Origin of the sequence: Mycolicibacterium phocaicum (genome assembly GCF_010731115.1) — a bacterium.
In the GTDB taxonomy this organism is placed as follows: Bacteria; Actinomycetota; Actinomycetes; order Mycobacteriales; family Mycobacteriaceae; genus Mycobacterium; species Mycobacterium phocaicum.
Window position 1 is genome coordinate 1140548 of sequence record NZ_AP022616.1, and the last position, 55913, is coordinate 1196460.

58 protein-coding genes, 4 tRNA genes and 2 pseudogenes (2 of these 64 running past the window's edge) are annotated in these 55913 nt (G+C 67.3%); 23 read left to right on the forward strand and 41 right to left on the reverse strand.

Features of this window, described 5'->3' with window-relative positions; genetic code table 11:
* Window positions 1-527, reverse strand: the 5' portion of a protein-coding gene (locus tag G6N46_RS05500; RefSeq protein WP_138249059.1) for an SDR family oxidoreductase. Its footprint begins 175 nt before the window's first position; only the first 527 of its 702 coding nucleotides appear in the window; its start codon is at window positions 525-527; its stop codon lies off the left edge, out of view.
* Between the two features lie 92 nt (window positions 528-619).
* Here G6N46_RS05500 and G6N46_RS05505 point away from each other — a divergent pair, with 92 nt between their 5' ends.
* Together G6N46_RS05505 and G6N46_RS05510 are read left to right on the forward strand one after the other, a co-directional pair.
* The gene (locus tag G6N46_RS05505; protein ID WP_061000646.1) at window positions 620-1090 is read left to right on the forward strand and encodes a winged helix-turn-helix transcriptional regulator; all 471 of its coding nucleotides are present in this window, start codon (window positions 620-622) and stop codon (window positions 1088-1090) included.
* A 53-nt stretch (window positions 1091-1143) separates the two neighbouring features.
* A pseudogene (locus G6N46_RS05510) lies at window positions 1144-1967 on the forward strand (thioesterase family protein).
* Here the strand turns inward: G6N46_RS05510 and G6N46_RS05515 are convergent.
* The 9 genes from G6N46_RS05515 to yajC form a co-directional block, all read right to left on the reverse strand.
* Window positions 1964-2842, reverse strand: coding sequence for an EspK C-terminal domain-containing protein (locus G6N46_RS05515; RefSeq protein WP_138249058.1), 879 nt, complete (start codon window positions 2840-2842; stop codon window positions 1964-1966). The pseudogene G6N46_RS05510 and the gene G6N46_RS05515 overlap by 4 nt on opposite strands.
* A gap of 1624 nt (window positions 2843-4466) precedes the next feature.
* Window positions 4467-5588: an ESX-1 system-associated protein gene (locus tag G6N46_RS05520; protein ID WP_407665080.1), complete on the reverse strand. Its 1122-nt coding sequence runs from the start codon at window positions 5586-5588 to the stop codon at window positions 4467-4469.
* A 48-nt stretch (window positions 5589-5636) separates the two neighbouring features.
* Window positions 5637-6395 carry a hypothetical protein gene (locus G6N46_RS05525; protein ID WP_163692611.1) on the reverse strand — a complete coding sequence of 253 codons (759 nt, stop codon included), beginning with the start codon at window positions 6393-6395 and terminating at the stop codon, window positions 5637-5639.
* A gap of 121 nt (window positions 6396-6516) precedes the next feature.
* Window positions 6517-8802: a RelA/SpoT family protein gene (locus G6N46_RS05530; RefSeq protein WP_234880644.1), complete on the reverse strand. Its 2286-nt coding sequence runs from the start codon at window positions 8800-8802 to the stop codon at window positions 6517-6519.
* A gap of 98 nt (window positions 8803-8900) precedes the next feature.
* Window positions 8901-9425: an adenine phosphoribosyltransferase gene (locus G6N46_RS05535; RefSeq protein WP_061003134.1), complete on the reverse strand. Its 525-nt coding sequence runs from the start codon at window positions 9423-9425 to the stop codon at window positions 8901-8903.
* Entirely contained in the window at window positions 9422-11068 is a 1647-nt protein-coding gene (locus tag G6N46_RS05540; protein ID WP_133426743.1) for an ABC transporter substrate-binding protein, read from the reverse strand. The genes G6N46_RS05535 and G6N46_RS05540 overlap by 4 nt, the downstream gene beginning before the upstream one ends.
* Before the next feature lie 6 nt (window positions 11069-11074).
* Entirely contained in the window at window positions 11075-12325 is a 1251-nt protein-coding gene (secF, locus tag G6N46_RS05545) for a protein translocase subunit SecF (RefSeq protein WP_133426744.1), read from the reverse strand.
* 7 nt (window positions 12326-12332) lie between these two features.
* Complete coding sequence (gene secD, locus G6N46_RS05550) at window positions 12333-14210, reverse strand: protein translocase subunit SecD (RefSeq protein ID WP_133426745.1); 1878 nt, start codon at window positions 14208-14210, stop codon at window positions 12333-12335.
* A gap of 65 nt (window positions 14211-14275) precedes the next feature.
* A complete protein-coding gene (yajC, locus tag G6N46_RS05555) occupies window positions 14276-14626 on the reverse strand; it encodes a preprotein translocase subunit YajC (protein ID WP_060999861.1) in 351 nt (116 codons plus the stop codon).
* A 274-nt stretch (window positions 14627-14900) separates the two neighbouring features.
* On the opposite strand from yajC, the gene G6N46_RS05560 reads away from it, so the two are divergent.
* Complete coding sequence (locus G6N46_RS05560) at window positions 14901-15971, forward strand: GGDEF domain-containing protein (protein ID WP_133426746.1); 1071 nt, start codon at window positions 14901-14903, stop codon at window positions 15969-15971.
* Here G6N46_RS05560 and G6N46_RS05565 read toward each other — a convergent pair.
* From G6N46_RS05565 to G6N46_RS05615, 11 genes are all read right to left on the reverse strand, one after another.
* Complete coding sequence (locus tag G6N46_RS05565; RefSeq protein WP_133426819.1) at window positions 15932-16666, reverse strand: lytic transglycosylase domain-containing protein; 735 nt, start codon at window positions 16664-16666, stop codon at window positions 15932-15934. The two genes, G6N46_RS05560 and G6N46_RS05565, sit on opposite strands and share 40 nt — an antisense overlap.
* A 32-nt stretch (window positions 16667-16698) precedes the next feature.
* A complete protein-coding gene (locus tag G6N46_RS05570; RefSeq protein ID WP_060999864.1) occupies window positions 16699-17085 on the reverse strand; it encodes a DUF1304 domain-containing protein in 387 nt (128 codons plus the stop codon).
* Window positions 17086-17090: 5 nt separating this feature from the next.
* Window positions 17091-18149 (reverse strand): Holliday junction branch migration DNA helicase RuvB, encoded by a 1059-nt coding sequence (gene ruvB / locus G6N46_RS05575; protein ID WP_060999866.1) that lies wholly within the window; start codon window positions 18147-18149, stop codon window positions 17091-17093.
* The gene (gene ruvA, locus G6N46_RS05580) at window positions 18146-18733 is read right to left on the reverse strand and encodes a Holliday junction branch migration protein RuvA (protein WP_133426747.1); all 588 of its coding nucleotides are present in this window, start codon (window positions 18731-18733) and stop codon (window positions 18146-18148) included. The genes ruvB and ruvA overlap by 4 nt, the downstream gene beginning before the upstream one ends.
* Window positions 18730-19287: a crossover junction endodeoxyribonuclease RuvC gene (ruvC, locus tag G6N46_RS05585; RefSeq protein WP_133426748.1), complete on the reverse strand. Its 558-nt coding sequence runs from the start codon at window positions 19285-19287 to the stop codon at window positions 18730-18732. The genes ruvA and ruvC overlap by 4 nt, the downstream gene beginning before the upstream one ends.
* Before the next feature lie 76 nt (window positions 19288-19363).
* Window positions 19364-19684: a hypothetical protein gene (locus tag G6N46_RS05590; protein ID WP_133426749.1), complete on the reverse strand. Its 321-nt coding sequence runs from the start codon at window positions 19682-19684 to the stop codon at window positions 19364-19366.
* 60 nt (window positions 19685-19744) lie between these two features.
* On the reverse strand, window positions 19745-20191 hold the full coding sequence (locus tag G6N46_RS05595) for a hypothetical protein (RefSeq protein ID WP_133426750.1): 447 nt from the start codon (window positions 20189-20191) through the stop codon (window positions 19745-19747).
* A gap of 21 nt (window positions 20192-20212) precedes the next feature.
* Window positions 20213-20632, reverse strand: coding sequence for a MarR family winged helix-turn-helix transcriptional regulator (locus G6N46_RS05600; protein WP_133426751.1), 420 nt, complete (start codon window positions 20630-20632; stop codon window positions 20213-20215).
* A 25-nt stretch (window positions 20633-20657) separates the two neighbouring features.
* Window positions 20658-21413, reverse strand: a complete 756-nt coding sequence (locus G6N46_RS05605; RefSeq protein ID WP_020101773.1) for a YebC/PmpR family DNA-binding transcriptional regulator — start codon at window positions 21411-21413, stop codon at window positions 20658-20660.
* Between the two features lie 103 nt (window positions 21414-21516).
* Window positions 21517-22980: a hypothetical protein gene (locus G6N46_RS05610; protein WP_138249053.1), complete on the reverse strand. Its 1464-nt coding sequence runs from the start codon at window positions 22978-22980 to the stop codon at window positions 21517-21519.
* Between the two features lie 431 nt (window positions 22981-23411).
* Window positions 23412-25337, reverse strand: a complete 1926-nt coding sequence (locus G6N46_RS05615) for an ArnT family glycosyltransferase (RefSeq protein ID WP_133426753.1) — start codon at window positions 25335-25337, stop codon at window positions 23412-23414.
* Window positions 25338-25475: 138 nt separating this feature from the next.
* On the opposite strand from G6N46_RS05615, the gene G6N46_RS05620 reads away from it, so the two are divergent.
* The gene (locus G6N46_RS05620) at window positions 25476-26681 is read left to right on the forward strand and encodes an esterase/lipase family protein (protein WP_133426754.1); all 1206 of its coding nucleotides are present in this window, start codon (window positions 25476-25478) and stop codon (window positions 26679-26681) included.
* A 207-nt stretch (window positions 26682-26888) separates the two neighbouring features.
* On the forward strand, window positions 26889-27623 hold the full coding sequence (locus tag G6N46_RS05625; RefSeq protein ID WP_133426755.1) for a hypothetical protein: 735 nt from the start codon (window positions 26889-26891) through the stop codon (window positions 27621-27623).
* A gap of 18 nt (window positions 27624-27641) precedes the next feature.
* On the opposite strand, the gene pdxT is transcribed toward G6N46_RS05625, so the two are convergent.
* The 10 genes from pdxT to G6N46_RS05675 all read right to left on the reverse strand — a co-directional run bounded on the left by pdxT (window position 27642) and on the right by G6N46_RS05675 (window position 37143).
* A complete protein-coding gene (pdxT, locus tag G6N46_RS05630; RefSeq protein WP_133426756.1) occupies window positions 27642-28229 on the reverse strand; it encodes a pyridoxal 5'-phosphate synthase glutaminase subunit PdxT in 588 nt (195 codons plus the stop codon).
* The gene (gene tesB, locus G6N46_RS05635; RefSeq protein ID WP_020101777.1) at window positions 28226-29071 is read right to left on the reverse strand and encodes an acyl-CoA thioesterase II; all 846 of its coding nucleotides are present in this window, start codon (window positions 29069-29071) and stop codon (window positions 28226-28228) included. Before tesB ends, pdxT begins: the two co-directional genes overlap by 4 nt.
* Window positions 29072-29080: 9 nt before the next feature.
* Entirely contained in the window at window positions 29081-29986 is a 906-nt protein-coding gene (gene pdxS, locus G6N46_RS05640) for a pyridoxal 5'-phosphate synthase lyase subunit PdxS (RefSeq protein ID WP_020101778.1), read from the reverse strand.
* Between the two features lie 69 nt (window positions 29987-30055).
* Window positions 30056-31090, reverse strand: a complete 1035-nt coding sequence (locus tag G6N46_RS05645; RefSeq protein WP_138249052.1) for an NUDIX hydrolase — start codon at window positions 31088-31090, stop codon at window positions 30056-30058.
* Window positions 31091-32221 (reverse strand): glycosyltransferase family 4 protein, encoded by a 1131-nt coding sequence (locus tag G6N46_RS05650; RefSeq protein ID WP_133426757.1) that lies wholly within the window; start codon window positions 32219-32221, stop codon window positions 31091-31093. It lies immediately after the preceding gene.
* On the reverse strand, window positions 32221-33174 hold the full coding sequence (locus G6N46_RS05655; RefSeq protein WP_138249051.1) for a phosphatidylinositol mannoside acyltransferase: 954 nt from the start codon (window positions 33172-33174) through the stop codon (window positions 32221-32223). Before G6N46_RS05655 ends, G6N46_RS05650 begins: the two co-directional genes overlap by 1 nt.
* Window positions 33171-33830, reverse strand: coding sequence for a phosphatidylinositol phosphate synthase (gene pgsA, locus G6N46_RS05660; protein WP_138249050.1), 660 nt, complete (start codon window positions 33828-33830; stop codon window positions 33171-33173). The genes G6N46_RS05655 and pgsA overlap by 4 nt, the downstream gene beginning before the upstream one ends.
* A complete protein-coding gene (locus G6N46_RS05665) occupies window positions 33827-34396 on the reverse strand; it encodes an ATP adenylyltransferase (protein WP_061002452.1) in 570 nt (189 codons plus the stop codon). The genes pgsA and G6N46_RS05665 overlap by 4 nt, the downstream gene beginning before the upstream one ends.
* Window positions 34393-36453, reverse strand: a complete 2061-nt coding sequence (gene thrS, locus G6N46_RS05670; RefSeq protein ID WP_138249049.1) for a threonine--tRNA ligase — start codon at window positions 36451-36453, stop codon at window positions 34393-34395. Before thrS ends, G6N46_RS05665 begins: the two co-directional genes overlap by 4 nt.
* Before the next feature lie 78 nt (window positions 36454-36531).
* A complete protein-coding gene (locus tag G6N46_RS05675) occupies window positions 36532-37143 on the reverse strand; it encodes a PaaI family thioesterase (protein WP_138249048.1) in 612 nt (203 codons plus the stop codon).
* Between the two features lie 33 nt (window positions 37144-37176).
* On the opposite strand from G6N46_RS05675, the gene G6N46_RS05680 reads away from it, so the two are divergent.
* A complete protein-coding gene (locus tag G6N46_RS05680; RefSeq protein WP_138249047.1) occupies window positions 37177-37674 on the forward strand; it encodes a DUF1990 domain-containing protein in 498 nt (165 codons plus the stop codon).
* Window positions 37675-37780: 106 nt separating this feature from the next.
* Here G6N46_RS05680 and G6N46_RS05685 read toward each other — a convergent pair whose 3' ends face one another.
* Window positions 37781-39019, reverse strand: a complete 1239-nt coding sequence (locus G6N46_RS05685) for an HNH endonuclease (RefSeq protein ID WP_138249046.1) — start codon at window positions 39017-39019, stop codon at window positions 37781-37783.
* A gap of 151 nt (window positions 39020-39170) precedes the next feature.
* Between G6N46_RS05685 and stpK7 the strand changes: the two genes are divergently transcribed.
* Window positions 39171-40940, forward strand: coding sequence for a serine/threonine protein kinase StpK7 (stpK7, locus tag G6N46_RS05690; RefSeq protein ID WP_138249045.1), 1770 nt, complete (start codon window positions 39171-39173; stop codon window positions 40938-40940).
* Here stpK7 and G6N46_RS05695 read toward each other — a convergent pair.
* Window positions 40937-41695: a transporter substrate-binding domain-containing protein gene (locus G6N46_RS05695; RefSeq protein WP_138249044.1), complete on the reverse strand. Its 759-nt coding sequence runs from the start codon at window positions 41693-41695 to the stop codon at window positions 40937-40939. The two genes, stpK7 and G6N46_RS05695, sit on opposite strands and share 4 nt — an antisense overlap.
* A gap of 45 nt (window positions 41696-41740) precedes the next feature.
* Between G6N46_RS05695 and G6N46_RS28595 the strand changes: the two genes are divergently transcribed.
* A complete protein-coding gene (locus tag G6N46_RS28595) occupies window positions 41741-42184 on the forward strand; it encodes a hypothetical protein (protein WP_234880628.1) in 444 nt (147 codons plus the stop codon).
* A 66-nt stretch (window positions 42185-42250) separates the two neighbouring features.
* Here G6N46_RS28595 and G6N46_RS28600 read toward each other — a convergent pair.
* Both G6N46_RS28600 and G6N46_RS05705 read right to left on the reverse strand, forming a co-directional pair.
* A pseudogene (locus G6N46_RS28600) lies at window positions 42251-42430 on the reverse strand (DUF2231 domain-containing protein); the annotation flags it as partial.
* Between the two features lie 12 nt (window positions 42431-42442).
* Window positions 42443-42616 (reverse strand): hypothetical protein, encoded by a 174-nt coding sequence (locus G6N46_RS05705; RefSeq protein WP_163692613.1) that lies wholly within the window; start codon window positions 42614-42616, stop codon window positions 42443-42445.
* A 142-nt stretch (window positions 42617-42758) separates the two neighbouring features.
* On the opposite strand from G6N46_RS05705, the gene G6N46_RS05710 reads away from it, so the two are divergent.
* Together G6N46_RS05710 and G6N46_RS05715 are read left to right on the forward strand one after the other, a co-directional pair.
* On the forward strand, window positions 42759-44156 hold the full coding sequence (locus tag G6N46_RS05710) for a type II NADH:quinone oxidoreductase NdhA (RefSeq protein ID WP_138249042.1): 1398 nt from the start codon (window positions 42759-42761) through the stop codon (window positions 44154-44156).
* Window positions 44157-44161: 5 nt separating this feature from the next.
* Window positions 44162-44734 (forward strand): hypothetical protein, encoded by a 573-nt coding sequence (locus tag G6N46_RS05715; RefSeq protein ID WP_138249041.1) that lies wholly within the window; start codon window positions 44162-44164, stop codon window positions 44732-44734.
* Window positions 44735-44737: 3 nt separating this feature from the next.
* Here the strand turns inward: G6N46_RS05715 and G6N46_RS05720 are convergent, their stop codons facing one another.
* A complete protein-coding gene (locus G6N46_RS05720; RefSeq protein ID WP_163692615.1) occupies window positions 44738-46189 on the reverse strand; it encodes a PPE family protein in 1452 nt (483 codons plus the stop codon).
* A 156-nt stretch (window positions 46190-46345) separates the two neighbouring features.
* On the opposite strand from G6N46_RS05720, the gene G6N46_RS05725 reads away from it, so the two are divergent.
* Window positions 46346-47083: a GNAT family N-acetyltransferase gene (locus tag G6N46_RS05725; RefSeq protein ID WP_138249040.1), complete on the forward strand. Its 738-nt coding sequence runs from the start codon at window positions 46346-46348 to the stop codon at window positions 47081-47083.
* Between the two features lie 13 nt (window positions 47084-47096).
* Here the strand turns inward: G6N46_RS05725 and G6N46_RS05730 are convergent.
* A tRNA-Val gene (locus tag G6N46_RS05730) sits at window positions 47097-47171 on the reverse strand.
* A 290-nt stretch (window positions 47172-47461) separates the two neighbouring features.
* Between G6N46_RS05730 and G6N46_RS05735 the strand changes: the two genes are divergently transcribed.
* The 4 genes from G6N46_RS05735 to G6N46_RS05750 all read left to right on the forward strand — a co-directional run bounded on the left by G6N46_RS05735 (window position 47462) and on the right by G6N46_RS05750 (window position 48123).
* Window positions 47462-47534: transfer RNA gene (locus tag G6N46_RS05735), tRNA-Gly, on the forward strand.
* Window positions 47535-47562: 28 nt separating this feature from the next.
* Window positions 47563-47636: transfer RNA gene (locus tag G6N46_RS05740), tRNA-Cys, on the forward strand.
* A 15-nt stretch (window positions 47637-47651) separates the two neighbouring features.
* Window positions 47652-47726: transfer RNA gene (locus G6N46_RS05745), tRNA-Val, on the forward strand.
* Window positions 47727-47931: 205 nt separating this feature from the next.
* Window positions 47932-48123 (forward strand): excalibur calcium-binding domain-containing protein, encoded by a 192-nt coding sequence (locus tag G6N46_RS05750; RefSeq protein WP_020101794.1) that lies wholly within the window; start codon window positions 47932-47934, stop codon window positions 48121-48123.
* Window positions 48124-48143: 20 nt separating this feature from the next.
* On the opposite strand, the gene G6N46_RS05755 is transcribed toward G6N46_RS05750, so the two are convergent.
* The 3 genes from G6N46_RS05755 to G6N46_RS05765 are packed head-to-tail and all read right to left on the reverse strand — an operon-like array spanning window position 48144 to window position 49487.
* Window positions 48144-48356: a three-helix bundle dimerization domain-containing protein gene (locus tag G6N46_RS05755; RefSeq protein WP_138249039.1), complete on the reverse strand. Its 213-nt coding sequence runs from the start codon at window positions 48354-48356 to the stop codon at window positions 48144-48146.
* Between the two features lie 58 nt (window positions 48357-48414).
* Window positions 48415-48894 (reverse strand): DUF6653 family protein, encoded by a 480-nt coding sequence (locus G6N46_RS05760; protein ID WP_138249038.1) that lies wholly within the window; start codon window positions 48892-48894, stop codon window positions 48415-48417.
* Window positions 48891-49487, reverse strand: coding sequence for a TetR/AcrR family transcriptional regulator (locus G6N46_RS05765; protein ID WP_163692617.1), 597 nt, complete (start codon window positions 49485-49487; stop codon window positions 48891-48893). Before G6N46_RS05765 ends, G6N46_RS05760 begins: the two co-directional genes overlap by 4 nt.
* Before the next feature lie 531 nt (window positions 49488-50018).
* On the opposite strand from G6N46_RS05765, the gene G6N46_RS05770 reads away from it, so the two are divergent.
* The 6 genes from G6N46_RS05770 (at window position 50019) to G6N46_RS05795 (ending at window position 53739) form a co-directional block, all read left to right on the forward strand.
* Complete coding sequence (locus G6N46_RS05770) at window positions 50019-50339, forward strand: hypothetical protein (RefSeq protein ID WP_138249036.1); 321 nt, start codon at window positions 50019-50021, stop codon at window positions 50337-50339.
* A gap of 111 nt (window positions 50340-50450) precedes the next feature.
* Window positions 50451-50975 (forward strand): Rv1352/Rv1906c domain-containing protein, encoded by a 525-nt coding sequence (locus tag G6N46_RS05775; RefSeq protein WP_138249035.1) that lies wholly within the window; start codon window positions 50451-50453, stop codon window positions 50973-50975.
* 18 nt (window positions 50976-50993) lie between these two features.
* A complete protein-coding gene (locus G6N46_RS05780; RefSeq protein WP_138249034.1) occupies window positions 50994-51647 on the forward strand; it encodes a DedA family protein in 654 nt (217 codons plus the stop codon).
* Between the two features lie 51 nt (window positions 51648-51698).
* Window positions 51699-52478 carry a Clp protease N-terminal domain-containing protein gene (locus G6N46_RS05785; RefSeq protein WP_138249033.1) on the forward strand — a complete coding sequence of 260 codons (780 nt, stop codon included), beginning with the start codon at window positions 51699-51701 and terminating at the stop codon, window positions 52476-52478.
* Window positions 52479-52580: 102 nt separating this feature from the next.
* Window positions 52581-53129, forward strand: a complete 549-nt coding sequence (locus tag G6N46_RS05790) for a hypothetical protein (RefSeq protein WP_138249032.1) — start codon at window positions 52581-52583, stop codon at window positions 53127-53129.
* Between the two features lie 79 nt (window positions 53130-53208).
* Entirely contained in the window at window positions 53209-53739 is a 531-nt protein-coding gene (locus G6N46_RS05795; RefSeq protein ID WP_138249031.1) for a GNAT family N-acetyltransferase, read from the forward strand.
* A gap of 3 nt (window positions 53740-53742) precedes the next feature.
* Here the strand turns inward: G6N46_RS05795 and zapE are convergent, their stop codons facing one another.
* A complete protein-coding gene (zapE, locus tag G6N46_RS05800) occupies window positions 53743-54786 on the reverse strand; it encodes a cell division protein ZapE (protein ID WP_138249030.1) in 1044 nt (347 codons plus the stop codon).
* A 34-nt stretch (window positions 54787-54820) separates the two neighbouring features.
* Here zapE and G6N46_RS05805 point away from each other — a divergent pair, with 34 nt between their 5' ends.
* A complete protein-coding gene (locus G6N46_RS05805) occupies window positions 54821-55612 on the forward strand; it encodes a pyrimidine reductase family protein (protein ID WP_407665081.1) in 792 nt (263 codons plus the stop codon).
* Window positions 55613-55648: 36 nt separating this feature from the next.
* Window positions 55649-55913, forward strand: partial view of an alpha/beta fold hydrolase gene (locus G6N46_RS05810; RefSeq protein WP_179967683.1) — the 5' portion only. The gene runs 1307 nt beyond the window's last position; 265 of the gene's 1572 nt are visible here — the first part of the coding sequence; its start codon is at window positions 55649-55651; its stop codon lies off the right edge, out of view.

Genomic DNA, 55913 nt, shown 5'->3' on the forward strand with positions numbered 1-55913 from the left:
GTCTCGATCAGTCCGGCGTGCACTCCGACCACCTGCGTGCCTTGTCCGGCCAGCTCGCCGCGCAGAGAGTTGGTGACCGACCAGATCGCGGCCTTGGAGGCGCCATACGCCGCACTTCCGGCCACCCACGACAGCACCGAGTGCATGTTGACCACGGCTCCACCGCCGTTCGCCGCCAGGATCGGAGCGAAGGCACGTGCCACCCGCAGCGGCCCGAACACGTTGATGTCGAAAGTCGCTTCGATGTCGTCGAAGCCGCCGGTCAGCAGCGAGCCGGGCAGCAGGATGCCCGCGTTGTTGAAGATGATCTCGGCGTCCGATGCAAGCTCGGCGAACGCGGAAACCGATGCCTCCGAACGTACTTCGAGTTCGACCGGGACCACTTCGGGGCGTTCATCGGTGAACGACGAGCGGCCCGTCGAGTAGATCTTGCGTACTCCCCTGGCCAGCAGCTCGTCGACGAGAGCGGCGCCCAGGCCCCGCCGTCCGCCGGTCACCACAACCACTTTGCCTGCCACTGCGACCATCTGAACACGCTCCCTTGCTGAATAACGATGTCGTTACTAAGATGGAAGCACGGATATCTGAGTAACGCAAGCGTTATCCAAAAGAGGGTGTGATGGAGTTCGAAGAAAGACTGCGCGACCGGCAGTGGTCGGTCGGCAATGCCTGCTCGGTCGCCAAGCTGCTGGACCTGCTCAGCACCAAGACGGTTTTCCTCGCGGTCCGCGAAAGCCTATTCGGCACAACACGATTCGAGGACTTTGTCGAACGGATCGGGACCTCGGCGCCCGCGGTGTCGCGCGCCCTCAAACAACTGGAAGCCTCTGGACTGATGGTTCGGGTGCCGTATCAGGAGCCTGGCAAGCGGGCCCGGGACGAGTACCGACTGACCGCGGCCGGCGAGGATCTGCTGCCGGTGTACCTGGCGATGAGCCAGTGGGGCGACAAGCACCTGCAGAAGGGCGGCCGGGGTCCGCTGTGCTTCGTCGACCGGGAGTCCGGAAATCGGGTTGGCGTGATCGTCACCGATGATCCAAATGCTGCCACTGTTTCCGCAGGTGACATCGAGATCCGGCTGAACCGGTAGTGACCTTTGCCCGTTCCGGAATCAGCAACCCTCACGTAGCCGTTGGAGACGAAATGACTGCGCACCCGTTCACCGACCTCACCACCGTCACCGCGGTGGGCAATGGCGCCTTCACCGCGACCATCGACCCGGTGTGGACCATCGGCCCCAAGGTGCACGGGGGTTGCATGATGGCGGTGTGCGCCGCGGCCGCGCAGCAGGCCATCGGTTCAGACTCCGAGCTGGCACCCGTCGCTGTGAGTGCCAACTACCTGAATGCGCCCGACCCCGGCGAAGTGCAGCTGACGACAACCGTCCGCAAGCATGGGCGCCAGGTCGCCCTGGTCGATGTGCAGCTTTCGCAAAATGGCCGCACGGCGGTCAGCTGCGCCGTCACCCTCGGGCCGCTGGACGCCAAGCCGCCGCGGCACCAGGAGTCGCTCGAGGTGTCCTACCTTCCCGTCGAGCCGCCCGCCGACGCCGTACCGGTGACCGCGGGTCACTCGGTCGGTGCGATCGTCCACGTGGCCCAGGGGTGCGAGTTCCTGCTCGACGCGGCGACGCCGTTCCTCTCCGGCGAGGAGGGCGACCCTGTCAACCGAATGTGGTTGCGGCCCTTCGCCGATGACGAGTCAATCCGGACACCGCCCTACTGTTCGCGTTGATGGCGGGCGACATCACTCCCCCGGTCACCATGAATCAGGGGCACTTCGGCTGGACCCCCACCGTGCAGCTCACCACCTACGTGCGACGGCGGCCGGCGCCGGGCTGGCTGCGGGTGCAGGCCAGCTCGACCGTGGTCGGCGAGACGTGGTTCGAGGAAGACCACGTCATCCTCGACTCGACCGGTCAGGTGGTCGTGCAGAGCCGACAGCTGGCCATGCTGCCGCGCGGTTAGGCGCCCAGTTCCACCAGCTGCGCGTCGCCCTGGATCGTCGAGAACTGTTGCCACCACACCCAATCGGTGATCGCTGCCCGCAGGTCGGCCGCGTACGGCGCGGTGTACGCGCGGTACAGCGCCGCAGACTCCTGCAGGCGGCCGTAGGCGGCCAGCTTCTCCAGGTGTGCCGTCCGGTAGGTCTCGCCCGTCGTCTGCATCAGCGGCCGGATTGATTCCATCCACGCCTTGCCGATGGCCGCAGGGTCCGGCGGGACCAGCTGAACCGGCTGCGGCGGCAACGCCTCATGCAGCTGCGCATCCGGCCACTCCGCAAGCTTCGCGGCCGCCTCGGGAGCGATGACCTCCAAGCGGGTGCGACCCTTCATCAGGCCGTCCGTCGGAATATCCTCGGGCGGAATGACTCTCGTCTGCAGGCTGCCCGCGAACGGTTGCACTTCCTGCTCGGTGCCAATGATCACCTTGAGCGTCTTCTCATGGAAAGTGCACCACGCCTGCAGCGCGACGAACGGCTCGCGGACCCAGCGTCCGCGCTGACCGGCCGGGACGCGCTCGTCAGCGCTGACGAAGATCACCTGCGACGGCAGGCACATGCCGTCCGGAATGAACGACACCCCATAGGAATTCGCGGCGATGATCTCGCCGTCGGTCGTCACGCCGACCGCCCACACGAAGTTCCACGCCATCGGCGGGATCGACGGCGGTGCATGCAACGCCGCGGCGATCCGCTCGGCGAACTGCACATCCGCGTCCGCCGCGGACTTGCGCACCAAACCGGCCCGCGCTGCGGCAGCCATCGCGTCACGCTCGGCGCGTGCCGCCGTCACCGGGATCGGCGCCGCCGCAGCGGCGTTCTGCTGCTGGTTGGTCGACATCGGCGCGACACCTGGACCAGCCGGACCGCCGGCGCCTGCGCCGGGTTGCGCGACGGGCGCGGCCGGAGACGGCGTCGGCGCCGGACCCAACGGGGCGGCCGGCGCTGCGCCGGCCGGAGTACCGGTCGCCGGTGCTGCGGTACTCGCCGATGCCTGCGCGACGGGTGCCGCACCTCCGCCGCCGGTGCCTGTCGCCGCGCCACTTGCGGCCGCCGGAGCGCCTGACCCGGCGCCCGTCTGGGTGGCCGGCTCGGGCGTTGTGAGCGGAACAGCATTCGCCGCTGCGGACAACGGCTGCGTCGGCAGCTGGCCGAAGGGGTTCTTGGGAGTCTGCTGGCCTTGGCCCTGTTGGCCGGTTGGCTGGCCTGTTCCTTGTCCAGCGCCTTGGCCGGTGCCTTGCTGCCCGGAACCCGGACCGCCCGCTGCAGTCGAAGTGCTAGCCGACGTGGCCCCGGGTGCGGGAGAACTAGCGGCGGCTGCCGTGGATTGTGGCGCCCCCGACTGCCCCCTACCCACCAACATTGACGGGCCGCCACTAGCGTTGGCCGTAGAGGAACCGGCCGGGTCTCCGCCGGCAGGCATCGGTGTCTTAACTTCGCCGTGTACGACCTGCTGAAGAGCTCCTTTGCCAGCAGAATCGGAGCCACCGCCTAGCGGTTTTGGCTGCGGGTCCGCAGCAGGTCCAGGTGCCGGCTGAACGCTCCCGGAACCCCCACTATCTGCGCCACCGCCCAAGGGCTTCGACGGCGTGCTTGCACCGGGACCGTTCGGGGGCTGCATTACTCCACTACCGCCGGAGTCCCCACCGCCTCCGAGGCCAGTGCCAGGCCCCTGTGGACCGCCCGGAGGGGCCGGAGCCCCCGCTGGCGCGCCCGGAGCACTAGGGTTCTGAGTGTGCGGCGGAGCAACGGGCATCTCGCCATTCGCTCCAGGTGTACCCGGAGGAACACCTAAGTCTTTCGCCAGCCCGGTCGCGCAGGCAGTTACCGCTTTCATGTTCTCGGCAAGACCTGCAGCCGTCAGTGTCTGGATCGACTTCATGAATGTAACGGCCGTGTTGAAGAACGTATTGGCCCCTAGTGCGTCGCCCGACCGCGCGGCGGCACATCCGGCTGCGAGCATTTGAAGGGCTGCCTTCGCAAATGTTTGGCAGACCTGCTCGGTAGTCTCCGCGGTCTGATTCACCGCATTCTTAGTTTGCACCACTGCGGATTCGGCGCGGAAAACCTTCCTGGCCGCCGCGTAGACAGCTGCGCACGCGTCCCCGTACGAACCAAGAACCCCTTGGGCGGCAGCCTCTGCGAGCCGACCAGCCTCGCCTTCCCAGTCCGACAACTGCATTCGCTGGTGAGCATGGTGCGGGATCACCTCACCATCAAGGCGATCTCCCAATGACATCAACCGAACGGCGATGTCGTTGAGTAGATTCTCATCAACATCCGGGAACGCCGGGCCCTCGACGGTCTTCGGACCGTAATCGCCTGGATGAAATCGCTCAATTGCCATAGTGAATCGTCCTTCGGCCAGAGCAGATCAGAGTGCTCGAATACTCGACGTCGACAATGCCGAGTCGATAGTCAAAGCAAATTACCGGACCAATCTTGAGCATCTGTGTGGTCAACTCTCAACCAGCAGAATATTTGCACGCCTGCGAAACAACACCTGGCGCATACTGGCCAGCTAAATAGACATTCTGATCATTAGCCTGGTACGTCGGCAAAGACTCCACAAACGTTCGCCTATATTGAACACCTAGCTGAATGATGTCTTGAACAATCGGATTCGAGCTTTTGAGCGCCACCTGCTCCAACGCATCTGCAGTCGTCGTCATTACCGGTACTACGGCGTCGGTAAGGGACTTCTGTTCTGGCGACCAGTTGCTCGCCGTCACAGAAGCATCTCCATTCAACCAAACTTTGAAAGAAGGGTTTTGCAGGAGGATGTCAAGTGTTGGCGTCAAATCTGCGCAAACCACGTCGGGTTTATCAAACATCCGAGTTGGGTTGGATAAATCGCCGACTGGAGCAATGACTGCCGGCGGCGAAAGCGGAGGGACCGCAGACACACGTGCGGCGGCGGAACCTGAAGAAATAGCGCTGCAAACGTAGTTGATTACTAGTCCGGCCGTCGAGCCCGCACGAGCCAAATAATCATCTTTTGGCCCATAGTTCGGAATCGCGTCAGCATATTTCCGCGTGTATGCAATGAACTGCCCATAAAGCTCACGCATTACACGATGTGTGGTCATTTTCGCGAGTGGGACGATTTGGTCAGCAGCCTTGCGCATTGCTGCGCCGACCGCCTGATACTGCGCTCGAACCTCAGGTGTCCACGACGACGCAGGGACTGCGGGATCCCTTTGTGCCCATCCCTTGTTCTCTACCTCCACCAGAGTGTTATTGATCGGCCCCCACGGCGCGCATGACGGATCTTCAGTGATGATCCCCACCGGACCCTTGTCGTCGGCGCTCGCCACGTCCGAAGGCGCGGCCGATGTCGTGCCGCCACCACCGTTGCTGTCACCGCTGTTCTTGGTGCACGACACCGCGACTGTGGCCGTCACTGCGATCACCGCGACCAACGAAACCGCCCCGATGGCCCACTTGGCGGCGCCGCCCTTCTTCGGCGGCACGGGCGTCGGCCACGGCTGCTGCGGCGGGCCCCACTGCCCACCCGGGCCAGGCTGACCCGGCCAGCCACCCGGCTGCGGCGGCGGGGGCGCACCCCACGTCGGCGGTTGCGTCACAGATCGCCCTCCCTCAGATACTCAACGCAAAACAGTCAAGACCGAAAACTACACATCAACCGCAGGATTTGCGGCGTGCCGCCCGGACCTCGGCGCAGGCGACGACGGCGGCACCGGCGCTACAGGACCGTTAGACCGTCCAGCGGCCGCGTGCTTCTTGTCGGCCTCGGGGTCCTTCTTTTCCTCGGGCTTCTCGTCCCGCTTCTCCTCGCGGGCCTTCTCATCGCCCGGCTTGCGGTCCTCTGGCTTGAGCTGTTGGCCGGCCGCCCCACCGACTCCGCCAGCACCAGCGCCACCCTCGCCTGGCTTGCCACCGTCCTTGCCGGCTTGACCAGCCAGCTGCTGGACCTGCTGTCCGATCTGCTGGGCCGCCTGCATCGCGGTCTGTGGCACCGAACCCAACGCCTGCATCGCCTGGGCTGGCGCCTGGAAGGCCTGCATCGCCATGCCCATCATCTGGCCGAATTGGCCCATGCCGCCGTCCGCGCCGCCGCCGGCCTTGCCGGCAGCGGATGCGGGATTGAAGTTGTCAGTGGCCTTCTGGATCGTCTGTCCGCCGGCTTCGTCGCCACTCTGATAAGCGCTCCGTGCCGACGACACCTTGCCCGCAAAAGCGTGATCATTGGCGGTCGCCGCCGCGACCTTCTCGTTCGCACCGTCGACCAGTCCTGGCAGGTATGACGAGAGCATCAGACTGACCGGATCGGCCTTTGCGGGGATGTTCGCCCCCTCTGCCGGCGGCACGGAAGCCGCCGACCACGACATGGTCTCCAGGTCGACCTTCAACTCACCGCTCAACGCGTCCACCCCCACATCTGGACAGTCCCGCATCTGAGATTACCCGCACCACCAACCCCAGTCCTGCACCAATCTTGCGCAGCGCTGAGCACGAGTTTGCTCAGATCACGAACCGCAGCAGAAACCAGTGCTAGGCGGCCGAAGTCACGCGGTAGACGTCGTACACGCCTTCGACGTTGCGCACCACGTTCAGCACGTGACCGAGATGCTTCGGATCACCCATTTCAAAAGTGAAGCGGCTGATCGCAACTCGATCGTTGGACGTGGTGACCGATGCCGACAGGATGTTGACCTTCTCGTCGGCCAGCACCCGGGTGACATCGGACAGCAGCCGGTGCCGGTCGAGCGCCTCGACCTGAATGGCAACCAGGAACACCGACGACGGCGACGGGGCCCACTTCACGTCGATGATGCGCTCGGCCTGCTGCTGCAGCGACGCGGCGTTGGTGCAGTCGGTGCGGTGCACGCTGACGCCGCCACCACGGGTCACGAAGCCCATGATGTTGTCACCGGGCACCGGTGTGCAGCACTTGGCGAGTTTGCACAGCACCCCGGGCGCACCCGGAACCGCCACGCCCACATCGTCGTTCGTGCGGCGCCGCACCGGCATGGTAGCCGGCGTCGACCTTTCGGCGATCTCGTCGGCAGCGTCGTCGTCACCGCCGAGGGTGGCCACCAGCCGCTGCACGACGTGCCGCGCCGAGACATGACCCTCGCCAACCGCGGTGTACAGCGCCGAGACGTCCGCGTAGCGCAGTTCGCGCGCGAGCGCGGCCATCGATTCCGCGTTCATCAACCGCTGCAACGGCATTCCGCCGCGGCGCACCTCACGGGCGATGGCGTCCTTGCCGGTCTCCAGCGCTTCTTCACGCCGTTCCTTGGCGAACCACTGGCGAATCTTGGCCTTCGCCCGCGGCGACACCACGAACGTCTGCCAGTCGCGCGACGGGCCGGCATTCTGCGCCTTGGACGTGAAAACCTCAACGACCTCACCGTTTTCGAGCTTGCGCTCGAGCGCGACGAGCCGGCCGTTGACGCGGGCGCCGATGCAGCGGTGCCCGACCTCGGTGTGCACGGCATACGCGAAGTCGACAGGCGTAGAACCGGCCGGCAGCGTGATCACATCACCCTTGGGCGTGAACACGAAGATCTCTTGCACAGCGAGGTCGTAACGCAGCGACTCCAGGAACTCGCCCGGGTCCGCGGCTTCCCGCTGCCAGTCGAGCAGCTGGCGCATCCACGCCATGTCGTCGATCTCGGTCGCGTGGCCGCCGGCGGGTAAGCCGTTGCGGCCCTTGGCTTCCTTGTACCGCCAGTGCGCGGCGATGCCGTACTCGGCGGTGCGGTGCATGTCGATGGTGCGGATCTGCACCTCCAGCGGCTTGCCCTCCGGGCCGACGACCGTCGTGTGCAGCGACTGGTAGACGCCGAACCGCGGCTGCGCGATGTAGTCCTTGAACCGCCCGGCCATGGGCTGCCACAGCGAATGCACGACGCCGACGGCGGCGTAACAGTCCCGGATCTCGTCGCACAGGATGCGGACGCCGACGAGGTCATGGATGTCGTCGAAGTCGCGGCCCTTGACGATCATCTTCTGGTAGATGGACCAGTAGTGCTTGGGCCGGCCTTCGACGGTCGCGTTGATCTTCATGGCCTGCAGCGAATTGGCGATCTCGGCACGCACTTTGGCCAGATAGGTGTCGCGTGACGGCGCCCGGTCGGCCACCAGGCGCACGATCTCCTCGTACCGCTTGGGGTGCAGGATCGCGAAGGACAGGTCCTCGAGCTCCCACTTGACGGTGGCCATACCGAGCCGGTGGGCAAGCGGCGCAATGACTTCCAGCGTCTCGCGGGCCTTGCGGGCCTGCTTCTCGGGCGGCAGGAACCGCATGGTGCGCATGTTGTGCAGCCGGTCGGCGACCTTGATCACCAGCACTCGGGGATCGCGGGCCATGGCGATGATCATCTTGCGGATGGTCTCGGCCTCGGCCGCCGAGCCCAGCACCACCTTGTCCAGCTTGGTGACGCCGTCGACCAGATGACCGACCTCGGTGCCGAACTCCGCGGTGAGGGCCTCGAGCGTGTAGCCGGTGTCCTCGACGGTGTCGTGCAGCAGCGCGGCGACGAGCGTCGTGGTATCCATGCCGAGCTCGGCCAGAATGTTGGCGACGGCCAGCGGATGGGTGATGTACGGATCACCGGACTTGCGCAGCTGCGGCGCGTGCCGCTCCTCGGCGATCTCGTAGGCGCGCTGCAGGATCGCCAGGTCGGCCTTCGGGTAGTACTCGCGGTGCACCGCGACGAGCGGCTCGAGGACCGGGTTGACCAGGCTGCGCTGAGCCGTCATCCGGCGGGCAAGCCGGGCCCGGACCCGGCGGGATGCGCTGACGGTGCCCTTGGCCGACTCCAGTGACACCCCCGGCGGCGGCTCGGGCGGCGCCGACTGGACCTGCGTCACCTTGTCGTCAGCCAACGCCGCACACCTCCTACACCTGGTTTGTCGAGAATAGCTCCTCAGACCACGTACAGGCTGGTGACCGGTAGCGGTTCCAGCACAGCGCGTCCGCCGAGGCCGTCGAGTTCCAGCACGACCGCGGCCGCGGTCACCGTCGCGCCTGCCGCCTGCAGCAGCCGGACCGTCGCAGCAACCGTGCCACCGGTGGCCAGGACGTCGTCTATCACGACAACGCGCCGGCCGGTCAGATCGATCCCATCGGCCGGAATCTCCAGCGTGGCAGTGCCGTACTCCAGCGCGTACGACTGGCTGTGCACCGGCGGCGGCAACTTCCCGCCTTTACGGACCGCGAGCACTCCGGTGCCCAGCCGGGTCGCGACCGCAGCACCCAGCAGGAACCCGCGCGCGTCGATACCGGCGATCAGATCGACACCGTCGGCCACCTCGGCCAGCGCGGCCGTCACCGCCGCCAGCCCGCGTCCGTCGGCGAGCAACGGCGTCAGATCCTTGAACTGGATGCCCGGCTCCGGGAAGTCCGGCACCTCACGGACCAGCTCGGTGAAGAGGGTGTTCAGATCGGTCACTTGCTCCCCCAGCGGTCCATGTTCCAGCCGGCGCCCCACCGCGTGGGGTTGGCGCGCACGAGCGTCAGGTCATTCGTCACCAGCAGGGTCCGCTGCTGGCGGTACAACGGCAGCGTCGGCACATCGCCCCACAGGACGCCGGCGCCCTCCCCGAGCAGGCGCGCCTGCTCCTTGGGGTCGGTGGTCACGGCCAGGGCGGCGATGACGCCGTCGACGCGTTCGTTGGCGTAGCCGGACAGGTCGTTGCCGTTGCCGCCGTGCAGTGCGTACGCATCCACCACCGACGAACCACTCGAGCCGCTGCCTGCCGCGCCCCCGCCACCGGACAGGAGCACGTCGATGTCGTTGGCGCGCAGGCTCTGTGCACCCACAGTCGGCGATGCGACCTCCTGCACGGTGATGCCCGCGGCGGCGCACGATTTGCTGATCGCGCCGACGACCGACGCCAGTCGGGCATCCGGCCCGCGATAGCCGATCCGCACGGTGAGGGGCTGGCCGCCCGCGGCGGCGCGTGCCCCGTCCACGTCGGCGGCCGCGAATTGTCCACTCGCGTCCACATTTTCGGCCACCGCGAGGGAATCGTCCGACGCCGTGTTGAGCCGCGCGTTACTGACCGGGACCCCGACCGCGGCGGCGATGGCGTCCCGCGGCGTACACAGCGCGACCGCACGGCGCGCGCCGGGATCGGCCAGCGCGCCTTGGGCCGCGAAGATCAATTGCTGGATGTCATCCGACGCGCTGTCCTTGCGCACGTAGCTCGATGGCACATCGTCCTTGCCGACCACGCCGGCGGCGATGTCGACGACCTCGACCTTGCCCGACTTGATCCGGCTCGCGATATCGGCGCCCCGCGGCGCCACCGTGATCTTGCCGATCACCGGCTTGGCGCCCCACCATTTGTCGTTGGCCGCCAACGTGATCGAGCCGTCCTTGGCCACCGACGCGAGCTTGTAGGGGCCGGCCGAGGGGAACTTCTTGAGGTCCGCGTCGGGCTTCAGTTCCCAGGTGGTGTTCCAGGCTTCGGCGATCTTGTCGATGGTGGGCCCGTCGGCGCTCTGCAGCGCCTTGGTCACGCCGCCGTCGCCGAGCCCGAGCGTGTCATCCAGCACGTGCGCCGGCAGCATCGAGGTCGCCGCGAACAGCTGTCCGTAGTCGGTGATGTCGCGGTCGCGAACGAACGTCACCCGGGCTCGTTTCTGGCCGGGGGTGCAGTCGACGACCGCGACGTCGCTGTATCCGGCGCGGCTGGCCGCGTCGAACGCCGGGTACTGCCCCGACTGCGCGGCCCAGGCCAGCACCATGTCGTCACACGTCACCGGCTTGCCGTCGGAGTAGACGGCGCTGTCGTTGATCTTGTAGTCGAGCGTCAGCGGGGCCCGGCCCATCACCGAAACGGTGCCGAAGTCGCGGTCGGCGACCACCTGCCCGTCGGGCCCGCGATAGTTGAACCCCGTCTGCACGCGCGAAAAGGCTTGCGGCGCACCCGAAGCCGCGCCGACGACCGACGCGGTGTTGTAGGTGGGCAGCGCGCCGTCGACGATGTAGTCGACGGCGTCGGCCGAGCTGTCACAACCGGACAGGCCGAAACCGGCCACCAACATCACCGCACCGGCCAAGGCGGTTCGGCGGAACCGGGCGGGCATCGAGGACTAGCCCCGGGTGCGCTTACCCGACGGCTTACCGGTGGGCCGCAACGGCTTGGCCCCCGGCGCCGGCTTCTCCGGCGCGTCCACCGCACCGACCGTCACCTCGTCGCCGCCGGTGACCCCGCGCTCGATCGACGACTTACGGCGGTTGAGCACCCGGCGGGTGTGGTTCTTCACCAGGTCGGTGCGCTCGCGCATCGACACCAGCAGCGGCGTGGCGAAGAAGATCGACGAGTAGGTGCCGACGATGACACCGACCAGCTGGACCAACGCCAGGTCCTTCAGGGTGCCGACACCCAGCAGCCACACGGCGACCACCATCAGCGAGATGATCGGCAGCGCCGAGATGAGGCTGGTGTTGATGGACCGCATGAAGGTCTGGTTGACGGCCAGGTTGGCCTGCTCGGCGAACGTCCGCCGGGTGGTGTGCTCGAAGCCGTGGGTGTTCTCCTCGACCTTGTCGAACACGATGACGGTGTCGTAGAGCGAGAAGCCGAGAATCGTCAGGAGGCCGATGACGGTGGCCGGCGTGACCTCGAACCCGACGAGCGAGTAGACACCCGCCGTGCTGATCAGGTCGAAGGCCAGCGACGCCAGGGCCGCGAGTGCCATGTAGCGCTCGTAGCGAATGGTGATGTAGATCGAGACGATGACGATGAACACCACCAGCGCGATGAGCGCCTTCTTGGTGATCTGATCGCCCCAGGTCGACGACACCGCCGAATCGCTGATGACGGCCTTGGACGCCTTGCCGTCCTCACCCTTGGGCTGGAACGCGTCGAACAACGCGTTGCGCACCTTCTCGGTGTCCGCCGTCGACAGGGTCTCCGTGCGGATTTGCAGGGTGGCCGAGTCACCGTTGCCGACGCGCACGACCGACTCCGGGGCATGGCCGAGCGCCTTGTTGAAGACGTCCTCGACAGCCTGCGGCGTGGCGGTGGTGGAAACGCCCGCCACGGGCATCGCGATCTTGGTTCCACCCTCGAAATCGATACCGAAGTTGAAACCACGGACCAGGATGCTGGCGATCATGACCAGCATGATCACGCCGCTGATCGCGTACCACATGCGGCGCTTGCCGATGACTTCGAAGGCGCCGGTACCGGTGTAGAGCCGGACGAAGAATCCGTGTTGCGGCAGGCTTCCGCTCTGCTCGGCGGCGGTGGTCTGCTCGATCTCGGTGGCCGAATCTTCTTCGGCCGCAGCCGATTCGGTCAGCTCGAGATCGGTGTCGTCAGTTGAATGCTTCGACATGTCGGTGTTACCCCTGTCCCGTCAGGCTGGCCGCTCGCCGCTCGCGCGCAATCTGCTGCACGGCGCCGAGACCGTTGTACGCAGGCTTGGCCATCCGAGCCGACTTGGAGGCCAGGAAGACCAGCGGCCACGTCACCAGGAACACCACCACGATGTCGAGGATCGTGGTCAGACCCAGGGTGAACGCAAAGCCCTTCACCTGGCCGACAGCCAGGATGTAGAGCACCAGGGCGGCCAGGAAGGTGACCGCGTTACCCGAGACGATGGTCTTGCGGGCCCGGGCCCAACCACGCGGCACCGCCGAGCGGAAACTGCGACCCTCCCGGATCTCGTCCTTGATGCGTTCGAAGAACACCACGAACGAGTCGGCGGTCGTGCCGATACCGATGATCAGACCCGCGATACCGGCCAGGTCGAGCGTGTAGTTGATGTACCTGCCCAGGAGCACCAGGATCGCGAACACCATGGCGCCGGACGCGATCAGCGACAGCGCGGTCAGGATGCCCAGGACCCGGTAGTAGGCCAGCGAGTACAGCAGCACCAGCCCGAGGCCGATCAGACCGGCCCACAGACCCGCCCGCAGCGACGTCAGGCCCAGCGTGGCCGACACCGTCTCGGCCTCCGACGACTCGAACGACAGCGGCAGCGAGCCGTACTTCAGGACGTTGGCCAGGTCTTTTGCCGTCGAGGCGTTGAAGTGGCCGGTGATCTGCGTACGGCCGCCCGGGATCGCCTCCTGGATGGCCGGCGCGCTGACGACCTGCGAGTCGAGAACGAACGCGGTCTGGGTGCCGATGTTGGCCGCGGTGAAGGTGGCCCAGACGTCGGCGGCCTTCTCCTTGAACGTGACATCGACGACGTACTCGCCCTGCTGCTGGTTCAGGCCCGACGACGCGTCCTTGATCTCGTCACCGCTGATGATCGACTTGTCCAGCAGGTAGACCTCTTTGTGGTCCTTCGAGCAGGTCACGAGCGGCAGGTTCGGATCGTCGTTGCCGGCCAGCACGTCCTGCTGGTCGCAGCGGGTGGCCTGGAACTGCAGTGCCAGCAGCTGAATCTGCGGCTGCGTGCTCTGCCGGAGGGCCTTCTCGTCGGCGATGCGCTGGGCCAGTTCGGCCTTGGGTCCCTGCGGTCCCGGCGCGGGCGCGGGGGCGCCCGGTGCGGGCGCACCCGGTGCGGGCGCGGCGGGGGCACCCGGTTCCGGTGCACCCGGGGCGGCGGGTGCCGGCGGCGCCGGCGTGGCCGAGGTGTCCGACGGCGCCGGGGTCGGCTCCTCCGGGAACGGCCGCGGCTGCGGGGCCGGGGCGGGCGCCGGCGCGGTGGAGGCCGGGTGCGCGGGCATGCCGGGCGTCGGCGGGGTGATCGGGGCCTCGGGCTCGGCCGGGGCGATCAGCGGCGGCATACCGGGCATACCAGGCAGGCCGGGCATGCCACCGGGTGCGCCGGGCATCCCACCGGGAGCCGGCGCTGCCGGTGCGGCGGGCTTGGCGGGCTGGGCGCCCTGCGCCGGGATGACGTGCACGACGGGCCGGATGTACAGGCGCGCGGTCTGGCCCAGGTTGCGGGCCTCGCTGCCGTCCTGGCCGGGCACGGTGATGATCAGGTTCGAACCGTCGATCACGACCTCAGAACCCGAGACACCGAGGCCGTTCACACGGGCGCCGATGATCTCCTGGGCCTGGATCAGCGACTCGCGGGTCGGCGTCGAGCCGTCAGGGGTACGTGCAGTCAGGGTGACCCGGGTACCGCCCTGCAGGTCGATGCCCAGCTTGGGCTTGGCCTGCTTGTCGCCGGTGAGAAACACCAGAAGGTAGGCGCCGACCAACAGCGCCAGGAACAACGACAAATAGCGGTATGGGTGCACCGGCGCCGAAGACGATGCCACGGTTCTAGGGTCTCCTTGAGATCGGTACGTCAGCCCCGCAAAGGGTACGTGTTGGTGCGGGAATGTCAGCCTTCGGTCTTCGGCGTGCCTTCTTCGGCGACAGCCGAGGTCGGACCTTCAGCGGCGGACGCCGCAGTCAGGTCGTCAGCGGCCTCGGTCTCGGGCTCGATGCGGTCGCGCACGGCCAGCTTCATCCAGGTCGTGATGACGCCGGGGGCGATCTCCAGATCCACGTTGTCGTCGTCGATCCGGGCGATGGTGGCCTGCAGACCGGACGTGGTGTGCACGCGGTCGCCGACCTTCAGCGAGTTGTGCAGGTCGATCGTGGCCTGCATCTGCTTCCGCTGCCGCCGCGACGCGAAGAACATGAAGGCACCCATGACCAGGAGCAGCGGCAGGAAGACGACCAAATCCATGACAGCGAAAATCTTTCGTTCTGTTGAGTCTGTGAACAGGCAAGCGGGCCGGACCAGCCGTACGCCGTGCCGCGGTAGTGACCAGTGTGCCATCTAGGGCGTCAACGCCGACCACCCACACCGCGCGCGATTCGGTGGCCCACTATGCGGGACAAGCCACTAGCAACTATTTTCACAAAAGTAAGATGGGAATTTCATGCGGATAAGCATCCATCCCGTGCAAATCAGTTAACAGTGCGCTAGCTTTTCCCGGGCGTAAGGGAGGTACGGGACGGTGGCCTGGCAGCGGATTCGACAGTGGTGGCACCGGCCCGACCACTATGAATGGCTGTCCGCCTACATCGAGAACCGTGGCCTTCAGCCCTACACCCGCATCGTCGTCGGGCTGGTCGTGCTCAGTGGCGGCATGGTCGGCCTCGCAACGATCTGGAGTCCATCCGGTCCGGCGACCGTCTTCTCGGTCGCGGTACCGGTCGTCGCCGGCGTCGTCGCCATCGCGTGCTCGCTCGTCTGGCTGACGCGCTGGCCGCGGCGCCGCCAGTCCACGGTGATCGTGATCCTGCTCGACTTCTGTATCGCCGGCGTGTGCCTGGTGCAGCGGGATCCGAAAGCGGCGGCCCTGGGCGGCTTCGTCTTCGCGCTGCTGGCCGCGTACGTGGCGTCCTTCCACACACCGAAGTACCTGGCCTCGGTCGCGGTGACCGCCATCGCGACGGCGGCGGTCTGCGGCGTGCGGCTGGCGGCACAGGGTGATCCGCAACTGGCTGTCGCCGTGTTCGTCGGGCTCGTCGCCAATACGCTGCTGCTCCCGCTCGCCGTGCATGTGCTGGTGATGATGCTGGGCGACGACTCCGCCGTGGCCCACCTCGACCCCCTGACACAGCTGCCGAATCGCCGGGGTTTCGAGCAGGCGATCCGCCCGATGCTCACGGGCCCGCGCGCCGAATCCGAGATCAGCGTCATCCTCCTGGACCTCGACGACTTCAAACGCATCAACGACACCCTCGGGCACGCGGCCGGCGACCGGGTCCTGATGGACGTCGCCGGGGTCATCATGAATGCCCTGCCCAAAGGCGCGGTGGCGGCCCGGATCGGCGGCGAGGAGTTCGTCATCGCCATCCGCGGCAACCAGGCCGGCGCCCTTCGATTCTCAGAACGACTACGCCGGAACATCGCCACGAAGCCGTGGCACATGACAGCGAGTTTCGGCATCGCCCACGCGCCGGCCGGCAGCAGGCCGGTCATGGATCAGCTGCTGGCCTCTGCCGATCACGCCATGTACGTCGCCAAACGAGCCGGCGGGGATCAGGTCAGCAGCACGTCACCCGACGTGGTCCGGAAGTAGACCTGCCACTGGTAGTAACCCGCGAACGCGGCGGGATCAGCGGCCAGCACCGCCGCATAGTCGTTGACGGCGCGGACATACGCGCCGGAATGGTTGTAGTGATGGATGGCGCCATCACGGTCGGCGGCGAAACCGTTGGCCGCCAGGTAGCGGCCGGCGGCGAGAATCGAATCCCGCGGCGAGCGGATGTCACCGGAGCCGTAGGCGGCGAACGTCGACGGCAGGAACTGCATGGGTCCCTGCGCCCCCGCCGTGCTGTCGCCGTTGATCCGGCCGAACCGCGACTCGATGAGGTTGATCGCCGCCAGGTAGGTCCAGTCGACCCCGGATGCCGCCTGCGCCTCGCGGTAGTAGCCGAGCAGTTCGTCGGCGGGCGCCGGCGGCTGGATGGTCCACGACGGCAGAGTGTCCCGCGGGGGCGTCATCCCGAACAGCTGACGGCCGGCGTCGACGTTGTGGCCGTACGCCGCGGCCAACGCCGGCGGAATCCGCGGCGCGATGACCGCATCCCACTCCGGATGCCTGGCGATCTCGCGATAGGCCACCTGCTGCCGGTGCGCGGCATCGATCAATGCGGGCTCCGGCGTCGCCGGATCGCGCACGGCCTGCTCGTCGGCGACGAGCGTGTCGGCGAGTTGTACCGGGTCCGGGCCCGGGTCCGCGGCGGAGACGCCGCCCCCGGTGAAAGTCAGCACGACAGCGGCAACGACGGTCGCGCAGCGGCGAATCACCCCAGGGATCCGATCAGCAACGCGGCGATGCCCAGCACCGGGAGGATGCCCTGCGTGATGGCCGCACGTGCCTTCTCCGGTGACGACAGCAGCAGCACCAGCGCCGCTGCGGCCATCGACCCGATGCCGGCGAAGATCAGCGCCAGCCCGACCGCCTTGCACCCCGAGACGAGTGCCGCGATGCCGACGCCCGTGACGATGGCCAGGAACAGGTTGTAGAACCCCTGATTGAAGGCCAGCTCCTTGGTGTCCGCCGCCTGTTGCTCGGTGAGCCCGAAGGTGGCCCTGGTCCGCGGCGAGGTCCAGGTGAGCGACTCCATCACGAAGATGTACACGTGCAGCAGCGCGGCGAGGCCGGCAACGATCAATCCTGCGGTCAGCATGGGCCTTATTCAAACAGGCCGGCCTGCCCAAGTCCGTTTATCGGTGGTTGCAGGCCCAGGTGCGTCCACGCCTGCGGCGTCGCCACGCGCCCCCGCGGCGTCCGGGCGATCATGCCGGCCCGCACCAGGAACGGCTCGCACACCTCCTCGACGGTGGTGGCCTCCTCCCCGACTGCGACCGCCAGCGTCGAGACGCCGACCGGACCGCCCCCGAAACTCTTTGTGAGCGCGGTCAATACGGCCCTGTCGAGCCGGTCTAGGCCGAGCTCGTCGACGTCATAGACCGCCAGCGCAGCCTTGGCCACGTCCCGGGTGATGACGCCGTCGGCACGAACCTCGGCGTAGTCCCGGACGCGGCGCAGCAACCGGTTCGCGATACGCGGCGTGCCGCGGGACCGCCGGGCCACCTCGGCGCCGGCTTCGGCACCGAGTTCGATGCCGAGGATGCCGGCCGACCGGGCGAGCACCCGCTCCAGTTCAGGTGGCTCGTAGAAGTCCATGTGCGCGGTGAAGCCGAACCGGTCACGCAGCGGGCCGGTCAGCGCTCCCGACCGGGTCGTCGCACCGACCAGGGTGAACGGGGCGACCTCCAGCGGAATCGACGTCGCCCCGGGCCCCTTGCCGACCACCACGTCGACCCGGAAGTCCTCCATGGCGAGGTACAGCATCTCCTCGGCGGGTCGGGCGATGCGGTGAATCTCGTCGATGAACAGCACGTCGCCCTCGACGAGGTTGCTGAGCATGGCGGCCAGGTCGCCGGCGCGTTCCAGCGCGGGTCCGGAGGTGACGCGCAGCGACGAACTCAGCTCGGCGGCGATGATCATGGCCAGCGAGGTCTTGCCGAGGCCGGGCGGCCCGGACAGCAGGATGTGGTCCGGCGTGCCGCCGCGATTCTTGGCGCCTTCGAGCACCAGTTGCAGCTGTTCACGCACCCGGGGCTGGCCGATGAACTCGCGCAGCGACTTGGGCCGCAAGCTGGCGTCGACATCGCCCTCACCGACGGTCAGCGCGGGCGAGACGTCGCGCTCGTCGGGTTCGGCGCCCTCGTCCTCGAACCGGCTCACTTCTTACCCAGCATCGACAGGGCCGCCCGCAGCGCGGTGGCGGTGTTGGCCTCGGGATCGTTGGCGAGCACCTTGTCGGTGGCCTCTTCGGCCTGCTTGGCCGGAAAGCCGAGGCCGACAAGGGCTTCCACGACGGGCCCACGGATGGAGTGGCCACCGGCGACGCCGGCGCCGGCACCCGCCGTCGCACCGATCTTGTCGCGCAGTTCCAGCACCATGCGCTCGGCGCCGCGCTTTCCGATGCCCGGAACCCGGGTCAGCGCGGTGACGTCGCCGTCGGCCAGCGCCTGTCGCAACGTCGGAGCGTCGTAGACCGCGAGGGTCGCCAGCGCGATCTTGGGCCCGACGCCGGAGACGCCGAGCAGGACGTTGAACAGATCCCGGGCGTCGGAGTCGGCGAAACCGTACAGCGTCTGGGAGTCCTCGCGCACGATCATCGCGGTGATGAGCCGCGACTCGGTGCCGCGGCGCAGCGTGGACAGTGTCGCCGGGGTGGCCATGATCTTGTAGCCGACACCGGCGGCCTCGATCACCGCGTGATCGAGCGCGATGTCGATGACCTCGCCACGGACCGATGCGATCATGCGCGTGCCGCCTTCACCTTCGCTGCGTACTGCTTCTTGAACTCCGCCGCTTTGGCCTCCGCCGCGGCCATCCGGGCGATCATGGGCGCCCGCCAGCAGTGGCAGATGGCCAGCGCGAGCGCGTCGGCAGCGTCGGCCGGAGTCGGTTTCTGTTGCAGCCCAAGAATTTTGGTGACCATGGTGGTCACCTGGGCCTTGTCCGCACGACCGTTTCCGGTGACCGCGGCCTTGACCTCACTGGGCGTGTGGAAATGGACGTCGATCCCCCGGCGTGCGGCGGCCAGCGCGATGACACCGCCGGCCTGGGCGGTGCCCATGGCGGTGTTGGCGTTCTGGTTGGCGAACACCCGCTCGATGGCGATGACGTCGGGACGATGGGTGTCCATCCAGTGCTCGACGGTGTCACTGACGGTCAGGAGCCGCCGCTGCAACTCGACGTCGGACGGGGTGCGCACCACGTCGACATCGAGCGCGGTGACCTTGCGCCCTGTGCCCCCCTCGATCATCGAGAGACCACAGCGCGTCAGACCAGGGTCGACGCCCATCACCCGCACGCCCACTCCTCACTAGTCCCGAACAGCTGTTCGATAGCTTAGCGGGCGGGGGCGACAGGTTGCGCCAGGGACACGCTCAGATCTGGAAGTACCCGGACCGCGCGCCCTGCTGAATCTCCTGGGCCAGCTCGGCGATGCGCGCTTCCGACGCGCCCCACCAGCGGACCAGTTCACGGTGCGTCTCGGCGCCCTCGCGTTCCACGATGATCGACCAACGGACGCCGAACAGCTTGGCCAGCAGCCAGAACGGCCACGCCAGCAGGAATGGCAGCACCAGGGCGACGGCGAACCAGTCCAGCAGGAAGAAATCGTCGCCGTCGAGCGCGTCGGAGTACGGCCACCAGCGCCGGCGCACTCGCCACTCCGTCCCGTCCGGGTCCCGCACCGCAGCAGCCATCGTGACATCTTGCAGTGCACCGGTGATTTCCGCCGCGCGACACCGACCCGACACGCCTGCTCACAGGTACCGCGATCCCGGGTGAGCCACCATCAAGACGACAACGATCACCCACAGCAGGTTGAAGATGCCGGTCACCATGCCGAGGGCACGCAATTGCCGGCCGTCGTCGGGCTCCGCGAGCGCCCGTTGCTGTCGGGGCGCGATCTGCAGCACGAGCAGCCCGCCCGCGGCGGCGGTGAGCACCATCGACACGATGATCCACACCTCGGTCGAGCGCCCTTGCACCCCCGCGAGCGCGAGGCCGACGACCGGCACCGCGAGCGCCAGCACGCCATAGACGCGCGTGATGCGGTGCAGCACACGCGCGACGCCGACGCTCCGATCAGCACCCTCGACCGCCCGGGCCACCGGTGCATATCGGGGAAACAGACTGGCAGCCACGGCAACCGGGCCCACGAACAGGATTCCCGCCAGCACATGGACCGACAACAGAACAGCTTGCATAACCTTCAGCCTAACTGAAGGTTATTGCGAAACGGAGGTGACCCGCCTCATGTACGCGCGTAGCGCCTCGGTCAGTTCTGGATGTTGCGCCGCGAATTCGGCGTCCAGCTCCGCCACCACGTCGGCGGCGCGGTTCAGCAGCGACTCTCCGGCAGCCGTCACGCGCAAGGTGGACGCCGCCCCGGCATGCGCCGTCGCGTCCTCGACCAGGCCTGCCTCGACGAATGCCGCCACGGCAGTATGCGCGCTCTGCACGGTGATACGTGACCGCCGGGCGAGTTCACTGAACGAGATTCCGGCGCTACCCCGGATGTGGCCCAGCAGCCCGTACTTGCGCGTCGTCAGCCCGAGGGGTTTGAGGGCGTCGGCGAACGCGGCATCCCACACCCGGCTGACGGTCAACAGCGCGACGGTCGGGCTGAACGGAGGCGGCTCGGACATGCTCGGCAGGCTACCGCCGGAGCGGCTACTCCTCGTCGAGCTGCGCGGCGACGTCGTCCGGGATCTCGACGTTGGTGTAGACGTTCTGCACATCGTCGCTGTCCTCCAGCGCGTCGACGAGCTTGAACACCTTGCGGGCGCCTTCGAGGTCGACCTCGACGGACACCGACGACTGGAAGCCGGACTCGGCTGAGTCGTAGTCGATGCCGGCGTCCTGCAGCGCCGTGCGAACCGCGACCAGGTCGGTGGGCTCGCAGATGACCTCGAACGAGTCACCGAGGTCGTTGACCTCTTCGGCACCGGCATCCAGGACGGCCATCAGCACGTCGTCTTCGGTCTGGCCGTTCTTCTCCAGGGTGATGATGCCCTTGCGCGAGAACAGGTAGGCCACCGAACCCGGGTCGGCCATGTTGCCGCCGTTGCGGGTCATCGCGACGCGAACCTCGCCCGCGGCCCGGTTGCGGTTGTCGGTCAGACACTCGATGAGCACCGCGACACCGTTGGGGCCGTAGCCCTCGTACATGATGGTCTGCCAGTCGGCGCCACCGGCTTCTTCACCGCCGCCACGCTTGCGGGCGCGCTCGATGTTGTCGTTGGGGACCGAGCTCTTCTTGGCCTTCTGGATGGCGTCGTAGAGGGTCGGGTTACCGCCTGGGTCGCCGCCGCCGACGCGGGCCGCGACCTCGATGTTCTTGATCAGCTTGGCGAACATCTTGCCGCGCTTGGCGTCGATGACGGCCTTCTTGTGCTTGGTTGTCGCCCACTTGGAATGGCCGCTCATGCGTGTACGCCCTCTTTCTGATCAAACGTCAGCTGACCAGTTTACGTGGGCCGGTCACGCGGTCTGCGCAGACGGGACGGCAGCACCGCTTTCACGCGCGCGATCAGTTGCCGTCGAAGCAAACCACCCGTTTCGCCACCGACTTGACCAGCGATTTACAGGGGAAAGCAGTTCCCGGCCCCATGACCACCGTCAGCTTGCCGTCGGCACCCTTCTGCAAGATCACCGTGCCGGTCTCGAGTTGGATATCGTCACGCCTGATTTTCGCGACATACCACCCTGACCCGGCTCCGTCGATATCGGTGACGTGGAACAGCGGCCGACCGTTCTTGAATATGCTCGCCGACTCGGAACGCTTGAGGGCCTGGATGACGTCGTCGTCCGACGGACCACTTAACGCCGATACGACGATGGACAGCGCTGCAATCACCGCGACGCCGATAGTCGCCACCAACAGCGTCTTGCCGGTCGTGATCGGTTCGGTTGTCACGCCGGCGGCCGCAGCCCGATTCCAGTCGGCGATCAGTTCGCGGTCATAGCCCTCCTGCCGGATCCGAACGTCGATGTAGATCAGCGCCTGCAGGACTCGGAAGAACCCGATCATCACACCGAGCACGCCCGCGAAGAGCAGCAGGTCAACCCCCGCCAGCAGTGGACTCTCGAACAGATCCGTCAGGATCTGTTCGCCCAACAGCGTGAAGTAGCCCCACAAAACGGCCACCATGCACACGCTCCACAGCAGATGGATGCCGAGAATGCGCCCGAACGCGGGTTTGAGCAGTTGCACGGATCGTTGGAGCGCCGCTCCGACGCCACGACCTTCGACCACGACGGCGATGGGCGCCAGGCTGAGGAGCAGACCAAGGCCAAAGTAGATCGGGAACATCACCAGGAACGCCAATACCAATCCGCCCGGTCCGGCGAGGGCGATCATCACCTTCGGGCTACTCGTCAGAACGAGGTAGAACACGAGCTGAGGGAGAAACAGAATCGCGTAGAACACGAGCGTGAGTCGGCAGACCGCAAACATGCGATGCCGAGCATGACGGAGCACGTCACGCGACTGGATCGGCAGGCCGCGCACAGCCCGGTCGGTAGCGATGACCGTCAGCGAGATCAGCAGCGCGTCTGTCGGCAGGGCGATCACCGCGACTACGACGAAGTAGACGAGCCAGATCACCAGCATCCCGGTCATCAGATTGTCCAGGTTGGCGAGGCCACCCGCGCCGACCGACATGGTCGCCTTCACCACGATGGTGCTGATCGTCGCGCCCGACGCGTAAACGAACAGCACGAAACCGGCCAGGATCGCCACCGGGATACCCAGCAATGCGGGCCAGTATCGGACCATGATCTTCGCGGTACCGCTGAAGATTTCGGGAATCGCCATGGCGCGCAAAGGGATCAACGGGGTCGGCGCCGTCTGCGCCGGCCCGGCTGCAACCGTCGAGGCCGTGTGTCGCTGACGCAGGTACACCCCGCTGAGGCCGCACGCCACCGCCAGCAGGACCCAGTTAAGACCCGACGAGACGAACAGCGCCAACAAGAGAAAGACCGCCGCCGCCATCCATAGCAAGTGCCACGGCTTAATTACCAGACCCGCTCCGGGCGCAGGTCCGGCTACCCCCGGAGCGATTTGCGGTTGATAGAAACCGGCTCGATGATCAGTTTGCGGAGGCCCGGGCGGCACGCCGAACTGCGCCGGCCCGGCGGGATACGGCGGTCGCGAAGCGGCCGATCCGTAGTGCGGCGGAGTCGGCCTACGGAAGTCGCCATATGGACCGGCAATGCTGTTCGCCTCATTTTGTCCAGCATCAGAATTCGGCATCGCCACTCCTTCGACCGAGAGGAATCCGCTGGATTACAGCACAGCACGAATCAGGCATTCCATCGGCCGAACGGACGACATGGACGTCGAGACGGTTCCGTTTCTGCCGCCGACGGCCTATTAGCTCATATCACCGGGCTGCGGCTCCGAGAGACTGAGCCGGGCAAAGCCTACTTCTTGACCGGCTGCATCAGGTTGTAGACGGTGTCGGAACCGACCTTCATGGGCGTGAAGTTGGCACCCACCCAGTCGGCGATGTCGCTGTGCGCGTCGGCGCCCCAGTGCCCCTTGTTATCGGAGACGATGTAGTACGCCACCTCGTGGCCCGCCACGTAGGACTGGAACTGCTGCAGCGTCGGTGCCGGGTCACTGCCACCGAAGCCACCGATCGCGATGACGGGCGTGCGGGTGTCGAGTTCCAGACCGGCGGCCGGCGATGACCGGTCGATCGCGGCGGACCACTTGGTGGTCGTGGCCTTGAGCAGCGCGTTCAACTGGGGGTTCTCGTCACGCTGACCGAAGCCGCCGTGTCCCTTGTCGTCCTTGTCGGCCGGGCCGACCGACGGTCCGCCGCCGAGGTGCGGCTGCCCGAAGGTCGCGAGCGAGTAGGCCACCGATCCCCCGACCGCGCCGAACATCGCCAGGCCCAGGGCCAGCGCCGCCACGCGCTTGCGGTCGAGACGGCGCGACCAGATGAGGCCGGCAGCCCCGACGACGGCGGCGGCCAGGATCACCCAGCGGAGCGCGGGCAGCCAGTCGGCGTTGCGGCCGAGGATCACGAAACCCCAAGCGCCACTGGCCAAGAGCACGGCGGCCAAACCGATCCGGTGGAATCGCGTGTCCCGGCGGCGCCAGAACTCGATGACGAAGATCGCGAACATCGCGGCCATCGCCGGCGCCAGCGCGAGGCAGTAGTACGGGTGGACGTTGGTCTTCATGAAGCTCAGCACCAGCCCGACACTGACCAGCCAGCCACCGAACAGGATGGCGCCGGCGCGGACCCGGTCGGTGCGGGGTGCCCGTCCGCGGGAGATCAGCACGAGCACCGTGGCCAGGAGCGCGGCCGGCACCAGCCAGCCGATCTCGTAACCGAACTCGCCGGTGAACAGCCGGGGCAGGCCCTGCGTCTGATCGCCCATGCCGAAGCCGTGGTGTCCGGCCGTCTTGATCGCCTCGCCGGCGGCGTGGCCGGCGTGTTCACCGGTGAGGGTGTGCACCGTGGAGGGCTTGTCGGGGTCGGTCCGGCCCATGTGGTTCTTGCCGAGCACCCGGCCAAAGCCGTTGTAGCCCAACACCAGATTCATGAAGCTGTTGTCGGTCGAACCCGCCATGTACGGCCGCGACGACGCCGGCCACAGGATCGTGAGCACCACGAACCAGCCGGCGGAGATCAGCATCGCGACAAACGCGCCGAGCAGGTGCCACAGCCGGGTGCGCAGCACGACGGGCGCGGCGACGAGGTACGTCAGGCCGAGGGCCGGCATCACCATCAGGCCCTCGAGCATCTTGGCCAGGAACGCGAAACCCAGTGCGACGCCGGCCAGGGCCATCCACTTGGCGCCCTTTTCCTTCAGGGCCCGGACCGTGAAGTACGCCGCCAGCGTCATCAGCAGCACCATGGCCGCGTCGGGATTGTTGAAGCGGAACATCATGGCCGACACCGGAGTCAGCGCGAGCACGGCGCCGGCGAGCAGGCCGGCGGCCGGACCACTGATCCGTCGTACCGCGGCGTAGAGCAGCCAGACCGCGCCGACGGCCATCAATGCCTCGGGGATCAACATGCTCGCGCTGCTGAAGCCGAAAATCTGCCCGGACAGCGCCATCACCCACTGCGACAGCGGCGGTTTGTCGACAGTGATGACGTTGTTCGGGTCGATGGACCCGAACAGCAGCGCCTCCCAGTTGCGCGAGCCGGCCCACACCGCGGCGGCGTAGAACTGGTTGCCCATGCCGTTGACGGTGATGTTCCACAGGTAGCCGGCGGCCGTGACGACCAGCAGCGCGGCAAGTGCCGCGCGCTCGCGGGTCTTGGTGGGCGCCGTGGTCTCCGGCTCGGCCGTCGGGGCGTCCAGGACGGCGGCGGATGTCGTAGTCACCCGACCATTAAGGCAGCTCCAGCTATGGCCGAGCTGTGAAGTCGGCGAGCCGCCGCTATGACGTGACGGTGCGATGAAACTGCTCACAGTCAGCGGATTCACAGGAGGCAATCCAGTGAACAGTCGTACACTCAAGTCATGGACGAACCCCTCGCCAGCGAAGCCGCCGCCCTCACCGAGCTCGGCCTCAACGAGCTGGGCACCGCCGTAGACGGCATCCACAAGGTGCAGCGCGCCATCTCCGAGCGGGTGTTCCGGCTGGTGGGGTTCGGAGTCGGCCCGGCGGCCAAACCCGTGAAGGTCGTCTACGACGCCATCACCGACGGCGTCTGCTCCACCATCAGTCATGTCGCGGCGACGGCCGCGCCCATCGCCGGCAAGGCGGTACACGACCAGACCGCCGGCAAGCTGTCAGACCAGGCCGGCGGCGCGCGCGTGCTCGCGGTGCTGCAGGGATTGATCGGCGACAAGCTCCACGAGCAGGGTTCGGTACTGGCGACCACGATGTCGGTGCGCGTCGACAGCCGGCCGGTGGACCTCGACACCGACAGCCTGCGCGCCGCCTACCCGGCCGCGACGGGTGACGTCGTGGTGTTCGTCCACGGCCTGATCGAGACCGAGGCCTTCTGGGCGCTCGGGAAACGGCCGACGTACGGCCAGCGACTCGGCGCCGACATCGGCATCACCGGCGTCGAGATCCGCTACAACACCGGCCTGCACATCTCCGACAACGGCGTGCTGCTCTCCGAACTGCTGGACCGATTGGTATCCGCCTGGCCGGTGCCGGTCACGTCGATCTCGCTGGTCGGCCATTCGATGGGCGGACTGGTGATCCGATCGGCCTGCGCGGTGCCCGGCGGTGCGTGGCTGGACCGGGTGCGCGCCGTCGTCTCGCTGGGCACCCCGCACACCGGCGCCCCGCTGGAGAAGGTCGTGCACTACGGATCGGCTGCGCTCAGCGCACTGCCCGAGACCCGCCCGTTCGGCAGCCTGCTGCGACGGCGCAGCACCGGAATCCGCGATCTGCGGTTCGGCTCGCTCGACGAACGTGACTGGCGTGACCGCGAACCGGATGCCTTGCGCGCGGCGCCGCCGATCGACGTGCCGCTGCTCGGCGGGGTCTCGTACTACTGCGTCACCGCGACCATCGCCCGTACCCCGGCCAACCCGATCGGCTGGGTGCTGGGCGACGGGCTGGTGCAGGTGCGCAGCGCGCAGGGCCGAAGCCGCAAGCGCGACATGGGTTTCGAGCGCGACAATCGCCTGCACCTGCCGGAGGCGCACCACTTCACGCTGCTCAACGACGAACGGATCTACGAGCGCCTGAGGGTCTGGTTGGCATAGTTAGCTGCGGTGGTTGCCGTCACTCTCTCGGCGGCGTCGACCGAACGTATGAATTTCACCGCTTTTGTGCCGAATGGCAAACCAATCTGCACCACAAGCAGCTGGACTACATGCTATTACTGTGCAATCCAGTTAACTGTGCGCGAGCACCGAGAGTGAGTGAGCCGTCCCATGCTTCGTCGAGTTGTCGAAATAGCCGGAGTGACGGTGGCTGCGGGACTGATCTGGCCCGTACTGGCGCCGACAGGCATGGCACACGCCGACCCGGTCGCCACCGTGAAGGCTCGGACGCAGCGGATGAGCGACGCCAATCTCGGCTCGCACCAGGAAGGTTGGTACAACGTGGGCGACAAGGTGACTCTCGTCTGCTCCAAGCGCGGGCAGAACGTCAAGGGCTTCTTCAGTTTCAACATCCCCGGCGGCTGGGACAACCTCTGGTACCAGACGTCCGACGGACACTTCGTGGCCGACGTGGATATCGAAACCGGCACGCTCAACGACGTGACGGGCATCTGCGGCGACAACCGCCAACCGGCACCCGCGGCCGCCCAACCCACCGGCGGGATTTCCACCTTCGTCGCAAACACCACCGGACAGCAGATCGGCGACGGCCAGTGCGTCACACTGATCAAGCGGTATCTGAGCGATGTCTACGGCATCGCCGCAGGCTCGTGGGGCAACGCGATCGACTATCGCAGCGGCGGCCGAGGCGGTAATGAACTCCAGGCGCGCGGGTTCACCTGGAGCAACGACCGGGACTTCAACGACGGTGATATCCTTGTGTGGCAACAGGATTCGCGGTTTGCGTATCTGCCGCAAGGGCACATCGCCACGTGGTACAACGGCAAGATATACGACCAGAACTATGCCGGACGACTGACCGCCGGTTCCGACCCGTTCTCCGGATACGGCTACCTGGGACGCTGGCGAAAGACCTCATAGGTCTCACGCGACCGCACTCTACTGGCCGAGAGAGTCCACGAAGAGTTTGTGGACGCGCCGGTCACCGGTGACCTCGGGGTGGAACGACGTGGCGAGCATGCGGCCCTGACGGACGGCGACAGGATGTCCGGCCGCGCTGGCCAGCACCTCGACGTCGGGCCCGACGCGCTCGACCCAGGGCGCCCGGATGAACACCGCGTGCACGGGATCGTCGAGGCCGACGAAATCGAGGTCGTCTTCGAACGAGTCGACCTGACGACCGAAAGCGTTGCGCCGCACCGTCATATCGATCCCGCGTAGCGGCAGGGCCTCCCGGCCCGGCACGCCCGCGTCGTTGATCTCGGTGGCGAGCAGGATCATGCCGGCGCACGATCCGTAGCACGGCATGCCCGCGGCCAGGCGGTCGCGCAGCGGCTCCAGTAGCTCGAGCTCGCGCAGCAGATGGCTCATCGCGGTAGATTCACCGCCCGGGATCACCAGGGCGTCAACGGCATTCAGCTCCGTGAGGCGCCGGACCGTCGACACCTCGGCGCCTGCCTCGCGCAGGGCAGCCAGATGCTCTCGGGTGTCCCCCTGCAACGCGAGGACACCGACGTGCGGGCTCACTCCGCCGGCGGGACGAAGCCGCGGTTGTAGCGGGTCAGCCCCTCCTGCATCACAGCGGCCACCATCTCGCCGTACTGGTTGAAGATCTTGCCCTGCGTCAGCGCGCGGCCCCCGGTTGCCGACGGCGACGACTGGTCGTACAACAACCATTCGTCGGCCCGGAACGGCCGCATGAACCACATCGCGTGGTCCAGCGAGGCGATGTTCATATGTTTGCGTACCTCAAGGTGATTCACCTGCGCCGAGCCCAACAGGGTCAGGTCGCTCATGTAGGCCAGGGCGCAGATGTGCAGGACGTGGTCGTCGGGCAGCGGGTCGCGGTGCCGGAACCACACCTGCTGCTGCGACGCCTTGCCGGGCACCCGGGCCACCTGGTCGCGCGGCACGATGCGCACGTCCCACTCGGCGAACTGGGCGAAGCCGGCGTCGTCGAACGCCCCGGCGGACCGGAAGCCCTTCGACAGGTCGGGCGGCGGCGGCACCGGCATCGCGTCCTGGTGCTCGATGCCCGTCTGGTCGGTCTGGAACGACGCCGACATCGAGAAGATGGTCTCGCCGTGTTGGATGGCGCTCACCCGGCGGGTGCAGAACGACCCACCGTCGCGGATGCGCTCCACCATGTACACCGTCGGTGCGCGGGCGTCACCGGGACGCAGGAAGTACCCGTGCAGCGAGTGCACCTGGTACTTCGGCTCCACGGTGCGCACCGCCGACACCAACGACTGACCGGCTACGTGGCCACCGAAAGTGCGCTGCAGGAAGCCCGATTCCGGGCTGAAAACACTGCCGCGGTAGATGTTGACCTCGAGTTGCTCGAGATCGAGTATCTGCTCGATTGCCACGGGTTGGTGTTACCAGCCCCGCTCGGCGAGCCGATGAGGCTCCGGCACATCCTCCACGTTGATGCCGACCATGGCCTCACCCAGACCGCGCGACACCTTGGCCAGCGTGTCGGGGTCGTCGTAGAACGTCGTGGCCTTGACGATGGCCGCGGCGCGGGCCGCCGGGTCACCGGACTTGAAGATGCCCGAGCCGACGAACACACCCTCGGCGCCCAGCTGCATCATCATCGCGGCGTCGGCCGGGGTGGCGATGCCACCGGCGGTGAACAGCGTCACGGGCAGCTTGCCGGCCCGCGCGACCTCGACCACCAGCTCGTACGGCGCCTGCAATTCCTTTGCGGCAACGTACAGTTCGTCCTCCGACAGCGACGTCAGCCGACGGATCTCGCCGCCGATCTTGCGCATGTGGGTGGTGGCGTTGGAGACATCCCCGGTGCCGGCCTCACCCTTGGAGCGGATCATCGCCGCGCCCTCGTTGATCCGGCGCAGGGCCTCACCCAGGTTGGTCGCGCCGCACACGAACGGCACGGTGAACTTCCACTTGTCGATGTGGTGGGTGTAGTCGGCCGGGGTCAACACCTCGGACTCGTCGATGTAGTCCACCCCGAGGCTCTGCAGAATCTGCGCCTCGACGAAGTGGCCGATACGGGCCTTGGCCATCACCGGGATGGTGACGGCGTCGATGATGCCCTCGATCATGTCCGGGTCGCTCATCCGCGAGACGCCGCCCTGCGCGCGGATATCGGCGGGAACGCGCTCGAGCGCCATGACGGCGACGGCGCCTGAGCCTTCGGCGATGCGCGCCTGCTCGGGTGTTACGACGTCCATGATGACGCCGCCCTTCAGCATCTCGGCCATGCCGCGCTTGACCCGGGCGGTGCCCGTCTGACCGCTGTTATCCGCTGCGGTATCCACTGCAATCTCCCTCAAGAATTTGGTACCCGCCAAGTCTAGTGGCCGGACCAAATCGGTTATCCGCGCAGGTCAGCGGATGGGCTGCGGCTCCCCGCCCGCCGTCACCGCCGGACGTGCCCCGTCGGCCAATTCGCCTGCGAGCGAAAGGTATTCACCGAGCTGCAATGGGTAGACAGTCTCACCATCTGCGGCCAGGCGGGCGATGACCGCCGCGTCACACCAGCGGTGCGCGTGGATCGACTGCCTTTCCACGGTGGTGTGACCACTGGTCACCGGCTCGAAGCGTGTCGTGCGGTACACGAAGAAGAATTCCTCGCTGCGGATCACAGACCCGTTGAACTCGAACACCGCCTCCCGGCGCCACACCGGGCCGGTCAGGTCGGCCGGGTCGACCTTCAGCCCGGTCTCCTCGGCGATCTCGCGGGCGGCGGCGTCGGGCAGCGACTCGTCCGGTTCGACCGCTCCCCCGACGGTGAACCACCACCGCGGCGCCATCAGCGGGTCGGCGGCCGGGTCGCTGCCGCAGAACAGCAGCACCTGCCCGTCCTGGTCCAGCAGCACGACGCGGGCCGACCGCCGTCGTCCCACCGCACCCGGCTCATGCCGCGACGCCCGCTCGACGATCTCGAAATACGTTGGCATGGCGGCGGTTCCGCCGAGATGCAGCCAGCGCACCAGGGTGCGCTCACGCAGCGCGAGGGTGTCGCGCACCGCGTCGTTGTGGAAGCGGCGGGCCAGCAGCACGCGGGCCTCGGCGTCGGCGAGCTCGGCTACCAGGGTCACCGGGATGGACGCCGGATCGACCTGCGCCAGGGCTCCCGACAGTTCGTTCTCCGCGGCCTCGCGGGCCGCGCGCGGGGCCCGTTCGGCTTCGTCCGCCAATGCGGCCAGGCGGCGGCCCGCCGGCCGGGACCCGTATGCGTCGGCGGCGACGGCGCGGGCGACCACCGCACGCCGGGCCAGCGCGCCGTCCAAGGCCTGCCACGACAGGTCGTAGCGGACGTGCAGCCGGTCGAGCCGGTGCGCGGTCTGATAGGCCCACACCACGGTGATCAGGACCGTCAGCACCAGCACGACCAGCGCGACGATCAACAGCCAATGCATTTAGGCCTCCACCCGGACCTTCGTCCCCGACCCCGCCACGGTTTCGTAGACCAGCATGATCTGCTGCGCGACCACCGACCAGTCGTAGCGGCGCACCGCCTGCGTGGCCGCCTCGGCGTACCGGCGGCGGTCGGCGTCGTTCGAGAGCATCTCGACCAGCGCTTCGCCGAGGGCTTCGGCATCGTCGACCGGCACCAGCCGGCCCGCCGTACCTTGGTCGAGCACGCGCCGGAAGGCGTCCAAGTCACTGGCCACCACGGGCGTGCCCGCGGCCATGGCCTCGACCAGCACGATGCCGAAGCTCTCGCCGCCGGTGTTCGGGGCGCAGTAGACGTCGGCGCTGCGCATGGCCGATGCCTTCTCGGCATCGTCGACCAGGCCGAGGAAGCGCAGGTGCCCCGCGTGCTCGCCGACAGTCTCCTTGAGGGCGTCCTCGTCGCCGCGGCCGACGATCAGCACCTCGACGTCCGGGCAGGCCGCCACCAGTTTCGGCAGCGCCCCGACGAGCACCTGCATGCCTTTGCGCGGCTCGTCGAACCGGCCGAGGAACAGCACGGTGCGGCCGGGCCGCGGATAGCCGGGCAGCAGTGGCGCTTTGTCGAACGCCGACACGTCGACGCCGTTGGGAATCTCCACGGCGTCCGAGCCCAGGGCCTCCATCTGCCAGCGCCGGGCCAGATCGGACACCGCGATGCGGCCCATGATCTTCTCGTTCCAGGGCCGCAGAATCCCCTGAAAGACGTTGAGCGTCAAGGACTTCGTGGTCGACGTGTGGAACGTCGCGACGATCGGGCCGTTGGCCACCATCAGCGCCAGCAACGACAGGCTCGGGGCGTTGGGCTCGTGCAGATGCAGCACGTCGAAGTCGCCCTCGACGATCCAGCGCTTGACCATCCGCCGGGTCGCGGGGCCGAATCGCAGCCGCGCCACGGACCCGTTGTACGGGATGGGCACGGCCTTGCCCCCGGAGACGACGTAGTCGGGCAGATCGGCGTGCGTCTCGGCGGACGACGGCGCCAGCACACTGACCTCGTGGCCGTAGCCGCGCATCACCTCGGCCAGTTGCAGCACGTGTGCCTGAACGCCACCCGGTACGTCGAACGAGTACGGGCACACCATGCCGATGCGCATCAGCCGTTCCCGGCCAACCGGGCGCGACGTTCCTCGGACAGGTCCGCCAGCCACTGCGGTTGCAGCATGTGCCAGTCCGTCGGATGCGCGGCGATGCCTGCCTCGAAACGCGTCGCCAACTCCTGGGTGATGGCCCCGACGTCGCCGCTGGACGTATCGATCGGCGACGAGACGTCGAACTGCCAGTCGTTGGGTTTGTTCCAGCAGTGGACGGTCAGCAGCGTCGCGCCGGTGTTGACCGCAAGCTTGGCCGCGCCGGCCGGCATCCGGGTCGGCTCACCGAAGAGGTTGACCTGCACACCATTTCGCGACAGGTCCCGATCAGCCATGAGGCAGACGATGCGGCCCTCCTGCAACCGCTCGGTCAGCACCTCGAACGGCGGGCGCACTCCCCCGGTCAGCGGCAGGATCTCGAAGCCCAGGGATTCGCGGTACTCGACGAAACGGTTGTACAGCGACTCGGGCTTCAGGCGCTCGGCGACCGTGGTGAACTTGCCGTACTGGTGCACCACCGAGACGCCGGCCATGTCCCAGTTGCCGCTGTGCGGCACTGCCAGGATGACGCCGTTGCCGCACTCGAGGCCCGCCGCGATCTGCTCGGTGCCGACCAGGCAGTGCCGGAGCCTTTGTCCGAGGGTGCGCTGGTTCATCGACGGCAGCCGGAAAGCCTCCCGCCAGTAGCGGCCGTACGACGCCAGCGAGGCGCGGATGACGCGGCCCGGCACCTTGGCCGGCGGGACACCCAGCACCCGAGCCAGGTTCTTGCGCAGCTGCTCGGGACCGCCGCCACGCGCCGCATAGAGCGCGCCCGCGTCGAACATGTTGCGGGCGGCGAACTCCGGCATGGTCCGGATCAGACCCCACCCCGCGGCATAGCCGAGGTCCTTGATCTGCTCGCCCATCGGGACGTCGAAACCGCCGAAGGACGGCACTCCGCCAGTGGGAACGCTCATTGCTGCTCCTTCGACGGTGAACTCGACGGCAGCGGCTCGTCGGCGCCCGGCGAACGGCGCACCGAGGCCACGCGCTGGCCCAGCGTGATGATGCTGGCGACCGCCAGCACCCACATCGCGATGGGCAGCGCCAGCGGCAGCGGATGGATCGGCAGATCCGAGAACCCGGCACCCACCAGCACGATGATCAACCGCTCCGGGCGTTCGATGAAACCGCCGTCGGCGTTCAGTCCGCTGGCCTCGGCGCGGGCCTTGATGTACGAGATCACCTGCGAGGTGACCAGGCAGATCAGCGTGGCGATCGCCAGCGGCTTGTCGTGCATCTCGAACGCGATCCACCACAGCAGGCCGCAGAACACCGCGCCGTCACCGATGCGGTCACAGGTCGCGTCGAGCACCGCCCCCAGGCGCGTGCCGTAGCCGCGTTCGCGGGCCATGGCGCCGTCGAGCATGTCGGCCAGCACGAAGAACCAGACCGCCACGGCGCCGTACCAAAGGTGCCCCGTCGGGAACAGCGTCAGTGCACTGATGACCGAGGCGGCGGTACCGATGACGGTGACGCTGTCCGGCGTCAGCCCGATGCGCAGTGCTCCCCGGGCCAGCGGGCGGCTCACCTTGGTGTAGGCCGCGCGGGTCAGCAGGTAGAAGTCGCTCACGAGGCGCTGTCCTGCTTTGCCCACTCGTCGGCCAGCAGCTTGCGGGTGTCGCGCAGCAGCTGCGGGATCACCTTGGTGCCGCCGATGACGGTGATGAAGTTGGCGTCGCCGCCCCAGCGTGGCACCACGTGCATGTGCAGGTGGTCGGCCAGCGAACCGCCGGCCGAGGTGCCCAGGTTGAGCCCGACGTTGAAGGCGTGCGGGTTCGAGATCGCCTTCATCACGCGAATTGCCTTCTGCGTGAACGTCATCAGCTCACTGCTCTCGGCCTCGGTGAGGTCCTCGAGTTCGGACACCTTCCGGTAAGGCACCACCATGAGGTGCCCCGGGTTGTACGGGTACAGGTTGAGCACCGCGTAGACCTGTTCGCCGCGCGCGACGATCAGGCCTTCCTCGTCGGACATGGTGGGGATGTCGATGAACGGCTGCTTCGAGCCCGCGGACGTGCCCTCGCCGCCCTTCATCGGAGCGTCGACGATGTAGCTCATCCGGTGCGGCGTCCACAGCCGCTGCAGATAGTCGACGTCGCCCACGCCGCGGTCCACGATGCTCCGATCCTCGGTCACGCCTGTGCGCCCCGCGCCTCGTTCACCAGGTCTGCGGTCGGGAAGGCATTTTCGCGGCGCGCGATCCAGCCCGCGATGAGGTCGGCGGCCTCGGCCACCGGGACACCGTTGACCTGGGTGCGGTCACCGAACCGGAAGGACACCGCACCTGCCTCTTTGTCCTTGTCGCCCGCGAGCAACATGAACGGCACCTTCTGGTTGGTGTGGTTGACGATCTTCTTGGCCATCCGGTCGTCGCTGCCGTCCACCTCGACCCGGATGCCACGCGACTTCAGTTGCGCCGCAACGTCGTACAGGTAGTCCAGGTGCGCGTCGGCGACCGGGATGCCGACGACCTGCACGGGGGCCAGCCAGGCCGGGAACGCACCGGCGTAATGCTCGGTGAGCACGCCGAAGAACCGCTCGATGGACCCGAACAGCGCGCGGTGGATCAGCACCGGACGCTGCCGGCTGCCGTCGGCCGCGGTGTACTCCAGCTCGAACCGGTCGGGCATGTTGAAGTCCAGCTGGATGGTCGACATCTGCCAGCTGCGGCCCAGCGCGTCCTTGACCTGGACGGAGATCTTCGGACCGTAGAACGCCGCGCCGCCCGGGTCCGGCACCAGATCAAGACCGGAGGCCTCGGCGACCTCGCGCAGGGTCTCGGTGGCCTCTTCCCACAGTTCGTCGGAGCCGACGTACTTGTCCGGGTCCTTCGTCGACAGCTCCAGGAAGTAGTCGTCCAGGCCGTAGTCGCTGAGCAGGTCCAGTACGAACTGCAGCAGCGTGGTGAGCTCATCGCGCATCTGCTCACGGGTGACGTAGATGTGCGCGTCGTCCTGCGTCATGCCGCGCACGCGGGTCAGGCCGTGGACGACGCCCGACTTCTCGTAGCGGTACACACTGCCGAACTCGAAGAGCCGCAGTGGCAGCTCGCGGTACGACCGCCCCCGCGACCGGAAGATCAGGTGGTGCATGGGGCAGTTCATGGGCTTGAGGTAGTAGTTCTGCCCCGGCTTGCGCAGCGTGCCGTCGTCGTTGAACTCCGCGTCGATGTGCATCGGCGGGTACATGCCGTCGGCGTACCACTCCAGGTGTCCCGAGGTGATGTACAGCTGCTCTTTGGTGATGTGCGGGGTGTTGACGAACTCGTAGCCGGCTTCCTGGTGCTTACGCCGCGAGTAGTCCTCCAGCTCCCGCCGCACGACGCCGCCCTTGGGGTGGAACACCGGCAGGCCCGAGCCCAGCTCGTCCGGGAAGCTGAACAGGTCCAGCTCCACACCCAGCTTGCGGTGGTCGCGGCGCAGCGCCTCCTCGATCAGTTCGAGGTGCTTGTCGAGGGCCTCCTGCGACTCCCAGGCGGTGCCGTAGACGCGCTGCAGGCTGGCGTTCTTCTGGTCGCCGCGCCAGTACGCGGCACTGCTGCGGGTGAGCTTGAACGCCGGGATGTGCTTGGTGGTCGGGATGTGCGGGCCGCGGCACAGGTCGCCCCAAACCCGTTCGCGGGTACGGGGATTGAGGTTGTCGTAGGCCGTCAGCTCGTCGCCGCCGACCTCCATGATGTCGGCGTCACCGGACTTGTCGTCGACCAGCTCGAGCTTGTAGGGCTCCTTGGCCAGCTCCTCGCGGGCCTGCTCCTTCGACTCGTACACGCGACGGTCGAACAGCTGACCGTCCTTGATGATCTTCTGCATGCGCTTCTCGAGCTTGGCCAGATCGTCCGGCGTGAACGGCTCGGCGACGCCGAAGTCGTAGTAGAAGCCGTCGGTGATCGGCGGGCCGATGCCGAGCTTGGCCTCGGGGAACAGATCCTGCACGGCCTGGGCCAGCACGTGGGCGCACGAGTGGCGGATGACGCTGCGACCGTCCTCGGTGTTCGCGGCGACCGGGACGACCTCGACGTCGACGTCCGGGGTCCAGGACAGGTCGCGCAGGCGGCCCTCGGCGTCCTTGACCACGACGATGGCGTCGACCTCGCCACGCTGCGGCAGCCCGGCCTCGCGGACCGCGGCGCCGGCGGTAGTCCCGGCAGCGACCCGGATCGGGGCTGCTGGTGCGGGGCTGGCGACGGCGGTCATCGAGACACTCCTACTGGTTAGGTGACGATCGCGACCATGCTATCGGCACCGGTCATCGCTTCGCGGCCCAGCGCCGCCTCAAGGCTGACCCGGCTTGAGCCTGACGAAGAGGGCCTCGGCGTCGGCGAGCACCGTGTCACCGTCCAGCAGCGCGCCGGTGATGAAGATCTTGCGGCCCTCGACGCGCTCCAGCGTCGCCGTGGCGCGTAGGTCTTTTTCGACCGGGACGATCTGCCGGTAGTTGATGTGCAGGTAGGCGGTGCGCTGGAACGGGCTGTCGGTGAGCCGGTAGGCGGCATGCCCGAGCACCGAGTCGAACAGCAGCCCGATGGACCCGCCGTGCGCGGCGCCGTTGCGGCCCAGATGAAAGCGCCGGAAGCGGACCGAGCCGGCGATCCGGCCGTCATCGGTGACCTTGAGGTCGGACGGCACGTTCAGGACGTTGCCGCGGTTGGGCAGGTCGAGGCGACGGCCCGACGGCGAGTGCCACTCGTCGGCGCGGTACGGCGCCAGCAGGGCGTTGGCCTGTTCGATGAGGTTCGCGGCCTGCGTGATGACGTCGTCCGGCGCGTCGGCGCCGCGCGCGTGGTCGCCGGCCATGCGGACGGATTCGACGAACCTGCCGTAGTCGGGGCCGCCCTGGGTGGTCGGTTTGGGCGGGTTGAATCCTCCACCGGCATGCTTATCCACCTGTTTCTCTTATCACGGTGGCATGGTGGCCCTATGCAGCTGAGCGACCTGGCCGACCTGACGTTCACCTATCCCGACGTCGGCGCCACCGCCGGGCCGCTGCCGGACGGCTATCACCACGTCCATGCGGAGGCCCAGATCGGTTCGGGTCGAGCACGATTCGACAAGGCGGCCGCCGCGGTCCTGCGGTGGGAAATGCAGCGAGGTGTCGGCATGCGGGTGGAGGCGACCACCGTCACTGCTGCAGTGGGTACCGACATGCTGGGCCGTCTCGGACCCGTGCAGGTGCCGTGCCGCGTGGTGTACGTCGTCGACGAACCCGACCGGCGCGGGTTCGCGTACGGGACGCTGCCCGGCCACCCGGAGTCCGGCGAGGAACTGTTCAGCGTGCGTTATGACCCCACCAGCGACGCGGTCTTCGCCGCGGCGACCGCGTTCTCGCGGCCCGCACTCTGGTGGAGCCGTCTCGGCGCTCCGGTTTCGCGGGTCGCGCAGCGGGTGATCGCGCGGCGCTACTTGCGGGCGGTCTGACCGACCGGGCGGCCCTTCGGGTGCGGGCCTGCCGCTCCGCCGCTGAAGCGGCAGGCTCGCTGGGTTGTCACTGTTGAGTTGTCAAGGTGCGCGATGCTTTTAGGTATTAGGCGGCCGCGTCGAGTCGCATGGTGCGGCGGTTGTAGGCGGGGATCGGTTTTCGGTGTGGGTCGACGGTGGCGGGTGGGATGAGCCACGGGTGTTTGTCCAGGCCCATGACGACGTCCCAGCCGTCGTGGTGGACGTTGGCGTGGCAGGCCGGGCACAACAGACACCCGTTGCCCAGACTCGTTTCACCGCCGTGGGTCCAGTGCACGATGTGATGGGCGTGGGTCCGGCCGGGTGGTGCGCCGCATTTGATGCAGCATTGATCCCGGTGATACAGCGCTTTGCGCAGATGGGGTGGGAACAGGCGTTTCTCCCGCCCCATATCCAGGGGTACGTGTTCGCCGTCGACGATCATCGTGGTCAGGGTGGTGTCGCAGGTGAGTCGGTCCAGGGTCATGGTGCTGATCGACCCGATGAATTCCAGCGTGGCCAGATCCGGGGCGTCGGCGGGGACGGTCAGCAGTAGTTGCGTTCGCGGCACGGAGGCGACGTCCCCGCCGCGGGCCGCGATATCCAACACCGCTTCCAGGGCGTCCGCCCGCCGCCGGGACGCGGACCGCACATCGGGGCTGCCGTCGGGTTCGGGCCGCGGCGCCGACCCCTGCTCCATCGCCGCGATGTACTTCGCACCGACTTCGGCATCCAAATCCGCGCGGATCTGGACGCGGCCGTCGCTGGTGACGCGGTGGTCGGCGGTGTTGATCGACCGATCCTCAGCCGCCGGCAGCCCACCTTCAGCCGCGGCGACCCGGTTGCCCAGCCGGCGGGCCCGGGCCCCGATGTCGGCGGGGGTGGCGCCGGAGAAGAACTGCCCCAACAGATCCGTCAGCTGCGCGAACCGGGCCTGCTCGTCGATTGGTCCGGGTGCGCGGGCCTGAATGTGGTTGATCCCTTTGACGATCGCATCGACATGCTCCCCCGACATCGCCCCGTCGGCGGCATGCGCCGCCAGCGTCGGCAACACCGGCAGGGCGCCGCCGACCCGGACCAGCCGCTCGGCCACCGACGGCGCACAGCCCAACGCCATCAACAGCTCCCGCGGCGTCCGGCCTTGGCTGGCCGCCACCCCACAGCGGCCGAGCACCCCGGTCAGCATCGCCGCCAGATGATCGATCACATTGCGCAGCGTCACCACGCACGTCATCGCCTCCACCGCATCGCCCGCAGGCATGTCGTCGGGGACCTGCACGCCGCGGAGGGCCTCAAGGCTGGTGGTGAAATCCGGTGCGATTCCCATGCCCAATTGTATCGAACATACGTTCGAACAGCAAGGGGTTTCTCGTCAGCTTCGCCGACTCCCGCCAGAGCACCCGACTGTGATTCACCCGGCCACCGCTGACCAGGTGTTGTAGCTTTCACACGAAACTGAAACGGCCAAGGAGTGCTGGGTGGAGCCGACACGATTCGGGCACTACGAGCTGCGCGAACTGATAGGCCGCGGCGGCATGGGCGAGGTCTACGTCGCTTATGACACCAACACCCAGCGCACTGTCGCGCTCAAGGTACTGCCGCCGCACCTCGCCAAAGACCCCGTATTCCAGGAACGGTTCAAGCGCGAGTCCCAGGCCGCCGCCGGCCTGAACGAGCCGCACGTCGTCCCCATCCACGGTTTCGGCGAGATCGACAACCAGCTCTACCTGGACATGCGGCTCATCGAAGGCCGCACCCTCGCCGAGATCCTGGCCGACACCGAACACCGCCCGAGCCCAGAGTTCTCCGTCGGGGTCGTCGAGCAGATCGCCGCAGCCCTGGACGCGGCACACGGAACCGGGTTGATCCACCGGGACATCAAGCCCTCCAACATCCTGGTGACCGACCACGACTTCGCCTACCTGATCGACTTCGGCCTCGCTCGAACCGCCGGTGAGCACGGATTGACCACGGCCGGAAGCACTCTCGGGACCTTGGCCTACATGGCGCCCGAGCGGTTCGAGGGCGGCCAGGCCGACCCGCGCTCGGACATCTACGCGTTGACCTGCGTGCTGTACGAATGCCTGACCGGCCGGCGGCCGTATCCGGCCGACAGTCTCGAGCATCAGATCGCCGGCCATGTCAGCGCTCCCGCGCCGAAGCCGTCCGACGTCGACCGGCGGCTCGCCGCGTTCGACGATGTGATCGCCAAGGGCATGGCCAAGAAACCCGGCAAGCGCTACCAGCACGCCGGCGAACTTGCTGCCGACGCCCGTGCCGCACTGAGTGCACGAATGCGCGTCTCGGGGCGAACCGGCCCGCGCACAGGTTCAGGACGCCATGCGGTGCAGGCGGCCGAACCGAAGCGCCGCACCCGGCGGATCGTCATCGCCGTCGGCGCGGTGGTCGTGCTGGCCGCGGGCGCGGGAACTGCGTGGCTCTACTGGTCCCGGCAATACCAGGTCGGGCCGTCGGGTTCGGTGCCGTCGATCGCCGCCAAGCTACCCGGCGATCTCAAAGACTCCGGGCGGCTGGTGGTGGGAGTCAACATTCCTTATGCGCCAAACGAATTCAAGGGACCCGACGGGAAGTTCACCGGTTTCGACGTCGACCTGATGACGGCGGTGAGCCGGGTGCTCGGACTCGAGCCGGAGTTCCGGGAGATCCGCATCTCCAAGATCGTCGCCTCGGTGCACGACGGGATCATCGCCGTCGGGGCGTCCTCGACCACCGACACCAAACAGCGGGAGAAGTCAGCCGACTTCGTGACCTACTTCAAGGCCGGCGTGCTGTGGGCGCGGCGGGCCGGATCGAGTGTGGACCCCAACGCGGCGTGCGGACTTCGAGTCGGCGTGCACCTGGGCTCGGTCGAGGAGACCGATCATCTGCCGGCCCGCAGCGCGGCATGTGTGGCAGCCGGGGTGGCCCCCATCGAGATCGTCCCCATCGCCGGCCAGGACGGCGTCACCGCGGCCCTGCTCGCCGGCACCGTCGACGCGATGGCCGCCGACTCGCCCGTCACCGGCTACGCCATCAAACTCAGCGGCGGCAAGCTGGAAGCAGCCGGCGGAATAGTCGATGCGCAGCCCTACGGGTGGCCGGTGGCCAAGGGCTCGTCACTCGCCGCCGCGTTGCAGGCAGCGCTCAAACACCTGATGCAGACCGGCGAATACCGCGAGATCGCCACCAAATGGGGTGTGGAGATGGGCATCATCGACAAGCCGGTGATCAACGGCGCACTGCGTTAACCCAGCCACTTGCGACTGACGGCCGCATAACTGCCATTGCGCTGAATAGAATTGAGCCATTTGTTGATTCGCTGCTGCAGAGCCGCCGCGCTCTTGGGCATCAGGTAGGCCTTCTGCGCGACGGTGAACGGCTGCTCGGTCGACACCCCGCACAATTGTGGATGTTGCAGGGCCTGCCAACGGATTTCACTGCCGTCGGTGATCATGACGTCGGCCCTGCCCTCGATGACCTGATCGAAAATGGTGTTGTTGTCCGGGTATTCGACGATGGTCGCGTGGCGCAGGTGAGCCCGGTCGAATTGCTCATTCGTGCCACCGGGATTGACGACCACCCGCACTCCCCCGCGGTCGATATCAGGCAGGGACCGGTATTTCGCGGCGTCGGCGCAACGCACGATGGCCGCCTTGCCGTCGCGCAGATACGGGTCGGAGAACAGTGCCCTGGCCGCCCGGTCGGCAGTGACGCTGATACCGCCGACCGCCAGCTCACACTTCTGGCCCAGATCGGTCATCAACGTCGGCCACGTTGTCGGCACAAGTTGCAGTTCCGCGCCGGACTCGCGGGCGAAATCCCGGACCAGATCGATGTCCATGCCGCTCCACTGGCCGTCGGCGTCGCGGTAGGTGAACGGCCGGTAGTCGCCGGTACTGCACACCGTCAGCGCCGTTGGCGGAGCTTCGGCCGGCGGTGCACTGCACCCCGCAGCCGCCGCGACGAAAAGCACCGACGCGCCTCGGATCACAGTGCGCCTCATGCACTCAGGCTCTCATGCGGCCACTGACTCGCCTACGCTGGAGGTATGCGTCGAGTCGCGGCACTGGCAGTGGCAGGTGCGCTTCTCAGCGCCTGCACGCAGACCGTGCCCGGGCAGGCCGGCGCGCCGGAAGACCTCAAGTGGCAACGCCCCATCACCGACTCGATGTCCACCCTGGGCGGCACGCTCGGCACGGTCGGCGAAGCGATGACCGCGCACGACTTCGTCGCCATGTCGCGCGATTGCACGAAACTGCAAGGAACCTTGGACGATCTCGGCAAGAACCTGCCGACTCCCGACGCGGCCGTCAACTCGTCATTGCAGGACAGCATCGACAACTTCCGGTCGTTCGCCCGCGTATGCACGATGATGACCCCGGGCACCGCGGACGCAGCGCTCGGCCAGCTGAGCGGCTACCTGGACCGCGGTGACAGCGCCATGCGAAAAGCCTTGCAACAGATGGGCATCGAGCTGCCCGCCGCGCGCTAGCGCGCGGTACGACGGCGAACTCGGATGGAAGCCGTCGGCCTGGTCGACCTCACCGGCGACCCGTACCCCGTAGCGATAAGCCAGCTTCCCACCGAGAAAGCCGGAGATGCCCAGCGCGGCGATGCTGAGTACCGACAGTGTCAGCGGGCCCAACTCGACCGGCGCGGAAGCGCTGTACGAGGCTTGCCGCCAAAGGAAATTGATGATGAAGGCGGCGGTGATCGTCACGTCCAGGCCCATGTGCATGAGGCGCCCACGTCAGCCAGCGGCGCGCGTCAAATGCATGCCGCCGGGCTGCGGCACCCTCTTGCCGAACCTGGCCAGAAGCCAGTGCCCGGCCACCGTGTAATCGCCGCGGTCCGCCCGCGGCAGTGCGGGCGGGATCGGGTGCGGTGGGGCGTAATTGCCGTAGTGCCAATGGTTCGTCGCCACTGCGATTCCCGCTCAGCCCGTCCCCAAACGTGCCCGGGCCGACGGCGTTCCATCGCAGGTCAATCCGTTGCCGCCCATAGTTCGTCAACTCCCAGTATGTTTGCCCTGTCGTTCGGTCCTACGTTGTGCCCGAAGGAGCCACATGACCATCGCGTCCCAGCGTCATCGCGTCGTCGTCATCGGATCGGGATTCGGTGGCCTGCAGGCCGCCAAGGCCCTCAAACGCGCCGATGTCGACATCACCTTGATCTCACGCACGACGACCCACCTCTTCCAGCCGTTGCTGTACCAGGTCGCCACCGGCATCCTGTCCGAAGGCGAGATCGCGCCGACGACACGGCTGGTCCTGCGCAAGCAGCAGAACGTCACGGTCCGTCTCGGCGAGGTCGAACACATCGACCTGGAGGCGCAGACCGTCACCTCCAAGCTCATGTCGCAGGAGACGGTGACGCCCTACGACAGCCTGATCGTCGCGGCCGGCGCGCAGCAGTCGTACTTCGGCAACGACCACTTCGCGACGTTCGCGCCGGGCATGAAAACCATCGATGACGCCCTCGAGCTGCGCGGCCGCATCCTGGGCGCATTCGAAGCCGCCGAGGTGGTCACCGACCCGGCCGAACGCGAACGCCGGCTGACGTTCGTCGTCGTCGGCGCCGGGCCTACCGGCGTCGAGCTGGCCGGGCAGATCGCCGAACTCGCGGAACGCACCTTGGCGGGCGCGTTCCGCAGCATCAAGCCGCAGGACTGCCGCGTGATCCTGCTGGACGCCGCACCTGCGGTGCTGCCGCCGATGGGCGCCAAGCTCGGCGCCAAGGCGCAGAAACGCCTGGAGAAGCTCGGCGTCGAGATCCAGCTCAACGCGATGGTCAGCGATGTCGACTACAAGGGCATCACCGTCAAGGACAAAGACGGCACCGAGCGGCGAATCGACTGCGCCTGCAAGGTGTGGTCGGCCGGTGTGCAGGCGAGCCCGCTGGGCAAGCTCATCGCCGAGCAGTCCGACGGCACCCAGACCGACCGGGCCGGTCGCGTCATGGTCGAACCCGACCTCACGGTCAAAGGCCACCCGAACGTGTTCGTCATCGGCGACCTGATGGCCGTCCAGGGCGTGCCAGGTATGGCGCAGGGCGCCATCCAGGGCGCCACCTACGCCGCGGACATCATCAAGCGCCACCTGGCAGGCCAGGACGACCCTGCCAACCGCGAACCCTTCAAGTACTGGGACAAGGGCAGCATGGCGACGGTGTCGCGGTTCGACGCGGTCGCGCAGGTGCCGGTGCCGTTGACCAAGAAGAAGCTGGAATTCGCCGGACCGTTCGCGTGGCTGTCGTGGCTGGTGCTGCACCTGGTCTATCTGGTCGGCTACAAGAACCGGGTGACGACGCTGTTCACCTGGTTCGTCACCTTCCTCGGCCGCGGGCGCGCGCAGATGGCGATCACCAGCCAGATGATCTACGCGCGCACATCGATGCAGCTGCTGCAGAACCAGTTGAATGCATTGGCCGCAGCTGACAAGGTCGAGAAGAACGAGTCCGCCTGACGGGCATGGAAATCCGTTGGGGCACAAGTCATACGGCACGGTTGCGGCAGGTCTGTGTCGGCTGGGACGGTACCGAGGCCGGAGCGCCGTGCTACCCGCCGGACTGGGAAACTGAACCCGACGACCTGCACCTGCTGCGGATTGCGGCCGCCCACGGCGTGTGCCCGACGGGCACATACCGGTATCGGCGGCCCCCGGCCGATCACGAATATTCCCCGTTTGTCGCGAATCTGACCGATGCGGCGGACTTCGACTTCACCGGTCAGCACCGGGCCCTGCTCGCGCGGATGAGCTGGGAGCTGTCGGACCCCTACGACGACGAGGACATCCCCGGGGCCGACCCCAAACGGCCGTACGGCGACTTCACCTTCTACCAGATCGAAATGGCGCTGGCGCTGGGCCGGATCCCGGCGCAGAAGCCGCCCGACCACGACCCGATGACGCCCGAGATCGCACAGGCCATGACGGCCCTGCACTTCCAGATGCAGCCCGCTCTACAGATCTTCTTGCAGCACTTCGACATTGCCGACGGTCAGCTGTTCCACGGCGAGGAGTGGGGCGGCTGGGTGCCGGCCTGACCGTCAGTCGGGGTGATCGGGATTCCAGGTGCTCGGCAGCATCGGCGCCCGCGCCCCGTCGCCGAACTCGTCGCTGCGCGCCGTCGTCAAACCGGCCGGGGCCGTACCTGTTCTCGATACGGCTCCGGTGAACCCCATGGGGCCGGCGCCGCTGCCCGACGCACCCGATTCCCATTCCGGGGAGACGTCGAGGTCCATGTATTCGACGGCGTCACCTTCCTGCTTGCGCCGACCGCGGCGCCGGCGCGCCTGTCGGTCCGTCGCCGCGGCGGCCGAGGCTTCTCGGGCAGTCGTCGACGCCCGTGCCGACGCGGCGGCGTCGGCGCGCGTCTGACGCTGGAGCCAGGCGCTCGCACCGATACCCGAACCGTCACCGACCGCGTACGGGAATCCGGGGTCTCCCACGGGCGGCGGCGAGGTCGGTGCCGGAGCAGCCGGCGACGACACCGTGCTGGTCAAAGCCGATGCGGGCGCACTCGCCGGAGCCGACGCAGTGGTCGCCGTTGACGCCGGGCTGGGCGCAGGGGCCGTCGCGACGGCGGGCGTGGGCGTGTCCTGCGGCGCCGGCAGCGGCTCCGCACCGATCGCCGCCGGGGGTACCTGGACACCGGCCAGTCCCGCGAACCCGGCCACCCAGCCGAGGTTGGTGATCGCCAGGCCGAGTGCCGGCTGGATCAGTGCCGGGGCGAACTGTCCGAGCACCGAAGCCAGCTGCGACGCATGGAAAGTCACGTCCGCCAACACCATCGGCAGATTGGTCAGCAGCGCGGCCGGATCGTAAAGCAAGTTGTTCCAAAGCAGTTCCAGGTGCTCGCCCATCTCGGCGCCGACGTCGAACCACCACTCCAGATCGGTCGGGTCCAGATCGCCGTGGCCGTGGTCGTGGTCGTGGTCGTGATCGTGGTCATGGTCGTCGTGCGCCACGATCGACGGCGCGGGTGTGGAGTGCGGCGCGGACGTCGTCGCCACGTCGGAGACGGCTTCGTATGTCGCCATCGCGGTCGCGGCCTGCACCCACATTCGGACGTAATCGGCCTCGGTGACCGCGATGGGAATTGTGTTGATACCGAAGAAGTTTGTGGCGACCAGCGCGGCCTGCGTGGCGTGGTTGGCAGCCAGTTCGGCGAGGGTGGGCATCGTCGCCAGCGCGGCAGCGTACGCGCCGGCGACGGCCTCGTGCTGGGCCGCGCGGGCATTGCTCTCCAGGCCGCTCTGAGTCAGCCACTCGAGATACGGGACGTGTGCGGCCACATACCTCTCCGCAGTCGGACCCTGCCACGATCCCGCGTGCGTTGCCGCGAGGACGGCGCGAAGCTCTTCGGCCACCGCCGTGTAGGTCGCGCCGAGGGAAGACCATTGGGCCGCGGCCACGAGCAGTGGCCCCGGGCCGGGACCGCTGCTGAGCAGTGCCGAATGCACTTCTGGCGGCGACGCCATCCACACCGGCATTGCCATCGCGCATCCCCCGCCCGTTAACGATAATGAAAACTATATTCATTAAGGCTAGCAGCCAGCGCCGCAGCTCGAGAAAATGCGTTGCCGATCGGATGGCAGCTCTGAAAGATGCGACCTGCCCCGGTCAACCCCGCCAGCGCCCCCAGGAGTTCATCCGTGCCCGACTTCTCGCCGGTCATCACCGACTACTGGACCGCTGCGTTCAGCGGGAAAACGTTGCACCGCAACGAACATCTGACAATCACCGTCAGGCCTGATCTCGATCACGACGAACGCGCCGCCATCCTGCAATCGGCCGACGACAAGCTGGTCTCCGTCACCGTGAGCCCCGCGGTCGCGGATGCGCTGACGGAAGACATTGCCGCCCTCGGCAATCCGACGGCAGTCGGCATCCGGGCTGCGCTCGCGACCCGGGGCATCGTGCTGAACGGTGCCGACAATGTGTTTTATCTCTCAGAATCGGCAGCCGACGACATCCTCGGCGAGGCGGCATCAACCAACGTGCGACCGCTCACCAGTGGGGATGCCGAGATGTTTGCGTCATTCAAAGCGGCTGTGTCCGAACGGGACTGGGACGAGGCGTACGTCGAGCTCGACCACTGGGCCGCATTCGGTGCGTTCGACCGGCACGGGCGCCTCATCAGCATCGGCAGCATGTATCCGTGGGACGACGAGTTTCCGCTGGCGGATGCCGGAGTGCTCACGCTGGATTCGGCGCGAGGCCGCGGGCACGCAAAGACGTTGGTGCGCGCGATGTTTCGCTACGCGCTCCTGGAGGGATACGAGCCGCAGTACCGCTGCCAGCTGGACAATACGGCTTCGAACAAACTTGCCGCCAGTCTGGATTTGCAGCTGTTCGGGCAATGGGAAACCGTCATCCCCGACGATGTGTGACGGTGGGTTTGTGTGGTGGTCCCGACTGGGATCGAACCAGTGACCTTCCGCGTGTGAGGCGGACGCTCTCCCCCTGAGCTACGAGACCGGGGAATCTCACCGACCGGATCGGTGCGACGACAGACACTAACACGTCCCGCGACCCGAACGGGAATCGCGTCCCGCCGGCGCCAGACGGCAGCCGCGCCCGTCGCCCGACCCCGGCCCCGTGCCGCCTCAGGAGTCACACGACGCAACGCCTGAAACATCGGCCAAGACTCGGTCACCTCCCCGAACCAGCCCGTTTACCAGCGGTTTTCACGCGATTTGTGTCTGCTCGCATTCGTGCACTAATGTCTTGCATCGCAACGGACGAACAAAGTTCAACCGAAGCGAAACGCGGATGTAGCGCAGTTGGTAGCGCATCACCTTGCCAAGGTGAGGGTCGCGGGTTCGAATCCCGTCATCCGCTCGAAGGTGCGAATGGCATCAGCCCCAGTGGTGGAGTGGCCGAGTGGTGAGGCAACGGCCTGCAAAGCCGTGCACACGGGTTCGATTCCCGTCTCCACCTCCACAAGTTTTCAACCCGGCGCGATTAGCTCAGCGGGAGAGCGCTTCCCTGACACGGAAGAGGTCACTGGTTCAATCCCAGTATCGCGCACCACAGTTTCAAGTCTGGCCCGGTTTTCGAACCGGGCCTTTCTTTTTGTCTGCCCAGCCCTCCCCGCTGATGCCCCAGCAATTGGAAATATATTCGTACCAATGCGCTGTTATTTCGCCATTTCATATTCAGAGCAGCATTGATGACGGTAGCGTCAAGCTCGCAATATCGGCATATTGCCGATCCGAGCTAACTCTCCGAGGTCGAAATGTTGCGTGCGTTGATCGTTGCTGCCCTGATTACCTCTGCCGGGGTGGCCATCGCCCCCGCCGCGCAGGCATCGGGCTACAAGAACTGTTCGGCAGCCCACGCCGACGGTCGGTACAACATCCCGCAGGGTGATCCCGACTACAAGGCATCGCAGGACCGCGACGGCGACGGCATCGCCTGCGAAGGCTGATCAACGCCGAGCAAGCCGGTTCAGACCGCGGCGGCCCGCAGGCCGTGATCCAGCTCTTCGCGAACGTGCCGCTCCACCAGGAGTGGCACGAAATCGCGCACGGCGGACGACACAAACCCCTCGTGTACTCGCCGCACCGCGGTGGCGATCCGCGTGGGATCGACCGACGGATAGCGTGCCGTCAGGCGTGCCACGACTTCGCCGATCGCTCGCTCTTCGCTGAACTCGCGCATCGACATATTCTCGCGCAGCGCTCCCCCGCGCGGCGCCGAAATAGGCAAGACAGTGCGGTCACCGACCGGATGTCACCTCGTCGTAGAAGATGCCCAGCCGGTCAATGCGCCAGAGCTGCCCGTACACGACGAGGACGGCGCCGAACACCGCCGGCCAGATGAGCAGCGCGCCGAGCCCCCACACCAGCAGCGCGGCGCCGGCCAGCGCGCCGGCGACCCAAATTCTTTGGACGACAGCGAAACCCGCCGGCATGCGCGACCGGTCCTGCAGCCACAGCCGTTCACCGTAGATGCCGCGGGAGGACCAGGCGACCGGCTTGTCGACGGGCGCGAACGCATGCGGGTTCCACCACAGCCACAGGATGACGACGCCGACGGGCGCAAGGGCCCACCAGCCGATCCAGACGCGACTCCAGATCGCCAGCATCATCAGCGGGATCGCCGCGAATCGCGTCCACACGCTCCACGGGTTCGCGTGGCGCCGCCAGGCCTCGTCGCTCATGCCGGCAGCACGGGCGTACTTGTCCAGTAGCTTCATCGCAGCATTCCCCTCGCCAGGGTTCGGATGGTGGCCTCGAGGACTTCGTCATAGTCGGCGCCGAACCGGTCGCGGTTCATCACGAGCAGTCCGACGGACCGCATGACACCCAGCAGAGCGGCCGGCGTGATGTCGTCGACCAGGACGCCGGCACGCTGGCCGGCCGCGAGGTAGTCGAGCACCGGGCGGACGATCTGCGGCATCACTCGCGCGACTTGCTCGGATCCGACGCGGCGGGTGACCGCCGCCAGTTCGTCGGCATGTGTCAGCAGCCTCCGATAGAACGGATCGTCGACGAGCACGTCCGTGATGGCACGCATGAGGCCGACGAGGTTCTCCTCATCGACGGGCCGGGCCAGCGCCTCGGCGAGCCGAGCACCCACCTGGGGCGCACGCCGCAGCATCACCTCGAGATAGAGCGACTCCTTCGAGTCGAAGAACGCATAGAAGCTGCCTTTGGCGATCCCGGCCGGCTGGACGAGTTCATCCAGCGACGTCTTCTTCAGCCCCTGGGCGGCGAACAGCCGCTCGGCAGTTTCCGCCAGCACGCGCACGATGCGGTCCTTCTCGCCGGACGAGAACGCCACTGCCATAGCTATGACTCCTTTGGTCATTCAGTCATAGGATACGCGTTTGCGATCCTGGACACCAGGGCATTCAACAACCGCCGATCGCCCCGAAGGGCCAGGCACAGTGAACGCCGGCAGGTTTGCTTCACCCGGCGTGTAACGATTTACTGCCTCTCGTCGATGAACCTCCTCAGCACGGTGCTACCGATAGCCATCGGGCGCTGTCGGGCTTCCGCGTAGCTAATACACTCCATGCGCCGTGCGTTACCCGGAATTCGGCAGGCACAACACGCGCCCGAGAGGTCCGAAAACACCCCGTCTGACCAGTTCAGACCCCTCAATGTGCATTGGGCTGCAGATGCGGCCCCGCAACCGGTGCGCCACCACACCTGTCTCAGCAGTCAACCGATCGGCGAATGGGCCGGCGGTCGCCAGCAAATTCAATTCCGCGAAATAGTCATTTGCGAAAAGTTCGCTCATTTGGTTGCGCTAGACCCGAAAGTGGTCTACAAATGTTTGCTGTAAGCGAGTTTCGCTCCAGGAGGGACACCAACCATGGCTAACATCACCACTCGCATCGCAGGATCGATTGCTCTCGCTGGAGGCGCCGCGGTCATCGCGCTCGCCGGCGCGGGCTCCGCTGCCGCAGACACGACCCCTGACCAGCAGATCGGCCAGTTCGGCACCCAGATCAACCAGGCCCTCGGTCAGTTCGGCACCGCCAACTTGCAGGCGCTGGGCCAGGCCGGTACGTGGTACAACCAGGCCGCCGGCACCGCGGGCACGTACTACAACCAGGGCGCGGGCCAGCTCGGCACCTACACCACCCAGCAGCTCGTCGGCCTGGTGGGCGGCGTCTTCGCACCGCAGCACTGATTTCGCGCAAGACATCGTCAGGGCGCGGGCCGCAACGGCCCGCGCCCTGCGCTGTTTTCTCGGCCACTATGCGCCCCACGCACATAGCTAGAAGAGCTAAACTTTGACCTCATGAGCTCAAAGACGTCGATCGCCGCTGCCGCGGCACTGGCCGTGGTGAGCTGGGGCGCATCGGCGGCGGTTGCCGTGGCCGACCCCACGCCCGCACCCCCGGGGCCCGCGGCTCCCGCCGGAGGCCTGAAGACCAGCATCGACGGTGACGGACTGTTCATCGTCGGCAAGGACATCGCGCCCGGCACCTACGCCACCGCCGGACCGGTCGGCGACAAGCGCTGCTACTGGCGCCGGATGAACAACGTGGACCCGCACGCAAAGAACAACGTCATCGACAGCGCCATGACCGCCAAGCCTCAGGTCGTGCTCATCGATGAGACCGACAAGGCATTCAAGACCAGTGGCTGCCAGTCCTGGCACGTCACCGACGCGGCACCGGACTCCACCGGACCGGGCCCCAACATTTCCCCGCAGGCCCGCGCCGCGATCGCGATCCTCGGCACCCTCGGCGGAGGCGGCGGCGCTCCCGCACCGGCACCCGCGCCCGCACCGGCGGCGCCTGCACCGCCGGCCACGCCGTAGTAGTGCATCCTTAGCGGCATGGACGTCGACGCGCTGCTGCAATCGATCCCGCCGCTGGCGGTGTATCTCGTGGTCGGGCTCGTGATCGGGCTCGAAAGCCTGGGCATTCCGCTGCCGGGCGAGATCATCCTCGTCACGGCCGCCGTCATGTCGTCCCGGCACACGCTGGACATCGACCCGGTGGGCGTCGGACTGTCCGCTGCCGCCGGCGCCATCATCGGCGACTCGATCGGATACAGCATCGGCCGCCGCTTCGGCATGTCGCTGTTCGAACGCCTGGGCCGCCGATTCCCCAAACACTTCGGTCCCGGCCACGTCGCACTCGCCCGCCGGCTCTTCAGCCGCTGGGGCGTCTGGGCCGTGTTCTTCGGCCGTTTCGTCGCGCTGCTGCGCATCTTCGCCGGGCCGCTGGCCGGAGCGCTCAAGATGCACTACTCACGCTTCCTGGCCGCCAATGCCGCCGGCGGCATCGTGTGGGCCTGCGGCACCACGGCCGTCGTCTACTACCTCGGTGTGGCCGCCGAGAAATGGCTGGCGCGGTTCTCCTGGGTTGCGCTGCTGGTGGGCGGCCTGCTGGCCCTGACAGTGACCATCGTGCTGAAAGAGCGCACCGCCAAGGCGATCGAGCAGCTGGAAACCGAGCACGATTGGGACACCCTGCGACAGTCGTAGGTCCGTCAACTTGCGGTTGACGAATCTCGATCGTCAACCTACGGTTGACGCATGGCTACATCTGCTGAATCCGCGCACACCTCCACGCCCAATCCGATCGCCGGCACCATCCGTCTCGATGACCTCATCGAGGCGATCAAGAAGGTGCACACCGAACCGCTCGACCAACTCACCGACGCGATGCTCGCCGCCGAGCATCTCGGCGACATCGCCGACCATCTCATCGGCCACTTCGTCGATCAGGCACGCCGTTCCGGAGCGTCGTGGACCGACATCGGCAGCAGCATGGGCGTCACCAAGCAGGCCGCGCAGAAACGTTTCGTCCCCAAGGAACCCCGACTCGACACCATGGATCCCAAGGACGGATTCAGCCGGTTCACCCCACGCGCCCGCACCGCTGTCGTCGAAGCCCAGCAAGCCGCGCACACCTCGCGCAGCATCGAGATCACCCCCGACCATCTGTTGCTGGGACTGCTCACCGACCCGGGGTCACTGGCCATGGTCCTGCTGAGCAACCAGGGCATCACCGCCGACCAGATCCGCGCGGCCGCCGCCGTACCCGTCGGCACCGCCGAACCCAAGGCCCTGATCCCGTTCGACGGCGCCGCCAAGAAGGTGCTCGAACTGACCTTCCGCGAAGCACTTCGGTTGGGGCACAACTACATCGGGACCGAACACATCCTGCTGGCGTTGCTCGAATCCGAGGACGCCGACGGACCGTTGCACCGGCTCGGCGTCGACAAGGGCCGCCTCGAAAGCGAGCTCGAGAAGATGCTCACCGACTTCGTCGCCGCGCAGCAGGCGGCCGGGGAGCCGACCGGGCAACAGTGAGTGTCCACTGACAGGGACGAACCGGCGAGATCTGCTCCATTCCGGCGAGGCCGTCATGGCGGTGTGCCATCATGCGATGCAGTTGTAACGAGAGAGGACGCGATGAGCACGGGCGTGAACGGCAACAGGACCTACCGCTGGCTGGCGGGTTTGCTCGGTGCGTTGACCCTGCTGGCGGCCACCCTGGCGCCCTCGGCAGCGGCCGAGACCAGCATCGGCAACCTCGGTCAGACCCTGCACGTCGACTACAAGGGCCTCGTCGCCGACGTCACCGTCCACAACGTGCTGCCGTCGGACGAGCCGCCGGGCTGGACCTGGAACGGCTCGCCGCGCTGGCGCGCCCAGGGCGGCCCCTGGAAGGCCGATGTCACCGTGCACGTCATCTCGACACCCAACCCCCATTGGATGGCTACCGGAGTCACCTTCAGTGGCGTCACCCCCTACGCCGACGCCTACGCCTCCAAGCACACCGACGATCCCAACGCCCTGGAACTCAAGCTGCTGAGCGCGCCCGCGGGCGCCACCGTCGACGGCGTCGTCTACTGGGACGTCTACCGCGGCCTGGTGACCAACGTGGTCATGCTCAACCCAGCCACCGGCACCCACCTCGCGCAGTGGAACATCTGGCAGCCGGGCGACCAGCTGCCCTGAGGCTCCGGCGATCGGACATAAACTGCCCCTGCCCCGTGCGGACAGGGGCAGTTCTGTGTTCGTGGACAAGGAGGCCCCGATGACGGTGCAGGTGCGGCAGGCGCAGGCCGAGGATGTCGCCGAACTCGCTGACGTGGCCGCCGCGACGTTCCCGCTGGCCTGCCCGCCGTCGTCGACGCCGGAGAACATCGCGGCCTTCATCGCCGCGCAGCTGTCCGCCGAGCGCTTCGGCGAATACCTGCGCGATCCCGAACGTGCCGTCTTCATCGCGCACGACGACGCGCGAATCCTGGGCTACACCATGCTGATTCGCGGTGTGGCCGATGACGCCGACGTGCAACGCGCGGTGCCGGAGCGACCGGCCGTCGAACTGTCCAAGTGCTACGTGCTGCCCGACGTCCACGGCGGAGACGTCGCGGCGACGCTCATGGACGCGTCGGTCGCCTTCGCACGTGAGCTCGGCGCCCGCTGCGTCTGGCTCGGCGTCAATCAGGAAAACGAACGCGCCCAACGCTTTTACCGCAAGCACGGCTTCGAGGTCACCGGCACCAAGACGTTTCAGCTCGGCGCCCGGACCGAGAGCGACTACGTGCTGGTGCGGGCGCTGTAGACCTCAGGCGTGCAGCTGCGTGCCCTCGTGGGTCAGCGCGAGCAGGCGGGACGTCGCGCGCAGGTACTTCTTGCGGAAGCCGCCGGCCAGCATCTCTTCGCTGAAGACGGTGTTCATCTTCTCCCCCGACGCCACGACGGGAATGCCCGCGTCGTACAGCCGGTCGATCAGCGACACCAGCCGCAGCGCGACGGACTGGTCGTACACCATATGCACACCCGTGATGAAAACCTGTTGCACGTCTTCGATCAACGCGTGGTAGCGCGACGGGTGCATGGTCGCCAGGTGCGCGCACAGGGCATCGAACTCGTCGAGCGTGGCGCCTTCGACACCGACCGCCCAGGACCGCACGTCGGCTTCCGACGGCGGCACCGGGGCCGACGGCAGGGCGCGCTGACGGTAGTCGGGGCCTTCGACGCGGACTGTGGTGAAAATGCTTGACAGCGTATTGATCTCGCGCAGGAAGTCCTGGGCCGCGAAGCGGCCTTCACCGAGCTGTTCGGGCAGCGTGTTCGACGTCGCCGCGATCGACACGCCGCGCTCCACGAGCGCCGAGAGCAGCCGCGAGATCAGCGTGGTGTTGCCGGGATCGTCGAGTTCGAACTCGTCGATGCACACGACCACATACTCGGACAGCAGGTCGATGCACTCGGTGAAGCCGAAGACGCCGGCAAGCTGCGTCAGCTCACCGAACGTGGCGAACGCGGCGGGGCCGGCGTTCGCGCCGGCCAGCGTGTAGTACGTCGACGCCAACAGGTGGGTCTTGCCGACACCGAAGCCGCCGTCGAGGTACATGCCGACCCCCGGCAGCGCTTCCCGCTTGCCGAACAACTTCTTCTTGCCGGCCCGCTGGCGGACCGCATCCTCGCAGAACTTGCGCGCCGAAACCACCGCGGCAGCCTGCGACGGCTCATTCGGATCGGGCCGGTAGGAGTCGTAGCTGACGTCGGCGAACGTGGGCGGCGGGACCAGTTCGGCGATCAGTCTTTCCGGCGTGACGGTCGGATGACGATCGGTCAGGTGCGCGACTTCGCTGGCCCCAGGCATTAACGCACCATAGCGGCGTGTTGCAATGATTCACGTGTCCGATCCCGACGCTGCGACGCAGCTCACAGAGCTCAGCGCGGTAGGCGCTGCCTTCCCGGCCGGCGCCGAGACCGGCGACGACACGCTGCTGGCACCGTTCTACAGCTACCCCGCGGACCTCGACCGTCCGTGGGTGCGGGCCAACATGATCTCCAGCCTGGACGGCGGCGCCACCGACGACGGCCGCGCCGGCGGCCTGGCCGGTCCGGGCGACCGGGCGCTGTTCGGTTTCATGCGTCAGCAGGCCGACGTCATCCTGGTCGGTGCGGCGACCGTGCGCATCGAGAATTACTCGGGCGCTCAGATGTCCGCGCCGCAACGCCAGGCCCGCCAGCTCCGCGGTCAGGCCGAGGTACCGCCCATCGCGGTCATCACGCACAGCGCCGACATCCCGCACGACGCCAAGTTCTTCACCCGCACCGAAGTACCGCCGCTGATCCTCACCAGCCGCGACAGCATCGACGACACCTGCCGCCGGTTCACCGGGCTCGCCGAGGTCATCGACGCCTCCGGGACCGCCCCCGACCGCGTCGACCCGCACGTCGTGCTGCGCATCCTCGGCGACCGCGGGCTGCGCCGCGTGCTGACCGAGGGCGGACCGTCCGTACTGAACATGCTGATCGAGGAAGACCTGATCGACGAGATGTGTGTGACCATCGCGCCGATCCTGGTCGGCGGATTCGCCCGGCGGATCGCCTCGGGCCCCGGCGAGGCACACACCCGGCTGCGCCGGAGCCACGTCCTCACCGACACCGCGGGCTACCTGTACACGCGCTACGTCCGCTGACCGGTCTCACCCACCGGCATCGCTACTGTGGTGGCCATGCGTCGCCGCCTGCTGCTCCCGGCCCTGAGCCTGTCGACCGTGGTGCTGTCTACGGTCGTCGCGGGATGCGCTCCGTTGCTGGCCGCCAACCCTCGCTACGTCACCGACTCCGGCGCCCGCCCGCAGGGCGCGGCGACCACCTCCAAGGCACCCGAGGGGCCGCCGCCCATCGCCGTGCCGAAGAAGGACATGACGTGGCATGAATGCACGTCGCGGGTGTTCGGCGACGCGACGGTGCCCGCCGTGCCCGGCGTCATCCTGG

Bases quoted from the DNA above. Each gene is read 5' to 3' on its own strand.
- secF (WP_133426744.1), bottom strand. From the start codon at position 12,325: ATGTCGAAGCATTCAACTGACGACACCGATCTCGAGCTGACCGAATCG.
- G6N46_RS05505 (WP_061000646.1), top strand. From the start codon at position 620: ATGGAGTTCGAAGAAAGACTGCGCGACCGGCAGTGGTCGGTCGGCAAT.
- G6N46_RS05540 (WP_133426743.1), bottom strand. From the start codon at position 11,068: ATGCCCGCCCGGTTCCGCCGAACCGCCTTGGCCGGTGCGGTGATGTTG.
- ruvA (WP_133426747.1), bottom strand. From the start codon at position 18,733: ATGATCGCATCGGTCCGTGGCGAGGTCATCGACATCGCGCTCGATCAC.
- G6N46_RS05710 (WP_138249042.1), top strand. From the start codon at position 42,759: ATGACCATCGCGTCCCAGCGTCATCGCGTCGTCGTCATCGGATCGGGA.
- G6N46_RS05770 (WP_138249036.1), top strand. From the start codon at position 50,019: ATGGCTAACATCACCACTCGCATCGCAGGATCGATTGCTCTCGCTGGA.
- G6N46_RS05790 (WP_138249032.1), top strand. From the start codon at position 52,581: ATGAGCACGGGCGTGAACGGCAACAGGACCTACCGCTGGCTGGCGGGT.
- zapE (WP_138249030.1), bottom strand. From the start codon at position 54,786: ATGCCTGGGGCCAGCGAAGTCGCGCACCTGACCGATCGTCATCCGACC.
- G6N46_RS05750 (WP_020101794.1), top strand. From the start codon at position 47,932: ATGTTGCGTGCGTTGATCGTTGCTGCCCTGATTACCTCTGCCGGGGTG.
- G6N46_RS05570 (WP_060999864.1), bottom strand. From the start codon at position 17,085: ATGCTGACCGCAGGATTGATCGTTGCCGGCCTCGCCGCGCTGCTGCAC.
- G6N46_RS05795 (WP_138249031.1), top strand. From the start codon at position 53,209: ATGACGGTGCAGGTGCGGCAGGCGCAGGCCGAGGATGTCGCCGAACTC.
- G6N46_RS05650 (WP_133426757.1), bottom strand. From the start codon at position 32,221: ATGCGCATCGGCATGGTGTGCCCGTACTCGTTCGACGTACCGGGTGGC.
- G6N46_RS05515 (WP_138249058.1), bottom strand. From the start codon at position 2,842: ATGTCGACCAACCAGCAGCAGAACGCCGCTGCGGCGGCGCCGATCCCG.
- yajC (WP_060999861.1), bottom strand. From the start codon at position 14,626: ATGGATTTGGTCGTCTTCCTGCCGCTGCTCCTGGTCATGGGTGCCTTC.
- G6N46_RS05695 (WP_138249044.1), bottom strand. From the start codon at position 41,695: ATGAGGCGCACTGTGATCCGAGGCGCGTCGGTGCTTTTCGTCGCGGCG.
- G6N46_RS05680 (WP_138249047.1), top strand. From the start codon at position 37,177: ATGCAGCTGAGCGACCTGGCCGACCTGACGTTCACCTATCCCGACGTC.
- G6N46_RS05785 (WP_138249033.1), top strand. From the start codon at position 51,699: ATGGCTACATCTGCTGAATCCGCGCACACCTCCACGCCCAATCCGATC.
- G6N46_RS05610 (WP_138249053.1), bottom strand. From the start codon at position 22,980: ATGGCGGCGGCGGTCTTTCTCTTGTTGGCGCTGTTCGTCTCGTCGGGT.
- G6N46_RS28595 (WP_234880628.1), top strand. From the start codon at position 41,741: ATGCGTCGAGTCGCGGCACTGGCAGTGGCAGGTGCGCTTCTCAGCGCC.
- thrS (WP_138249049.1), bottom strand. From the start codon at position 36,453: ATGACCGCCGTCGCCAGCCCCGCACCAGCAGCCCCGATCCGGGTCGCT.
- G6N46_RS05620 (WP_133426754.1), top strand. From the start codon at position 25,476: ATGGACGAACCCCTCGCCAGCGAAGCCGCCGCCCTCACCGAGCTCGGC.
- G6N46_RS05685 (WP_138249046.1), bottom strand. From the start codon at position 39,019: ATGGGAATCGCACCGGATTTCACCACCAGCCTTGAGGCCCTCCGCGGC.
- G6N46_RS05595 (WP_133426750.1), bottom strand. From the start codon at position 20,191: ATGCAAGCTGTTCTGTTGTCGGTCCATGTGCTGGCGGGAATCCTGTTC.
- G6N46_RS05590 (WP_133426749.1), bottom strand. From the start codon at position 19,684: ATGGCTGCTGCGGTGCGGGACCCGGACGGGACGGAGTGGCGAGTGCGC.
- G6N46_RS05765 (WP_163692617.1), bottom strand. From the start codon at position 49,487: ATGGCAGTGGCGTTCTCGTCCGGCGAGAAGGACCGCATCGTGCGCGTG.
- G6N46_RS05645 (WP_138249052.1), bottom strand. From the start codon at position 31,090: ATGCATTGGCTGTTGATCGTCGCGCTGGTCGTGCTGGTGCTGACGGTC.
- G6N46_RS05655 (WP_138249051.1), bottom strand. From the start codon at position 33,174: ATGAGCGTTCCCACTGGCGGAGTGCCGTCCTTCGGCGGTTTCGACGTC.
- G6N46_RS05600 (WP_133426751.1), bottom strand. From the start codon at position 20,632: ATGTCCGAGCCGCCTCCGTTCAGCCCGACCGTCGCGCTGTTGACCGTC.
- G6N46_RS05720 (WP_163692615.1), bottom strand. From the start codon at position 46,189: ATGGCAATGCCGGTGTGGATGGCGTCGCCGCCAGAAGTGCATTCGGCA.
- G6N46_RS05760 (WP_138249038.1), bottom strand. From the start codon at position 48,894: ATGAAGCTACTGGACAAGTACGCCCGTGCTGCCGGCATGAGCGACGAG.
- G6N46_RS05605 (WP_020101773.1), bottom strand. From the start codon at position 21,413: ATGAGCGGCCATTCCAAGTGGGCGACAACCAAGCACAAGAAGGCCGTC.
- G6N46_RS05780 (WP_138249034.1), top strand. From the start codon at position 50,994: ATGGACGTCGACGCGCTGCTGCAATCGATCCCGCCGCTGGCGGTGTAT.
- G6N46_RS05775 (WP_138249035.1), top strand. From the start codon at position 50,451: ATGAGCTCAAAGACGTCGATCGCCGCTGCCGCGGCACTGGCCGTGGTG.
- G6N46_RS05755 (WP_138249039.1), bottom strand. From the start codon at position 48,356: ATGCGCGAGTTCAGCGAAGAGCGAGCGATCGGCGAAGTCGTGGCACGC.
- G6N46_RS05715 (WP_138249041.1), top strand. From the start codon at position 44,162: ATGGAAATCCGTTGGGGCACAAGTCATACGGCACGGTTGCGGCAGGTC.